58 protein-coding genes and 1 pseudogene (1 of these 59 running past the window's edge) are annotated in these 54,494 nt (G+C 61.1%); 28 read left to right on the top strand and 31 right to left on the bottom strand.

Annotated elements, in window-relative coordinates; translation table 11 throughout:
• The 4 genes from paoC to GQX66_RS03165 form a co-directional block, all read right to left on the bottom strand.
• Positions 1-1,269, bottom strand: partial view of an aldehyde oxidoreductase molybdenum-binding subunit PaoC gene (gene paoC / locus GQX66_RS03180; protein ID WP_240866257.1) — the 5' portion only. 930 nt of this gene lie to the left of the window's left edge; the window shows 1,269 of its 2,199 coding nt (coding positions 1-1,269); the start codon lies at positions 1,267-1,269; its stop codon lies beyond the left edge, outside the window.
• The gene (locus tag GQX66_RS03175) at positions 1,266-2,222 is read right to left on the bottom strand and encodes a xanthine dehydrogenase family protein subunit M (RefSeq protein WP_240866254.1); all 957 of its coding nucleotides are present in this window, start codon (positions 2,220-2,222) and stop codon (positions 1,266-1,268) included. The genes paoC and GQX66_RS03175 overlap by 4 nt, the downstream gene beginning before the upstream one ends.
• Positions 2,219-2,860 carry an aldehyde dehydrogenase iron-sulfur subunit PaoA gene (gene paoA, locus GQX66_RS03170; RefSeq protein ID WP_276613307.1) on the bottom strand — a complete coding sequence of 214 codons (642 nt, stop codon included), beginning with the start codon at positions 2,858-2,860 and terminating at the stop codon, positions 2,219-2,221. The genes GQX66_RS03175 and paoA overlap by 4 nt, the downstream gene beginning before the upstream one ends.
• Before the next feature lie 224 nt (positions 2,861-3,084).
• The gene (locus GQX66_RS03165) at positions 3,085-4,839 is read right to left on the bottom strand and encodes an L-lactate permease (RefSeq protein ID WP_240866249.1); all 1,755 of its coding nucleotides are present in this window, start codon (positions 4,837-4,839) and stop codon (positions 3,085-3,087) included.
• Between the two features lie 234 nt (positions 4,840-5,073).
• Between GQX66_RS03165 and GQX66_RS03160 the strand changes: the two genes are divergently transcribed.
• Positions 5,074-5,280 (top strand): hypothetical protein, encoded by a 207-nt coding sequence (locus GQX66_RS03160; protein ID WP_064382340.1) that lies wholly within the window; start codon positions 5,074-5,076, stop codon positions 5,278-5,280.
• Between the two features lie 43 nt (positions 5,281-5,323).
• Here GQX66_RS03160 and GQX66_RS03155 read toward each other — a convergent pair whose 3' ends face one another.
• On the bottom strand, positions 5,324-5,596 hold the full coding sequence (locus GQX66_RS03155) for a hypothetical protein (RefSeq protein WP_039770930.1): 273 nt from the start codon (positions 5,594-5,596) through the stop codon (positions 5,324-5,326).
• A 223-nt stretch (positions 5,597-5,819) separates the two neighbouring features.
• Here GQX66_RS03155 and GQX66_RS03150 point away from each other — a divergent pair, with 223 nt between their 5' ends.
• The gene (locus GQX66_RS03150; protein WP_240866246.1) at positions 5,820-6,899 is read left to right on the top strand and encodes a hypothetical protein; all 1,080 of its coding nucleotides are present in this window, start codon (positions 5,820-5,822) and stop codon (positions 6,897-6,899) included.
• Positions 6,900-6,901: 2 nt separating this feature from the next.
• On the top strand, positions 6,902-7,255 hold the full coding sequence (locus GQX66_RS03145; RefSeq protein ID WP_085748278.1) for a DUF1428 domain-containing protein: 354 nt from the start codon (positions 6,902-6,904) through the stop codon (positions 7,253-7,255).
• A gap of 15 nt (positions 7,256-7,270) precedes the next feature.
• Here the strand turns inward: GQX66_RS03145 and GQX66_RS03140 are convergent, their stop codons facing one another.
• Positions 7,271-7,465: a hypothetical protein gene (locus GQX66_RS03140; RefSeq protein ID WP_007957125.1), complete on the bottom strand. Its 195-nt coding sequence runs from the start codon at positions 7,463-7,465 to the stop codon at positions 7,271-7,273.
• Positions 7,466-7,572: 107 nt separating this feature from the next.
• Between GQX66_RS03140 and thpR the strand changes: the two genes are divergently transcribed.
• Positions 7,573-8,112 carry an RNA 2',3'-cyclic phosphodiesterase gene (gene thpR, locus GQX66_RS03135; RefSeq protein ID WP_240866237.1) on the top strand — a complete coding sequence of 180 codons (540 nt, stop codon included), beginning with the start codon at positions 7,573-7,575 and terminating at the stop codon, positions 8,110-8,112.
• A 260-nt stretch (positions 8,113-8,372) separates the two neighbouring features.
• On the opposite strand, the gene GQX66_RS03130 is transcribed toward thpR, so the two are convergent.
• The 5 genes from GQX66_RS03130 to GQX66_RS03110 all read right to left on the bottom strand — a co-directional run bounded on the left by GQX66_RS03130 (position 8,373) and on the right by GQX66_RS03110 (position 13,455).
• Complete coding sequence (locus GQX66_RS03130) at positions 8,373-9,470, bottom strand: polyamine ABC transporter substrate-binding protein (protein ID WP_085748280.1); 1,098 nt, start codon at positions 9,468-9,470, stop codon at positions 8,373-8,375.
• A 69-nt stretch (positions 9,471-9,539) separates the two neighbouring features.
• On the bottom strand, positions 9,540-10,424 hold the full coding sequence (locus GQX66_RS03125; protein WP_102717775.1) for an ABC transporter permease subunit: 885 nt from the start codon (positions 10,422-10,424) through the stop codon (positions 9,540-9,542).
• On the bottom strand, positions 10,421-11,335 hold the full coding sequence (locus tag GQX66_RS03120) for an ABC transporter permease subunit (RefSeq protein ID WP_039770920.1): 915 nt from the start codon (positions 11,333-11,335) through the stop codon (positions 10,421-10,423). Before GQX66_RS03120 ends, GQX66_RS03125 begins: the two co-directional genes overlap by 4 nt.
• The gene (gene potA, locus GQX66_RS03115; RefSeq protein ID WP_007957110.1) at positions 11,332-12,474 is read right to left on the bottom strand and encodes a polyamine ABC transporter ATP-binding protein; all 1,143 of its coding nucleotides are present in this window, start codon (positions 12,472-12,474) and stop codon (positions 11,332-11,334) included. The genes GQX66_RS03120 and potA overlap by 4 nt, the downstream gene beginning before the upstream one ends.
• A gap of 219 nt (positions 12,475-12,693) precedes the next feature.
• A complete protein-coding gene (locus GQX66_RS03110) occupies positions 12,694-13,455 on the bottom strand; it encodes a gamma-glutamyl-gamma-aminobutyrate hydrolase family protein (protein ID WP_102687367.1) in 762 nt (253 codons plus the stop codon).
• A gap of 282 nt (positions 13,456-13,737) precedes the next feature.
• Here GQX66_RS03110 and GQX66_RS03105 point away from each other — a divergent pair, with 282 nt between their 5' ends.
• From GQX66_RS03105 to GQX66_RS03085, 5 genes are all read left to right on the top strand, one after another.
• The gene (locus tag GQX66_RS03105; protein WP_011333558.1) at positions 13,738-15,114 is read left to right on the top strand and encodes a glutamine synthetase family protein; all 1,377 of its coding nucleotides are present in this window, start codon (positions 13,738-13,740) and stop codon (positions 15,112-15,114) included.
• Between the two features lie 253 nt (positions 15,115-15,367).
• Positions 15,368-16,858, top strand: a complete 1,491-nt coding sequence (locus GQX66_RS03100; protein WP_240866232.1) for an aldehyde dehydrogenase — start codon at positions 15,368-15,370, stop codon at positions 16,856-16,858.
• A gap of 52 nt (positions 16,859-16,910) precedes the next feature.
• Positions 16,911-18,194, top strand: a complete 1,284-nt coding sequence (locus tag GQX66_RS03095; protein WP_240866229.1) for an FAD-binding oxidoreductase — start codon at positions 16,911-16,913, stop codon at positions 18,192-18,194.
• Positions 18,195-18,399: 205 nt separating this feature from the next.
• On the top strand, positions 18,400-18,948 hold the full coding sequence (locus tag GQX66_RS03090; RefSeq protein ID WP_011333561.1) for a cupin domain-containing protein: 549 nt from the start codon (positions 18,400-18,402) through the stop codon (positions 18,946-18,948).
• Positions 18,949-19,592: 644 nt separating this feature from the next.
• Positions 19,593-20,042, top strand: a complete 450-nt coding sequence (locus tag GQX66_RS03085; RefSeq protein WP_041073447.1) for a hypothetical protein — start codon at positions 19,593-19,595, stop codon at positions 20,040-20,042.
• Positions 20,043-20,097: 55 nt separating this feature from the next.
• Here the strand turns inward: GQX66_RS03085 and GQX66_RS03080 are convergent.
• Positions 20,098-20,208, bottom strand: a pseudogene (locus tag GQX66_RS03080) (fructose-bisphosphate aldolase); the annotation flags it as partial.
• Between the two features lie 146 nt (positions 20,209-20,354).
• Between GQX66_RS03080 and GQX66_RS03075 the strand changes: the two are divergent.
• Positions 20,355-21,281, top strand: coding sequence for a hypothetical protein (locus GQX66_RS03075; protein WP_129973885.1), 927 nt, complete (start codon positions 20,355-20,357; stop codon positions 21,279-21,281).
• Between the two features lie 153 nt (positions 21,282-21,434).
• Here the strand turns inward: GQX66_RS03075 and GQX66_RS03070 are convergent, their stop codons facing one another.
• On the bottom strand, positions 21,435-21,722 hold the full coding sequence (locus GQX66_RS03070) for a fructose-bisphosphate aldolase (protein ID WP_102687371.1): 288 nt from the start codon (positions 21,720-21,722) through the stop codon (positions 21,435-21,437).
• 587 nt (positions 21,723-22,309) lie between these two features.
• On the opposite strand from GQX66_RS03070, the gene GQX66_RS03065 reads away from it, so the two are divergent.
• Both GQX66_RS03065 and GQX66_RS03060 read left to right on the top strand, forming a co-directional pair.
• Entirely contained in the window at positions 22,310-22,735 is a 426-nt protein-coding gene (locus GQX66_RS03065) for a hypothetical protein (RefSeq protein ID WP_102687372.1), read from the top strand.
• 62 nt (positions 22,736-22,797) lie between these two features.
• A complete protein-coding gene (locus GQX66_RS03060; protein WP_064595408.1) occupies positions 22,798-23,211 on the top strand; it encodes a hypothetical protein in 414 nt (137 codons plus the stop codon).
• A 69-nt stretch (positions 23,212-23,280) separates the two neighbouring features.
• Here the strand turns inward: GQX66_RS03060 and GQX66_RS03055 are convergent, their stop codons facing one another.
• Positions 23,281-23,712: a hypothetical protein gene (locus GQX66_RS03055; protein WP_102687373.1), complete on the bottom strand. Its 432-nt coding sequence runs from the start codon at positions 23,710-23,712 to the stop codon at positions 23,281-23,283.
• A 162-nt stretch (positions 23,713-23,874) separates the two neighbouring features.
• Between GQX66_RS03055 and GQX66_RS03050 the strand changes: the two genes are divergently transcribed.
• Genes GQX66_RS03050 through GQX66_RS03040 form a run of 3 tightly spaced genes read left to right on the top strand, consistent with a single transcriptional unit; the run spans position 23,875 to position 25,761 of the window.
• Positions 23,875-24,264, top strand: coding sequence for a hypothetical protein (locus GQX66_RS03050; protein WP_240866389.1), 390 nt, complete (start codon positions 23,875-23,877; stop codon positions 24,262-24,264).
• Between the two features lie 15 nt (positions 24,265-24,279).
• Entirely contained in the window at positions 24,280-24,702 is a 423-nt protein-coding gene (locus tag GQX66_RS03045; protein ID WP_085748288.1) for an HD domain-containing protein, read from the top strand.
• Between the two features lie 39 nt (positions 24,703-24,741).
• Positions 24,742-25,761: an AbrB family transcriptional regulator gene (locus GQX66_RS03040; RefSeq protein ID WP_240866226.1), complete on the top strand. Its 1,020-nt coding sequence runs from the start codon at positions 24,742-24,744 to the stop codon at positions 25,759-25,761.
• Positions 25,762-25,789: 28 nt separating this feature from the next.
• Here GQX66_RS03040 and GQX66_RS03035 read toward each other — a convergent pair whose 3' ends face one another.
• Positions 25,790-26,389, bottom strand: coding sequence for a hypothetical protein (locus tag GQX66_RS03035; protein WP_240866223.1), 600 nt, complete (start codon positions 26,387-26,389; stop codon positions 25,790-25,792).
• Positions 26,390-26,566: 177 nt separating this feature from the next.
• Between GQX66_RS03035 and GQX66_RS03030 the strand changes: the two genes are divergently transcribed.
• Positions 26,567-27,007 (top strand): YMGG-like glycine zipper-containing protein, encoded by a 441-nt coding sequence (locus GQX66_RS03030; RefSeq protein ID WP_085748290.1) that lies wholly within the window; start codon positions 26,567-26,569, stop codon positions 27,005-27,007.
• Here GQX66_RS03030 and GQX66_RS03025 read toward each other — a convergent pair.
• Genes GQX66_RS03025 through GQX66_RS03015 form a run of 3 tightly spaced genes read right to left on the bottom strand, consistent with a single transcriptional unit; the run spans position 26,992 to position 30,662 of the window.
• On the bottom strand, positions 26,992-28,029 hold the full coding sequence (locus GQX66_RS03025) for a DUF2955 domain-containing protein (RefSeq protein WP_085748291.1): 1,038 nt from the start codon (positions 28,027-28,029) through the stop codon (positions 26,992-26,994). The two genes, GQX66_RS03030 and GQX66_RS03025, sit on opposite strands and share 16 nt — an antisense overlap.
• Positions 28,019-29,116 (bottom strand): HlyD family secretion protein, encoded by a 1,098-nt coding sequence (locus GQX66_RS03020; RefSeq protein ID WP_240866220.1) that lies wholly within the window; start codon positions 29,114-29,116, stop codon positions 28,019-28,021. Before GQX66_RS03020 ends, GQX66_RS03025 begins: the two co-directional genes overlap by 11 nt.
• Positions 29,109-30,662, bottom strand: a complete 1,554-nt coding sequence (locus GQX66_RS03015; RefSeq protein WP_240866217.1) for a TolC family protein — start codon at positions 30,660-30,662, stop codon at positions 29,109-29,111. Before GQX66_RS03015 ends, GQX66_RS03020 begins: the two co-directional genes overlap by 8 nt.
• Before the next feature lie 131 nt (positions 30,663-30,793).
• Here GQX66_RS03015 and GQX66_RS03010 point away from each other — a divergent pair, with 131 nt between their 5' ends.
• Both GQX66_RS03010 and GQX66_RS03005 read left to right on the top strand, forming a co-directional pair.
• Positions 30,794-31,309, top strand: a complete 516-nt coding sequence (locus GQX66_RS03010; protein WP_011333574.1) for a transporter suffix domain-containing protein — start codon at positions 30,794-30,796, stop codon at positions 31,307-31,309.
• Positions 31,310-31,578: 269 nt separating this feature from the next.
• A complete protein-coding gene (locus GQX66_RS03005) occupies positions 31,579-32,364 on the top strand; it encodes a DeoR/GlpR family DNA-binding transcription regulator (protein WP_240866215.1) in 786 nt (261 codons plus the stop codon).
• Between the two features lie 49 nt (positions 32,365-32,413).
• On the opposite strand, the gene GQX66_RS03000 is transcribed toward GQX66_RS03005, so the two are convergent.
• The 8 genes from GQX66_RS03000 to GQX66_RS02965 all read right to left on the bottom strand — a co-directional run bounded on the left by GQX66_RS03000 (position 32,414) and on the right by GQX66_RS02965 (position 40,123).
• A complete protein-coding gene (locus GQX66_RS03000; protein ID WP_134022884.1) occupies positions 32,414-33,697 on the bottom strand; it encodes an FAD-binding oxidoreductase in 1,284 nt (427 codons plus the stop codon).
• A 33-nt stretch (positions 33,698-33,730) separates the two neighbouring features.
• Positions 33,731-35,095, bottom strand: a complete 1,365-nt coding sequence (locus tag GQX66_RS02995; protein WP_102717761.1) for a glutamine synthetase family protein — start codon at positions 35,093-35,095, stop codon at positions 33,731-33,733.
• A gap of 424 nt (positions 35,096-35,519) precedes the next feature.
• Positions 35,520-36,863, bottom strand: a complete 1,344-nt coding sequence (gene chrA / locus GQX66_RS02990) for a chromate efflux transporter (protein WP_240866212.1) — start codon at positions 36,861-36,863, stop codon at positions 35,520-35,522.
• A gap of 70 nt (positions 36,864-36,933) precedes the next feature.
• The gene (moaE, locus tag GQX66_RS02985) at positions 36,934-37,395 is read right to left on the bottom strand and encodes a molybdopterin synthase catalytic subunit MoaE (protein ID WP_085748298.1); all 462 of its coding nucleotides are present in this window, start codon (positions 37,393-37,395) and stop codon (positions 36,934-36,936) included.
• Positions 37,396-37,398: 3 nt separating this feature from the next.
• Positions 37,399-37,650, bottom strand: a complete 252-nt coding sequence (locus tag GQX66_RS02980) for a MoaD/ThiS family protein (protein ID WP_074687836.1) — start codon at positions 37,648-37,650, stop codon at positions 37,399-37,401.
• The gene (gene moaC, locus GQX66_RS02975) at positions 37,647-38,132 is read right to left on the bottom strand and encodes a cyclic pyranopterin monophosphate synthase MoaC (protein ID WP_102687385.1); all 486 of its coding nucleotides are present in this window, start codon (positions 38,130-38,132) and stop codon (positions 37,647-37,649) included. Before moaC ends, GQX66_RS02980 begins: the two co-directional genes overlap by 4 nt.
• On the bottom strand, positions 38,129-38,971 hold the full coding sequence (fdhD, locus tag GQX66_RS02970) for a formate dehydrogenase accessory sulfurtransferase FdhD (protein WP_240866198.1): 843 nt from the start codon (positions 38,969-38,971) through the stop codon (positions 38,129-38,131). The genes moaC and fdhD overlap by 4 nt, the downstream gene beginning before the upstream one ends.
• A gap of 252 nt (positions 38,972-39,223) precedes the next feature.
• Entirely contained in the window at positions 39,224-40,123 is a 900-nt protein-coding gene (locus tag GQX66_RS02965; RefSeq protein WP_240866194.1) for a LysR family transcriptional regulator, read from the bottom strand.
• A 299-nt stretch (positions 40,124-40,422) separates the two neighbouring features.
• On the opposite strand from GQX66_RS02965, the gene moaB reads away from it, so the two are divergent.
• Positions 40,423-40,962, top strand: coding sequence for a molybdenum cofactor biosynthesis protein B (moaB, locus tag GQX66_RS02960; RefSeq protein ID WP_085608999.1), 540 nt, complete (start codon positions 40,423-40,425; stop codon positions 40,960-40,962).
• Positions 40,959-42,164: a gephyrin-like molybdotransferase Glp gene (glp, locus tag GQX66_RS02955; protein WP_240866192.1), complete on the top strand. Its 1,206-nt coding sequence runs from the start codon at positions 40,959-40,961 to the stop codon at positions 42,162-42,164. Before moaB ends, glp begins: the two co-directional genes overlap by 4 nt.
• A gap of 57 nt (positions 42,165-42,221) precedes the next feature.
• Here the strand turns inward: glp and GQX66_RS02950 are convergent, their stop codons facing one another.
• Positions 42,222-42,710: a GFA family protein gene (locus tag GQX66_RS02950; RefSeq protein ID WP_240866190.1), complete on the bottom strand. Its 489-nt coding sequence runs from the start codon at positions 42,708-42,710 to the stop codon at positions 42,222-42,224.
• A gap of 123 nt (positions 42,711-42,833) precedes the next feature.
• On the opposite strand from GQX66_RS02950, the gene GQX66_RS02945 reads away from it, so the two are divergent.
• The 3 genes from GQX66_RS02945 (at position 42,834) to GQX66_RS02935 (ending at position 46,033) form a co-directional block, all read left to right on the top strand.
• Positions 42,834-43,718, top strand: coding sequence for a LysR substrate-binding domain-containing protein (locus GQX66_RS02945; protein ID WP_085698792.1), 885 nt, complete (start codon positions 42,834-42,836; stop codon positions 43,716-43,718).
• Positions 43,719-43,817: 99 nt separating this feature from the next.
• Positions 43,818-44,933, top strand: a complete 1,116-nt coding sequence (gene aguA, locus GQX66_RS02940; RefSeq protein ID WP_085748305.1) for an agmatine deiminase — start codon at positions 43,818-43,820, stop codon at positions 44,931-44,933.
• Positions 44,934-44,935: 2 nt separating this feature from the next.
• On the top strand, positions 44,936-46,033 hold the full coding sequence (locus GQX66_RS02935) for an extracellular solute-binding protein (protein WP_240866180.1): 1,098 nt from the start codon (positions 44,936-44,938) through the stop codon (positions 46,031-46,033).
• A 225-nt stretch (positions 46,034-46,258) separates the two neighbouring features.
• Here GQX66_RS02935 and GQX66_RS02930 read toward each other — a convergent pair whose 3' ends face one another.
• A complete protein-coding gene (locus GQX66_RS02930; protein WP_085748316.1) occupies positions 46,259-46,885 on the bottom strand; it encodes a DNA-3-methyladenine glycosylase in 627 nt (208 codons plus the stop codon).
• A 57-nt stretch (positions 46,886-46,942) separates the two neighbouring features.
• Positions 46,943-48,025: a methylated-DNA--[protein]-cysteine S-methyltransferase gene (locus GQX66_RS02925; RefSeq protein ID WP_240866178.1), complete on the bottom strand. Its 1,083-nt coding sequence runs from the start codon at positions 48,023-48,025 to the stop codon at positions 46,943-46,945.
• Between the two features lie 109 nt (positions 48,026-48,134).
• Here GQX66_RS02925 and GQX66_RS02920 point away from each other — a divergent pair, with 109 nt between their 5' ends.
• A complete protein-coding gene (locus tag GQX66_RS02920; RefSeq protein ID WP_240866175.1) occupies positions 48,135-48,548 on the top strand; it encodes a VOC family protein in 414 nt (137 codons plus the stop codon).
• Here GQX66_RS02920 and GQX66_RS02915 read toward each other — a convergent pair.
• Entirely contained in the window at positions 48,545-49,165 is a 621-nt protein-coding gene (locus GQX66_RS02915) for a LysE family translocator (protein ID WP_085748308.1), read from the bottom strand. The genes GQX66_RS02920 and GQX66_RS02915 overlap by 4 nt on opposite strands.
• A 274-nt stretch (positions 49,166-49,439) precedes the next feature.
• Here GQX66_RS02915 and GQX66_RS02910 point away from each other — a divergent pair, with 274 nt between their 5' ends.
• Positions 49,440-50,045 (top strand): biliverdin-producing heme oxygenase, encoded by a 606-nt coding sequence (locus GQX66_RS02910; RefSeq protein ID WP_240866173.1) that lies wholly within the window; start codon positions 49,440-49,442, stop codon positions 50,043-50,045.
• Positions 50,042-52,279 (top strand): ATP-binding protein, encoded by a 2,238-nt coding sequence (locus GQX66_RS02905; RefSeq protein ID WP_240866169.1) that lies wholly within the window; start codon positions 50,042-50,044, stop codon positions 52,277-52,279. Before GQX66_RS02910 ends, GQX66_RS02905 begins: the two co-directional genes overlap by 4 nt.
• 9 nt (positions 52,280-52,288) lie before the next feature.
• On the opposite strand, the gene GQX66_RS02900 is transcribed toward GQX66_RS02905, so the two are convergent.
• On the bottom strand, positions 52,289-53,044 hold the full coding sequence (locus GQX66_RS02900) for a type 1 glutamine amidotransferase domain-containing protein (RefSeq protein WP_240866166.1): 756 nt from the start codon (positions 53,042-53,044) through the stop codon (positions 52,289-52,291).
• A 142-nt stretch (positions 53,045-53,186) separates the two neighbouring features.
• Between GQX66_RS02900 and GQX66_RS02895 the strand changes: the two genes are divergently transcribed.
• Positions 53,187-53,774, top strand: coding sequence for a LysE family translocator (locus GQX66_RS02895; protein ID WP_240866136.1), 588 nt, complete (start codon positions 53,187-53,189; stop codon positions 53,772-53,774).
• A 327-nt stretch (positions 53,775-54,101) separates the two neighbouring features.
• Positions 54,102-54,473, top strand: coding sequence for a DUF6124 family protein (locus GQX66_RS02890; protein WP_240866133.1), 372 nt, complete (start codon positions 54,102-54,104; stop codon positions 54,471-54,473).
• Positions 54,474-54,494 lie beyond the last annotated feature (21 nt).

Here is a 54,494-nt window from a genome sequence, read left to right as displayed (position 1 = left end):
GCTGCCGGGCGTCGCATTGCGCTTATTCCAGCCAAAACGTTCGGCGCCGGTTTGCAGGCATTCAATCAGACGCCGCTGGGAGAACGGCCGCTCGGTTTTCACCGGATCGACCTGCGTGTCGTTGAGGATGCGGAACTGGATCGGATCGAGTTTGAGCTGTTCGGCCATCTCGTCCATGGCGATCTCCAGTGCCATCAGCCCCGGCGTTTCACCCGGCGCGCGCATGGCGTTGCCTTCCGGCAGATCCAGCGGCGCCAGGCGCATGGTCACCAAGCGATTTTCAGCGGCATAAAGCAATTGACTCGGTTGCGCCGCGACTTCGACCTTGCCGTCGGCGAGGTTGCCCGACCAGCCTTCATGGGCGATGGCGGTGAGTTTGCCGTCCGCTGTCGCTCCCATGCGAATCCGCTGAATGGTGGCGGGACGGTGGGTAGTGTTGTTGGCGATCTGCGGACGGGCGAGGGCGACCTTCACGGGTCGGTTCGCCAGACGTGCGCCGAGGGCGGCGAGGATCGCGTCGGCACGAATGAACAGCTTGCCGCCGAAACCGCCACCAATGTATGGCGAGATCAGCCGCACGTTTTCCTTGGGCAGGCCGAGGGTGGCGGCGATGTCGCCGACGCTCCAGGCGATCATCTGGTTGGAAGTCCAGAGCGTCACGTGATCGCCTTTCCAGGCGGCGAGTGTCGCGTGGGGCTCCATCATCGCGTGGGATTGATCCGGCGTGGTGTAGGTCTGGTCGAACTGCACGGGCGCGGCGGCGAAGGCGGTGGCGAAATCGCCGTGCTTGACGTCCGGCAGATCGTCTTTCGGTTCCACGCCCTGGTCGCGCACGCTGGCCAGATCAAATTGACCTTTGTCGGCCGCGTATTCGACGTTGACCAACTGCGCGGCAGCCCGCGCCTGTTCGAAGGTTTCGGCGACCACCAGCGCTACTGCCTGGTGATAGTGCTGGACTTGTGGCCCGGCCAGCAGGTGCGCGGCGTTGTATTGGCCTTTGCCGAGCTTGCCGGCGTTGGCGGCGGTGACGATGGTCAGCACCCCCGGCGCGGCGCGGGCGGCCTCCAGATCGATGCGGATGATGCGACCTTTGGCAATGGCCGAACCGACCACTACGCCGTACGCCTGATTCTTCACGGCTTCATGTTGCTCGTAGGCGTAAGGCGCCTGGCCGCTGGTCTTCAGCGGGCCTTCAATGCGGTCGGTGGGTTTACCGATGACGTTCAACTGATCAATCGGGTTGGTCGTGGCGGGCGTGTCGAATTTCATGCTTCGTCCCTCGCTTGGGCCAGCACCGAGGCAATCGTGCGCTCGACCAATGTCACTTTGAACTGGTTGTCAGAAGTAGGCGTGGCGCCGTCGAGCAGGCGCGCACTGACGGCCTTCGCGCCTTGCGGCAGCAGCGCTTCCGCCGCTTCGACTCGCCAGGGTTTCGGCGCGATGCCACCGACGGCGATGCGCCCGCTGCCATCCTTCTGCAGGATCAGGCCGACGGACACCAGCGCGAAGGCGTACGACGAGCGGTCGCGCACCTTGTGATAGACATGCGTGCCGCCCACCGGCGCGGGCAGGGTGACGGCGGTGATCAGTTCACCGGGCGTCAGACTGGTTTCGACATTCGGTGTGGTGCCGGGCAACTGATGGAAGTCCGCGATGGCGATGCGTCGAGTGCTGCCATCGACCTTGAGCGTTTCGACCTGAACATCCAGCGCCCGCATCGCGATCGCCATGTCACTCGGATGGGTCGCGATGCAAGCATCGCTGACGCCGATAATGCCGAGTTGTCGACTGACCCCGCCAATCGCCGCGCAGCCACTGCCGGGTTTGCGTTTATTGCAGGCCTGATTGGTGTCGTAGAAATACGGGCAGCGCGTGCGTTGGAGCAGATTGCCGGCGGTGGTCGCCATGTTGCGCAACTGGCCCGATGCGCCGGCGAGCAAGGCGCGGGACAGCAGCGCGTAGTCTTTCCGGACGCGGTTGTCGGCGGCCAGATCGGTGTTGCGCACCAGCGCGCCGATGCGCAAGCCGCCGTCGTCGGTCGCTTCGATCTGGTCGAGGCCCAGGTGATTAACGTCAATCAGCTGCTGCGGCGTTTCGATGTCGAGTTTCATCAAGTCCAGCAGATTGGTACCGCCGGCGATAAAGCGGGCGCCCTCGATTTGCGCGGCTTGGGCGGCGGCTGCGGCAGGAGAGTCGGCGCGGCTGTAGTTGAACGCTCTCATGCTGGCACCTCCGCGACTTCGCTGATGGCTTCGATGATGTTCGAGTAGGCGCCGCAACGGCAGATGTTGCCGCTCATGCGTTCCTGCAATTCGCTGGCGATCAGTTGCGGCGGTTCGGTGAGGCTGGCGCTGGCGTGGCTGGGGATGCCGTCGCGGATTTCCTGAAGCACCGCCACCGCCGAGCAGATCTGCCCCGGCGTGCAGTAGCCGCACTGGTAACCATCATGCTTGATGAACGCCGCCTGCATCGGATGCAGATGATCCGGCATGCCGAGGCCTTCGATGGTGGTGACTTTGGCGCCTTCCTGCATCACCGCCAGGGTCAGGCACGAATTGATTCGCCGGCCATCGACGATCACCGTGCAGGCGCCGCACTGGCCGTGGTCGCAGCCCTTTTTGCTGCCGGTCAGCTGCAGGTGTTCGCGCAGGGCGTCGAGCAGGGTGGTGCGAGTATCAACCTCCAGCGCCTGTGGCTTGCCGTTGACTTCGATGGTTACTTTGGCCATGGCCGGTTGCTCCAGGCTGGCCGCGTAGGCCTTGAGGCTGATGAAAGGGGGCATCGCGAACGCGGTTGCGGTCACGGCACCGAGAATCAGGAAACGGCGTCGGGAGATCGCCATTGGCGGATGGTCATTCATTTGCTTGGCTTCCTCTATCAGGTCGGCAGGGTGTGAAAGACCCGCACGGGTACGCTGGCGTGGTTGCCAGTCTCGCTCTGTTCTAGGAGTGACCACGCTGGAGAGGAAAAGGTTTTCTTTGATTTGCGCATGGCCTCATGCGCGCGGTTCATGAATCGACAGAAGGAACGCGGGTACCTTGGCTGTGAGTCAGATCACTCTCACAACCGAGGCACCCGCGATTCTCAATGTGCGCCGACCACCATGGACGTAAACGGCGCCACATACGCCTGCAACGTCACCAGACCGCCGACCAGGATTGCCAGCACGATGGAATGGAAGAACACGTAACGCAGGATTTCCCCTTCATGGCCGTACCAGCGTGTCGCGGTTGAGGCGACCACGATCGACTGCGCGTCGACCATTTTGCCCATCACTCCGCCGGAGCTGTTGGCCGCCGCCATCAGGACCGGGCTGATGCCCAGCTGCTCCGACGTCACCCGTTGCAAGCCGCCAAACAGCACGTTGGACGCGGTATCCGACCCGGTAAGCGCTACGCCAAGCCAGCCGAGCAAGGTGCCGAACATCGGGTAGAAAATCCCCGTGGCAGCGAATGCCAGCCCCATGGTCGCGTCCAGCCCCGAGTAGCGGGTCAGGAATCCCAGCGCCAGCATCGCGGCAATCGTAATCAGCGAGAAGCGCACCACCCACAGTGTGCGAAGGTACTGTTTGATCAGTTGCGGGATCGAGTAGCCCATCAGCAATCCACCGACAATCGCCGCGAGCAGGATGCCGCTGCCGGTGGCAGTGAACCAGGTGAACTTGTACACCGCCTCTTCAGCTTTCGGCGCGGCGACCACCGGCGGGACTTTTTCGATCTGCAGATGCAGGGAGCTGAAAGTCACGGCCGGGGCGAACACCGGATTGGCCTCGCGCAGCGGTTTGCCCTGCGGATCAAGCTTGGCCGATTGGGTAACGGGGTCCATCGCCGGACGGGTGTCGAACATGTTCTTGAAACCCTGGGTGCCCCAGGCAAATACGAACACCGTGAGGATGATCCACGGCATCCACGCGCGCATCACTGCCGGGCGCGCCTGATCGCTGAATGCGGCGCTGGCCGTGATTTTTTCTTCTTCGACCTTCGAGTCGTCATGCCGTCCCGTCAGCGCGGCCGAGGTATGAACAGTCGCCGGCCTCCAGACCTTGAGGAACAACGTCAGGCAGGCCATGGAAATCAGCGCGGCGATCACATCTACCAGCATCGGCCCGTGGAAGTTCGAAACCAGAAACTGCGGGATGGCGAAACTCACGCCAGCCACCAGAATCGCCGGCCATACTTCCAGCATCTTGCGCCAACCGGCGAATGCCCAGATCAGCCAGAACGGCACCAGCACCGAGAAGAACGGCAATTGCCGTCCCACCATCATCGACAACTCCATTTCATCCAGCCCGGTGACCTTGGCCAGCGTAATGATCGGCGTGCCCAGGGCGCCAAAGGCCACGGGCGCAGTGTTGGCGATCAGCGCCAGACCGGACGCTGCCAGTGGCGAAAAACCAAGACCGATCAGAATGGCCCCGGTCACCGCCACCGGGGTACCGAACCCGGCGGCCCCTTCGAAGAAAGCACCGAAACAAAAGGCGATCAGCAGCAATTGCAGGCGCCGGTCGTCGGTGATGCGGGCGAGCGAATCCTGCAACACCTTGAACGAGCCGTTCTCGGTGGTCAGACGATGCAGAAAAATGATGTTGAGCACGATCCAGCCAATCGGCAGCAGCCCGTTGGCCGCCCCGAACAGCGCCGCAGAACCGGCCATGTTGGCGGGCATGCCGAAGGCGAAGATCGAGATCAACAGCGCTGAGGCCAGCGCCAGCAGTGCGGCCAGATGAGCCTTTACGTGAAAGAAGGCCAGCGCCGCCAGCATCACCACCACGGGAACGGCGGCCATGATCGTGGAAATCACCGGATTGCCGAACGGGTCATAGACTTGTTGCCAGACCATGTCGCACCTCTGCTTGTTGTTCTTGAGGGGCAGATCCTTTGCGCGTTGCAAGCAGTATAGGTGGCATTTGGCCGCCGCTCGGGCGAGGCGGGCGAGGCGATCAACGGTCATCGGCGGTCGGTGAATCATCGTCGTTTTCCCCGGTCGTATCTGCGGCAGCGCACACCGCGCCTCTTCGGTGTGGGCAGCGCTGCCGTTTCCGTCGTCAAGACCTTGGTTTTAGGGAAATTCTGAATGATGCGTGCAACAAGCCTGCTGCTGACCGTTTCCGCCGCTGTACTGCTGGGCGGCTGTGTGGCGGATTTCGATGATGACCATCGCCATGGCCGGCATTACGACCGCGATCATGGCCGTTATTACGATCATGACCGGCGCTGGGACGACCGCGATGACGACCGCCGCGACGGGCGTCGTTATCACCGCGACCGGGATGATGACTGACTGAAACGAAGAGGGCGTTCCCCTGTGGGAGCGCCCTCTGGCATTAAAAATGAGCGCTCGCCCGGACGCTGGATCGCGCAGGCACGGAGGCCTCGATGTCCAGCAAATGGGTGGCGAGAATGTCGCTCAGAAATCGGAACTGATCGTTGAGGCCCACCACTTCATTGCTGAAATGATTGCTCGCGGCGGGCATCAACAGGTCTTCGAAGGCTTCGTCGAACACCAGCGCCTGTGTCTTGCGCGACACGGCGTGCTGATCGTAGTAGTTGCTGCCGAAGACCGGGAAACTCACGGCGAGGGTGACGGTATTGATCATGATGTGAACTCCTCGTGCTGTGTGTTTCGGATGGGCTAATCGTGCCTTTGGCGAGCAACATGCGGAAGGCAATCGTCGCGATGGTGAATATCGACGGCATTGATGGTTGGACCGGCGCGGCCCTGACCAGCGGATAAACGGCGCACTGCACGCACCTATACTCATTTCATCTTCCCCGCATTCTTCAGGTCTCCTGCCCGAAGAACAGATAAGGACCGCCACCGTGAACCTGCGTGCGCTGCTCGTCGCCGCACTGGTGTTGCTGGCCGGCTGCGCAACCACGGCGCGGGCCCCGGTAAGCGCGCCGGCGGTGGTGGTCTCGCCGGCGACTTGGCAGCAGATCGACCGCGAAATCGTCAGTGCCTCGAAGCAGGCCATCGAGCAGGTCAAGCTGTTCGCCCGTGGCTCGATGGAACATTGGCGCATTCGGGTCTATGAGCAAACTGAAGAAAATTTCATCCCGTGGTTCAGCAGTTACTGGACCCAGGAATGGCTGTCGATGAAGGTCAGCTGGTACACCATCAGTGCCAGCGGCGAGCAGGGCGCCTCGGCCAAACGTCTGGCGGCCTATCTGCTGGAGCAATATCAGGAACGGGTACTGGCGCCGGTGGCGGTGGAGATCGACCCGGACGCGATCCTCGGCCAGTCCACCGCGTTTTACGCGCAACTGATGGCGCAGCAGATGCCGGTCATCGCCCAGCGCCACGGCGTGCCCATCGCCCAGCTCAACGGGCGCTTGCAGAAAATCCCCGCCATCGCCCTTGGCCCGCCGTCGGCGAGGGATGCTTCGCTGTATCAGGTTGTCAGCACTGAGCCGTTGAACACGCTGCCGGCCTACGCCGCGCTGATCGACAAGATTCACACCGACGGCGGTTCCAAAGGCGTGACCTCGACGGAGTCGGCCATGGCCCCGGTGGCCAAGCGTGCCAGCCAGCGCATGGAGGCGGAAATGGCCCCGCGCGGCGCCGCGAGCGCGGTGGCGGCAGCGGCAGGCAAACTGGCCGGGGCGCTGATTTCGGTCGGGGTGGCAGGCATCCGCGCAATCATTCAGGCCAACGACCGCCCGGACAGCGAAGCGCTGATCCGCAGCAGCCTGGGCAACACCTTCGACAAGGCCTGGCTGAAACTGGTGCAGAACCCGACCACCGGCGTGATGGCCGGCACGCTGCACATGGCGGCGCAGGTCGAGGGAAATCTGGGCGGGCGGGACGAGCCGTCGGTCGGGTTGGGCGTCAACCGTGTCGAATGGCGGCCGCCCGAGTCGACTACTCAGCAGATCGAACCCACCCTGCAAGGAGAATGATCATGGCTTACATCGATGTGTTCGTGGCGCCCGTGCCGAATGCCAATCGCGAACAGTACAAGAAGCACTGCGAAATCGCCGCCAAGCTGTTCAAGGAATACGGCGCGCTGGAGGTGATTCAGGGCTGGGGCGATGACGTGCCGGACGGCAAGGTCACCTCATTCCCGATGGCGGTGAAACTCAAGGAAGGCGAAACCGTATCGGCGGGCTGGCTGGTCTGGCCGGACAAGGCCACCCGCGACGCCGGCATGGCGAAAATGATGGAAGACCCGCGCATGCAGCCGGACGTCAATCCGATGCCGTTCGATGGGCAGCGGATGATCTTCGGTGGCTTCAAGGACATTCTCGAGCCTTGATGCCGCGTTGCCGGGTCACTCCGCCGACGGGGTGATCCGGCAGCCTTTGCGGTTGCGAATCTGCTCGTCCGTCGGCCGCTCGCGCACAAATTCGAAACGCGGCTCACCTTCGCTGTAATGCACCAGCCAGCCCCATTCCAGTTCGCTCTCATCCTGTCCGGGATTCGGCGGTCGGGCCCACCAGGGTTCTTTGCTGAGGATCTCGCGCATGATGTCCTCCGGTTGATGGCAATCGTTGAACTATAAACCCCACGCCGAGAGTCGCCAGAAACGGGCGTGTAGAATCCAGGGATCTCGACGAACGAAGGAGCGTGGCCATGACGGACGAAACGCGCGGGGATCAACCGTTCAAGCGGCTGTTCTTCGCCCTGGACTGCCCGCCGGCGCAGCGCAAGGCGATTGCCCAGTGGCGCGGCGAACTGGGTTTGCGTACCGGCAAACCGGTGCCGGCGGACAACTTTCATCTGACGCTGCTGTTTCTCGGTGCGGTGCCGTTGGCGCAGATTGGCGAAGTCTGCGAGGCGGCGGCAAAAGTGCGCACGCCGGGCGAGGCGCTGAGGATTTCACTGGATCGGTTGCAGGTCTGGCGCCGTGCCGGGGTATTGTCGCTGGCGCCCGAGCAGGCGCCGCAGGGATTGTTGCGGCTGGTGTATGCGCTGGAGCAGGCGATGTTGCCGTTCGGATTTGAAGAGGCGACGCGCGAGTATCGTCCGCACCTGACACTGGCCCGGGACTATCGGGCGCCGGAACCGGAATCTGCCACGCCGCCGGAGTTCTTCCTGCGGGCTGAGCGCTTTGCGCTGTTCGAATCCCACAAGGGCCGTTATCGCTCGCTGGCCGACTGGTCACTGATCTGAGCCCACAAAAAAAGGCGCCCGAGGGCGCCTGAATTCACCTGAACCGAGGAAGCCAGGTGAGGCCGTTCAGAGCAGGGGGCAGCGGTGGTAAGGCGCTGCATGAACGGAAACTTGTGATTCTGATCGCTGACTGCCTGATCGTTCCCACGCTCTGCGTGGGAATGCAGCCCGGGACGCTCCGCGTCCCAAAGCGGACGCAGAGCGTCCATTGAGGCATTCCCACGCGGAGCGTGGGAACGATCACCGCGAGTACTCCAGGTTTATTTGCCGAGTTTCACGCGTGTCCAGCCCCGGGTCATGATCCGCTGTGTGGCAATCGGCTGATCCGGCACCGCATACAGCGTGGCCATCACCGCTTGCGGCGGGTACGAGCCCGGATCGTTGCGGATCGCTTCATCCACCAGCGGCGTCGCGGCTTCGTTGGCGTTGCTGTAGCCGATGCTGTTGGTGACCTCGGCGATGATGTCCGGGCGCATCAGGAAGTTCATGAACAGGTAGGCGTTCTCGACGTTGGCGGCATCGCGCGGGATCGCGACCATGTCATAGAAACTGCCGGCGCCTTCCTTGGGAATGCTGTAGTCGATTTCGACCTTGTTGCCCGATTCCACCGCGCGGGCCTTGGCCTGCAGCACGTCACCCGAGTAACCGACCGCCACGCAGATGTTGCCGTTGGCCAGATCGGAGATGTACTTGGACGAATGGAAATACGCCACCGACGGCCGGATCTTCATGAACAGCGCTTCGGCTTCGGCGATGTGCTTCACGTCCTTGTCGTTCACCGGATAGCCCAGGTAGTGCAGGGCGGCCGGGAGCATTTCGGTCGGCGAATCGAGGAAGCTGATGCCACAGGCCTTCAGCTTCTCGGCGTTTTCCGGTTTGAACAGCAGGTCCCAGGAGTTGGTCGGCGCATTCTTGCCGAGCACTTCCTTGACCTTGTCCGGGTTGAAGCCGATGCCGATCGAGCCCCACATGTACGGGAACGCGTGGGCGTTTTCCGGATCACTGGCGGAGGCGTTTTTCAGCAGCACCGGGTTGAGGTTTTTCCAGTTTGGCAGCTTCGATTTGTCCAGAGTCTGATAGACCCCGGCCTTGATCTGCTTGGCCAGGAAACTGTTGGACGGCACCACGATGTCGTAGCCGGATTTACCCGCGAGCAGACGTGCCTCGAGGGTTTCATTGCTGTCGAACACATCGTAGGTCACGCGGATGCCGGTCTCGTCCTCGAACTTCTTGACGGTGTCCGGAGCGATGTAATCCGACCAGTTGTAAACGCGCAGCACCTTGTCGTTGGCCTGGGCGCCCGTGGCGATTGCGCCCAATAAGGACAGTGTCAGCAGAGTCCTGCCAAACATTTTCATCGGTGAAACTCCATTCTTTTTATTCAAAAGCTTTTAAGCCAAAGCGCAAAGCCGTAAAACGCGACGGCCCTAGGCCGTCGCTGCCACTCGTTGAGGTTGCGGTTGCTGCCACGATTCGTTGGCGGTCTGATCCATCGCTTCCTGAATCGCACGCTTGCGGTTGGCTTCTGCCTTGCGGCCGAAGTACCAGACCAGGAAGGTCACCAGCGACACCGCCAGCAGAATCAGGCTGGCCACGGCGTTGATCTCGGGCTTCACACCCAGACGCACGGCCGAGAACACTTCCATCGGCAGGGTCGTCGAACCCGGGCCCGACACGAAGCTCGCCAGCACCAGATCGTCCAGCGACAGCGCGAACGACATCATGCCGCCCGCCGCCAGCGACGGCGCGATCATCGGGATGGTGATCAGGAAAAACACCTTGAACGGTTTCGCGCCCAGATCCATCGCCGCTTCTTCGATCGACAGGTCCAGCTCGCGCAAGCGGGCGGAGACTACCACCGCCACATAAGCGGCACAAAACGTGGTGTGGGCGATCCAGATGGTGACGATGCCACGCTCCTGCGGCCAGCCGATCAGTTGCGCCATCGCCACGAACAGCAGCAACAGCGACAGACCGGTAATCACCTCAGGCATCACCAGCGGCGCGGTGACCAGACCACCGAACAGCGTGCGACCCTTGAAGCGGGTGATACGAGTCAGCACGAAGGCGGCGAGGGTGCCCAGCGCTACGGCGGCAATCGCGGTGTAGCAAGCGATTTCCAGCGAGCGCACCACCGAGCCCATCAGTTGGGTGTTGTCGAGCAGGCCGACGTACCACTTCACCGACCAGCCGCCCCAGACCGTCACCAGTTTCGAGGCGTTGAACGAGTAGATCACCAGAATCAGCATCGGCAGATAAATGAACGTCAGGCCGAAGATCAACATGAACTTTGCAAAACCGAAGCGTTTCATCCCCGTGCCTCCATCTCTTTGGCCTGGCTGCGGTTGAACAGCAGAATCGGCACAATCAGGATCAACAGCATCACCACCGCCAGCGCGGACGCCACCGGCCAGTCGCGGTTATTGAAGAACTCTTGCCATAGCACGCGACCGATCATCAGGGTCTCCGGGCCGCCCAGCAGTTCCGGAATCACGAACTCGCCCACCACCGGAATGAACACCAGCATGCAGCCGGCGATGATGCCGTTCTTGGCCAGCGGCACAGTGATTTTCCAGAAGTTGTTGAAGTTGCTCGAACCCAGATCCTGCGCGGCTTCCAGCAGGCTGCCGTCGTGCTTCACCAGGTTGGCGTAGAGCGGCAGCACCATGAAAGGCAGGTAGGCGTAAACCACGCCGATATACACGGCCGTGTTGGTGTTGAGGATCTCGATCGGGTGATCGGTGAGCCCGGTCCACATCAAAAATGCGTTGAGCAAACCGTTGTTGCTGAGGATGCCCATCCATGCATAGACGCGGATCAGGATCGCAGTCCAGGTCGGCATCATGATCAACAGCAGCAGGACGTTTTGCGTTTCCTTGCCGGTCTTGGTGATCGCGTAGGCCATCGGGAAACCGATCACCAGACACATCAGCGTACTGAGCAGCGCCACCTTCAGCGAACCGAGGTAAGCCGACAGGTACAGCTCGTCTTCGCCGAGCAGGGTGTAGTTGCCGATGTTCAGGAACAGCTGGAATTTCTGTTCGGCGTAGGTGTAGATCTCCGAGTACGGCGGGATCGACAGCGCGGCTTCCGAGAAGCTGATCTTCATCACCAGAAAGAACGGCAGCATGAAGAACAGGAACAGCCAGATGAACGGGATGCCGATGACGAACTTTCGCCCGCTGGGCACCAGGCGCAGGAATTGCTGATTGAAGGTTCTCATGAGCGCAGTACCACGCCGCTGTCGTCTTCCCACCAGACGTAGACCTTGTCGTCCCAGGTCGGACGCGCGCCACGACGTTCGGCGTTGGCCATGAACGACTGGACGATCTTGCCGCTCGGCAGCTCGACGTAAAACACCGAGTGGCCGCCGAGGTAGGCGATGTCATGCACCTTGCCTTCGGACCAGTTGTAGCGGGTCTCCGGCTTGATCGTGCTGACGAGCATTTTTTCCGGGCGGATCGCGTAGGTGATCGACTTGTCCTGCACCGAAGTGCTGACGCCATGACCGACGTAGATCTTTTGCTGCAAGTCCGGGCTGTGAATGATCGCGTGACCTTCAAGGTCCTCGACCACGGTGCCGTCGAAGGCGTTCACGTTGCCGATGAATTCGCAGACCATGCGGCTGACCGGCGCTTCATAGATGTCGACCGGGCTGCCGATCTGGGCGATCCAGCCCAGGTGCATGATCGCGATGCGCTCAGCCATGGTCATGGCCTCTTCCTGGTCGTGGGTCACCATCACGCAGGTCACGCCGACGCGCTCGATGATCTCAACCAGTTCTAGCTGCATCTGCGAACGCAGTTTTTTATCCAGTGCGCCCATCGGTTCGTCGAGCAGCAACAGCTTCGGACGCTTGGCCAGGGAGCGGGCGAGGGCCACGCGCTGACGCTGGCCGCCGGACAGTTGATGCGGGCGGCGCTTGGCGTATTGGGTCATGTGGACGAGGCGCAGCATTTCTTCGACGCGGGCATCGATTTCGCTGGCCGGCAAACGGTCCTGCTTGAGGCCGAAGGCGATGTTCTGCGCCACGGTCATGTGCGGGAACAGGGCGTAGGACTGGAACATCATGTTGATCGGCCGCTCGTACGGCGGCATGTCGGTGATGTCGACACCGTCGAGCAGAATGCGTCCTTCAGTCGGCCGTTCGAAACCGGCGAGCATGCGCAGCAAGGTCGATTTGCCCGAGCCGGAGCCGCCGAGCAGGGCGAAGATTTCGCCCTGATGGATCTCCAGGGACACATCGTCCACCGCAGTGGTTTCGTCGAACTTCTTGGTAACTCGATCGACCTTCACCAGAACCTTTTTCGGTTGCTGATGACCTTCAAGAGCCTTCCTGTAAGTGCTGGAGGCGTTTGCCATGTGAAACTCCCAACAGGTTTCAGTCGCCGGGCCAACGCGGCCTGGCTTAAGAGTGGATTGCAGACCCGCACCGTGCGGGTTGTTCGGCGCCGCCGTCCTGGCTGCCGGGTGGTGCTTTTTGTTTTCGCGGTGTGTTGCTGATCGCGGATGACGGATGCGCAAACGCGCAGCCGCCGACCCCGCGGGGGCAGTAAATGGTTTTGCAATCGTTGGGTGGCGTCAGCGCTGGTTGCGTCGCGCCGCACGCTGGCGGCAAGCCTCGCCGAATGCCTGGAAAATCCGCAGGTAGTTCGGGTTGTCCAGCACCTGCCATTCCGGGTGCCATTGCACGCCGAGGGCGAAGGTCGGGCTGTGTTCTACCGAGACCGCCTCGATCAGGCCATCCGGTGCCACGGCTTCGGCGCGCAGGCCGGGAGCGAGGCGGTCGATGCCCTGACTGTGAATCGAGTTGACCTGGAATTCACCTGGCAGCTCCAGCGCTTCGAACACGCCACCGGGCAGCACCGTCACGGCATGGGCCGGGGCGTATTGCACGGCGACATCCGGGCTGTCGGCTTCGCGGTGATCGAGCATGCCCGGCAGCTCATGCACCTTCTGGTGCAGGCTGCCGCCGAACGCCACGTTCATTTCCTGGAAACCCCGGCAGATGCCGAGTACCGGAACGCCCGCCGCGATGGCTGCACGCAATAAAGGAAGGGTAGTGGCATCCCGCGCCGGATCATGATCCGTGCCGGGAGCGCTGTCCGGGCCCTGATAGTGGAAGGGTTCCACGTTGGATGGGGAGCCGGTCAGCAACAGACCGTCGAGCTGACCCAGCAGGTCTTCGATTTCAGTCAGTTTGCCAAGGGAAGGAATGACGACGGGCAACCCCAGCGCCGCAACGCTGACAGCGCGAACGTACTTGTCGCCGCTGATGTGATAGGGGTGCAGGCCAATCTGTTTGACGCACGCAGTAACGCCGATCAATGGCTTGAATGCCATTTTTATTCACCTCGAAGTTTGACACTTGAACGAGCTTTTCCGGAGCTTAGCCTCGTTGATTTTAATTAACAACTCCCATGTAAAAAATTCTAAACGCCGTTCATCAAATCTTCATCAAGACCGGGGCTCTGGCGCCTGCTTTGGCACGAGAGTGTTAAAAAAAGCCCAAAAAATAAACGCTGAGCGGCCCTGTGTTCGCTATTGACTTCACTTTGCCGTTCGGGTTGACTGGCTCGGCGAAACAGCAGTGAACATAATAATTAACAGCTAAATAGGTGCATCATGTCGGTCCCTCTGCGTGCCGTTCAACTCAACGAAGCAAACGCATTCCTTAAGAAACATCCTGAGGTTTTGTACGTCGACCTTCTGATTGCAGACATGAACGGTGTGGTGCGCGGCAAGCGCATCGAGCGCACCAGTCTTCACAAGGTTTACGAGAAAGGCATCAACCTGCCGGCCTCGCTCTTTGCCCTCGACATCAACGGCTCCACGGTGGAAAGCACCGGTCTGGGCCTGGACATCGGCGACGCCGACCGTATCTGCTACCCGATCCCCGGCACCCTGAGCATCGAGCCTTGGCAGAAGCGTCCGACGGCGCAACTGCTGATGACCATGCACGAGCTGGAAGGCGAGCCGTTCTTCGCCGACCCGCGTGAAGTACTGGCCAACGTGGTGCGCAAGTTCGACGCACTGGGCCTGACCATCTGCGCCGCGTTCGAACTCGAGTTCTACCTGATCGACCAGGACAACGTGAACGGCCGTCCGCAATCGCCGCGCTCGCCAGTCTCCGGCAAGCGTCCGGTGTCGACTCAGGTTTATCTGATCGACGACCTCGACGAGTACGTCGACTGCCTGCAAGACATCCTCGAAGGCGCGAAAGAGCAGGGCATTCCTGCCGACGCCATCGTCAAGGAAAGCGCCCCTGCGCAGTTCGAAGTCAACCTGCACCACGTCTCCGACCCGATCAAGGCGTGCGACTACGCCGTCCTGCTCAAGCGTCTGGTGAAGAACATCGCCTACGACCACGAGATGGACACCACCTTCATGGCCAAGCCATATCCGGGCCAGGCGGGCAACGGTCTGCACGTGCACATTTCGATCCTGGACAAAGAAGGCAACAACATCTTCGCCAGCGAGGATCCCGAGCAGAACGCCGCGCTACGCCACGCGATCGGCGGTGTGCTGGAGACCCTGCCTGCGCAAATGGCTTTCCTGTGCCCGAACGTCAACTCGTACCGCCGCTTCGGCGCACAGTTCTACGTGCCGAACTCGCCGAGCTGGGGCATCGACAACCGCACCGTGGCCGTCCGTGTGCCGACCGGTTCGCCGGATGCCGTGCGCATCGAGCATCGCGTAGCCGGTGCCGACGCCAACCCGTACCTGCTGATGGCTTCCGTGCTGGCCGGTATCCACCACGGCCTGACCAACGAAATCGAACCGGGCGCCCCGGTCGAAGGCAACAGCTACGAGCAGAACGAACAGAGCCTGCCGAACAACCTGCGCGACGCCCTGCGTGAGCTGGACGACAGCGAAGTCATGGCCCGCTACATCGATCCGATGTACATCGACGTATTTGTCGCGTGCAAGGAAAGCGAGCTGGCCGAGTTCGAGAACTCGATCTCTGACCTTGAGTACAACTGGTATCTGCATACGGTGTGAGGTCCTCAAAAGCCCCTCACCCTAACCCTCTCCCGGAGGGAGAGGGGACTGACCGAGTTGTCTTGAGATATTCAGCGACCTGACCGATCCAGTCGATTATGGATTCGGTAGAGATTTTTCAGGTCGGCGGAGCTCTCCAGCATCCCCCGGTCGGTCCCCTCTCCCCCCGGGAGAGGGCTAGGGTGAGGGCAGCCATCTCAAGTCGAACACACACACCAGACACCCCCAAATTCCCCCGCGTCGAGCCACCACCATGACAACGACCCGCAACGACTGGGAACAACGCTTCCAGTCCCTGACCCTCGAATCCCGTGCCTTCATCAACGGCGAATACCGCCCGGCCATCAGCGGCGAGACCTTCGAATGCCTGAGCCCCGTCGACGGCCGTTTCCTGGCCTCCGTCGCCAGCACCGATGAAGCCGACGCCAACCTCGCCGTCGAGGCCGCGCGCCAATCCTTCAACTCCGGCGTGTGGGCCAACAAGCCCCCGACCGAGCGCAAGCGCATCCTGATTCGCTTCGCCGATCTGATCCTGCAACACCAGGAAGAACTGGCGCTGCTCGAAACCCTCGACATGGGCAAATCGATCAGCGACTCGATGAGCATCGACATCCCGGCGACCGCCAACGCGATCCGCTGGAGCGCCGAGGCGATCGACAAGATCTACGACGAAGTCGCCGCTACCCCGCACGATCAACTCGGTCTGGTCACTCGCGAGCCGTCCGGCGTAGTTGCTGCGATCGTGCCGTGGAACTTCCCGCTGATCATGGCCAGCTGGAAATTTGCCCCGGCATTGGCGGCGGGTAACTCGTTCATCCTCAAACCTTCGGAAAAATCCCCGCTGACCGCGATCCGTATCGCGCAACTGGCGCTGGATGCCGGCATTCCGAAAGGCGTGTTCAACGTCTTGCCAGGCTTCGGTCACACCGTCGGCAAGGCGCTGGCGCTGCACATGGACGTTGACGTGCTGGCCTTCACCGGCTCCACCGCGATTGCCAAGCAACTGATGATTTATGCCGGCCAAAGCAACATGAAACGCATCTGGCTCGAAGCGGGGGGCAAGAGCCCGAACGTGGTGTTTGCCGACGCACCGGACTTGCGCGCGGCAGCACAAGCGGCGGCCGGCGCCATTGCGTTCAACCAGGGCGAAGTCTGCACCGCCGGCTCGCGCCTGCTGGTGGAGCGTTCGATCCGCGAGCAATTCATCCCGCTGCTGGTGGAAGCGCTGCAAGCGTGGAAACCCGGGCACGCCCTCGACCCGGCCACTACCGTCGGCGCCGTGGTCGATCAGCGTCAATTGGACAACGTGCTGCGCTACATCAGCATCGGCCGGGAGCAAGGTGCCGAGCTGATCGCCGGCGGTCAGCGCACCCTCGAAGAAACCGGCGGCACCTACATCGAGCCGACGATTTTCGACGGCGTGACCAACGCCATGACCATCGCCAAGGAAGAAATCTTCGGCCCGGTGCTGTCGCTGATCACCTTCGACACCGTTGAAGAAGCGCTGCACATCGCCAACGACAGCATCTTCGGCCTGGCCGCCGGGGTCTGGACCAGCAACCTGAGCAAGGCCCACACCTTCGCCCGTGGTTTGCGCGCCGGCAGCGTGTGGGTCAACCAGTATGACGGCGGCGACATGACCGCGCCGTTCGGTGGCTTCAAACAGTCGGGCAACGGTCGCGACAAATCGCTGCACGCGTTCGACAAGTACACCGAGCTGAAAGCGACCTGGATCAAGCTCTGACTCTTTTACAGCGGTGGTCGCCTGCAACCGGCGACCCTCGGAGAATAAAAAAATGAAACAACAACACGTGAACAGCTACTACGCCGCCACCCGCAACGAAGTGATCGATTTCCCGATCCTCGAAGAGTCGGTGGAGTGCGATGTCTGCATCATCGGCGCCGGCTACACCGGCCTGTCCTCGGCACTGTTCCTGAGCGAAGCCGGCTACAAGGTGACGGTGCTGGAAGCGGCGAAAGTCGGCTATGGCGCCAGCGGTCGCAACGGCGGCCAACTGGTCAACTCCTACAGCCGTGACGTCGACGTGATCGAAGAGCGCTACGGCGACAAGACCGCCGAAATCCTCGGCAGCATGATCTTCGAAGGCGCCGACATCATCCGTTCGCGCATCAAGGAATACGACATCAAGTGCGACTACCGCCCGGGCGGCATTTTCGCAGCGATGAACAAGAAACAACTGAACGGCCTGGCCGAACAAAAACGTAGCTGGGAACGTTACGGCAATAAAAACCTGAAGATGCTCGACGCTGCGGACATCCGCCGCGAAGTCGGCTCCGACGCCTACGTCGGCGGTCTGCTGGATATGCAGGGCGGTCACATCCACCCGCTGAACCTGGCCCTCGGCGAAGCCGCGGCCATCGTGCGTCTGGGCGGCAAGATCTACGAGCAGTCCGCTGCCGTCGAAATCAAATACGGCGAGCCCAACGTCGTGCGCACCACCAAAGGCCAGGTCCGCGCCAAGTACCTGCTGATCGCCGGCAACGCCTACCTGCCGCAAGGCCTCGACAACCGTGTGACCGCCAAGAGCATGCCGTGCGGCTCGCAGATCTGCGTCACCGAACCGTTGACCGAGAAACAGGCGCGCAGCCTGATCACCAACAACTACTGCGTCGAAGATTGCAACTACCTGCTCGACTACTACCGTCTGACCGCCGACAACCGTCTGCTCTACGGCGGCGGCGTGGTCTACGGCGCCCGTGAACCGGACGACATCGAAACCCTGATCCGCCCGAAGATCCTCAAGACCTTCCCGCAGCTCAAGGACGTGAAAATCGACTACCGCTGGACCGGCAACTTCCTGCTGACCATGTCGCGCATGCCGCAATTCGGCCGCATCGAGAAAAACGCCTACTACATGCAGGGCTACAGCGGCCACGGCGTCACGTGCTCGCACCTGGCCGGCAAACTGATCTCCGAAATGATCCGCGGCGACGCCGAACGCTTCGACGCCTTCGCCTCCCTGCCACACATGCCGATGCTCGGCGGCCGCACCTTCTCCGCGCCGCTGACCGCCCTCGGCGCCGTGTATTACTCGCTGCGCGACCGTTTCGGCATCTGATTAACCTCGCCGGCGGCGCCCCCAAAAAGGGCGTCGCCGGCTTTTTCATGTGCCGTCCATCGAACCTGCTGAGCAACACCAGCAAACGTGATTTAATAGCCGCCTTTCACGGTTCCGGGACACGGGAGCAACGTGATCCGCGCGACCTGCGCGGCACCCGCCACCCACCCCCATTACCCTTAAGTCGTTCTCACATAAGGCTGTCATGGATACGGGTTCTCGACTCAAACTAGTACGCGAAAGCTACAAACTCTCCCAGCGCGAGCTGGCCCGGCGTAGCGGCGTGACCAATGCCACCATCTCCCTGATCGAACAGAATCGTGTCAGTCCTTCCGTCAGCTCACTGAAAAAGCTGCTCGAAGGCATCCCGATGTCCCTGGCCGACTTCTTCACCTTCGACCAGCCCCCTCGCGAACACCAATACGTCTTCCGCGCCAACGAACAACCCGACCTCGGCCGTCACGGCCTGCGCCTGCTGCTGATCGGCGCCTCGGTCCCCAGCCGCCAGATGCGCTTGCTGCGCGAGCAATACGCACCGGGCGCGAGTTCCGGGGAAGAGCCGATTGTTCACGCGGAAGGTGAGGAGTGCGGGTTGGTGACGCGTGGCACCGTGGAGTTGACGGTGGATGGGCAGGTGAGCGTGTTGAGTGCGGGGGATGGGTATTACTTCCCGACGACGTTGCCGCACAAGTTCCGGAATATCGGGGCGGATGAGGCTGAGATTATTAGTGCGAATACGCCGGCGAATTTTTGAGAAAAACGCCGTTTTCCTCGCATGAACCGCAAACTGAAAACCGCAGAGATGCGGTTTTTTTACGACTGAAATTCTGTTCCCTCTCTCGTTTTTTGAATGCTTAAAGTGATGTTTATGTGCCATCATATGGATCCAAAAAATGGAGGTGGCTCATGGCAGAAAAAAAAGACGAGAATTTAGGTGGAGCCGTTGCCGCAGGCGTTAGCGCTGCAACAGGAGCAGGCCTCGGTGCAGCCTACGGTGTAACCGCTATCGGAGTAGCCGCAGCTGAAACGGCCGCAGCGGCTGCTCTTGCGCCTGCTGGATCGGCTGCAGCAACTACTGCAACGTTGGCTGCAGCGGGTGGTGGTAGCTTGGCGGTGGGTGGAACTGGGATGGTTGGTGGGGTAACGGCGATTGCGGGAAGTGCTGCTGGCGCTGCCGTCTTGCCTATTGTCGGATGCGCTGTTGCCGGAGCTGCGGTGTTAGGGTTGGTTGGCTGGGGGGCTTATAAAGTTGGTCGTAAGTTTCTTGATGATTGAACAAAATTAGTCGCAAAATATTTAAAAAATTTGTTTTTTCGATGATTCATTACGCTCGGTAATTCGATTGTATAGATCGTAGCGAGCCAAGCTTTTTGGTCTCAACAGATAAGGATGTTGCAGATGTGGTTTTTTAAAAAGGAAGGTCGTGCTACATATCTAGAGTTTTTGAGGAATTTAACTCCGCAGATTCTTCTATTCGCCGCCATCATGATTATTGGCGAAAAAATGATGAGGCAACCTCCTGAGTCTTGTGCGTGGTATGGCATTGGGGTCTTTGTGCTAGTGCTGTTCGCAATTATGTGGATTCTTGCATTCGCTGCCAATGGATCTCTTTTATATGACAAGGCATTGGCCAGTCGCTCTGACATTGAAGAGCATAAGAGCATGCTGAAAGAGGGTGGGCTCAAGGGTGGTAAGTTGGCATGGGCGTCCTTTAAATATACTGCTGGTAATCATCGGCTTTTGGTTGCTGAAGTCGTGATCATCATTTTTGTGATCTATGGTAGTACAATTTTGGCGATGATGTCCGGTGTTATAACTGCACTTGGATTTCTCAAAAATGTAAAATAAAAAGTAGCTTAAAAGTGGCAGATTTATTTGTGCAAGTCCGTCACCTTCAATTTTCCTAGCCAAAAACACCAAGTTTCCGTTGCTCTATAACTCGAAACGCGTCACTCACGTCCTGAATTATAGTTCTGGCGATGATGGTGACTGTGTTGATGTCATGTTCCATGAAAAGGTGACAGATTTATTTATGTGGCAGGATGCCGAAGAGCTGAAACAACGTGTTGCCGGTTTCCAGAATGAATACTTCTCCGCCTGCCTGGCCCGTGCGACACTATAGTTTTTTATTATTTTCTATCGATTGCGGTGGTGCAGTAGATGTTTTCTTGTGAGCAGTACTCAACATTGACGGAAGTTAAATCCGTCTTTCTAGTTGTAGGTGGTTTGACGACAGTGGCTTACGTAATTTATTTAGGCGCTATAGTAGTTCTGAAGGCGCTGGGACGTGATCTAAATCGTCTTGTAAGTAATGGGTTTTTTGTGTCTCTGGTGAATTTGGCCGCTCGTCGATGCATTTGGTTCGCTGTTTGCGTATCTGTTGGAATGGCTATCTGTGGTTGGATGATATTGGCACTGGATTACCTTTTATCATTGAGATTTGGCCCCTTTGAAGAATGTACAACAGTGTACTTTCTCTATGGGTGGAAAATGTGCCTCACTGGAATGATGCTTGGATTTTTGCTTTATTTTGCGACAAAAGCTCAGCGTTTCCACATTCCGCTTGGTAAATTCACATCGCTGACCATCAGTACCCCTCGAGAATATCACCTGCATCTAAATGGCAAGATTGAGCCGGTGTCAATGGCATACGTTTATGCGCGAAATTCCATTAATAAACTTATAAAAGAACACTCTGGATTCGTGTTGGTCATGGAATCTTGGCTTTTGGCCCAAGATGCTATTCCGCCAATAGGAGTAGAGGCAGTCAAGGGAACGTACTCTTTTGTTGTTTCGTGGCGTAGTCGAAGCGGGGGGAAGTTTGTTAGAGGTTTTTTGCTGGTCTGTAGACTTGTTGCAATGTTTGTCTTGGCTCCAGTGATATATAAAAAATATCGTGATCTTCGGCTGAGTCCGATGACTCCATCGAGGGGTATGCAGTTGCTGTTGATGAAGTATTCTTCCCTTAATGTCAGTTGGAGTTATAAAATGACACCATTTTTTCAGCTCTTGGTTTTAACTGCTCTGTACCCGGAAAGAATGGAAGCGGCAACAGGGTGTAGCGGAGTAATAGTTATAGAGATTTAAGCTAGAATTGCTTTTTTTTTGGAATTAAGAAGGTGACAGATTTTCTTGTGTAAGCCCGCCATCTTCCAGTGCTCTAACCAAGGAAAACGAAAGAAAAGGTGACAAAGAAAAGATGACAGATTTAATTATGTGAACCTGTCACCTTCAAGTTTTCTAGCCAGGAACATCGAATCCTCGTTGCTCTATAACTCGAAATATATCACTCACGTCTTGCACCATGATCCTGGCAATGGTGGTCACAGTGTAGATGTCGTGTTCTGCATGGTCGGGGAGGCGGATGCAGGCCATCAGATCCAGGTATTTGAGAACGGCGTTAAGGCGCTCACTGGCACAAGCATGGAGGTCCCGCAGTGGGGCGTCAGCGTCGATGAGCAGGACGGGTCGATCGGTAGCGGGGTGGGACATGTTCGCGCAGTGGCGCATCAGTTTCTGTGTCGTCATGGTGTTAATCCTTTGTTGAGAAGAATTGCCACCGTTCTGCTGCGAAACAAAATGGGTGGCAGCTATGCGCGGGTTCGCAGACCGGAGGATTAACACCAAGACCCGGCAGACCCGAAAGTCTCCCACGCACAACCGCCGTAAAATTTGCGCAGCCGGGAGTCGGCCGTGCCAGACGGAACAGGTGTCAATCTTAAGGGCTGCGAAACCCTATCGCCAAATTCCTTCAGCGACAGACCCACTCTAGGTACCGATTCCCACCGTCGCAATCAGACTGTAGGACGTGAAATCACCACGTGTGGCCAGCGATTTTGCTCCCGGTTGGCGGCGCAATCGGCGTAAGTCAATGGCTGCAGCGTGTCAGGGAAAAATGACTTGCCATGTTTCGGCCCACTTCGCAGCCCCATAAGAACCAGCTCCCTCACGACGCGAAGTGATTTCCTACGGCGTTTTCAGATCAAAAAATTCATCACACATTCCACCCCCGGAACTTTCCCCAAAACCGATGTCAATTTGATGGCGTGTCGCGACGCTCATTCATCGGCTCAAGCAGTGCCAGGCTGGTTCCTGGTCAACCAAGGAAGTGTGTGATGAGACTATTACTCGCAATGTTGTTGATGTTCAGCGGCTACAGCTTTGCCAGTTGCGGCAACATTGATGACCACGATCAGCGTGCCTATTGCAATGCAAGGGAGAGCGGCAGCAGTTGCGGCAACATCGATAATCACGATCTACGAGCGGCGTGTAACGCGGAAATGGGGGGCAGTTCCTGCGGCAATATTGACGACCATGACCAGCGTGCCTATTGCAACGCCAAAAAGAGCGGCAGCAGCTGCGGCAACATCGATGATCATGACCTGCGTGCACGGTGCAACGCGGAGCAGGGTGGCAGTTCCTGCGGCAACATCGATGACCACGACCAGCGTGCCTACTGCAATGCCACCACGGGTGGCAGCAGCTGCGGGAATATCGACAACCATGATTTACGTACGCGGTGTGAGGCTATGAAGCGCTGATCTGGTTTTGATTGCGTCACCCAGTGCCAGGCTGTTTCCCGGCAAGCCCAAGGAAGTGTGAGATGAAACTGATTCTTGCGATGTTGTTGCTGTTCAGCGGTTATGTTTCCGCCAGTTGCTCCAGCATCAGTGATCACGACAAACGCAGTTACTGCCAGGCCAGGGAGGAAGGCAGCAGCTGTTCTTCCATCGGCGACCACGATTTGCGTTCGGCCTGCGAAGCGGAAAAAGGCAGCTCGTGCTCAAGCATTGGCGATCATGACCAGCGCGCTTATTGCGAAGCCAAAAAGGGCAGCAGTTGTTCCTCCATCGGCGATCACGACCTGCGCGCGGCCTGCGAAGCGGAGAAGGGCAGTTCATGTTCAAGCATTGGTGATCATGACCAGCGGGCGTTTTGTGAAGCGAAGAAGGGCAGTAGTTGTTCGTCAATTGGCGATCATGATCTGCGCAGTCAGTGTGAGGCCATGAAACGCTGAATCCACCCGCCATCTAGAACCAAAAGGGACACCCATCGGTGTCCCTTTTTCATGCGAGCTTGAACGCTGTTATTTCGCCTTCCAATGCCCACCCCCGTTCTCGCAATCAATCCGCGCCTGCGCCAGATGCTCCACGTCGTAGTAATAGGTGGTCACTTGCGCGCTGTCCGGAATGTTCAGGGCCTTGGCGTTTTTGTCCTTGCTGGTGGAGTGCGGGTTGGCCAGGGATTCCTGAGTGAGAGTGGCGATACACGAGGCCTGATAGTGGTCGGCGCAGTGTTCGACCTTGGTTTTGCTGCTGTTGAGCATGTCCTTGCTTTCGTTGCTGCACGACCAGTCGATGGCGTTGATCGGCATGCCTCCGTATTCGTAGCAGCTGTGCGTCTCGACGGCGGGCACCGAGGGGCTGGAGGAGCGGGTCTTGACGTCGCAGCCCTCGGCCATGACGCAGGTGGGGATGAAGCTGAAGGTGGCGATCAGGAGCAACAGTCGGATGTTCATCGCGGAACTCTCCCATGGCCCCGTGTTTGATCGTGAGCGGGGCGCTTATGGTTTCGAGATGGGGCGGGCGCGGGAGGTTCCATCAGGATTTTGATTTGCGCCGGGCGTACAGAGTGAGAAACAATCGGACACACCTAGCACCCAAGGATTGGAACAGTGCACATGATTCAAATCGGCAGCCGCAACAACGCCCCCACGCCGCAGCACAAAACCCATGACATCTACATCTTCAACATCGACCTGTCCCGCCCGGCGACGCCGTTCTGCTTCGAGCAATCGATTGGCGGCGGGCATGTCGAGCAGGGTGGTGCGCGGTGGTTGGCGCTGGATGAGCTGGATGGCTGGCCCGGCGAATGGCGTGAGCATTTGAAGAAGTCCGGTTGTGCCTGGGTGGCCGAATTGATGGACGCGCATTCGGGGGAGAGTCAGGCTGATCTGGTCTCGCTGATTCTCCAGCGCTATGCCGAGCCGGCGCAGCCAACTGGGCGTTTGCAGGCGATTGGGCGCTGGTTCAAGCGCCACTTCTATATTGGCGGCCGGTACGGCGTCTGACCCGAGGAAACGCCCATGACTCAAACTCTGGAACGCGCCATCGCCATTGCCGCCACGGCCCACGCGGGGCAGGTGGACAAGGGCGGCGCGCCGTACATTTTGCATCCGCTGAAAGTCATGTTGCGCATGAACAGCCTGGAAGAGCGCATCGTTGCGGTGCTGCACGATGTGGTCGAGGACTGCGGCATCAGCCTGGAGGATTTGCGCAAGGAAGGCTTCAGCGAATCCGTTTTGTCCGCCATCGAATCGGTGACCAAAGTGCCCGGCGAATCCTACGAAGACTTCGTCGAGCGGGCGGCGCAGAACCCGATCGGGCGGGTGGTGAAACTGGCGGATCTGGAAGAAAACAGCGACCTGTCGCGGATTGCCTCGCCGAGCTGGGAGGATCTGGAGCGGATCGAAAAATATCGGCGGGCGATTGGACGGCTGCGCGCCTGACCTAACTGAAAAGCACCTTGAATAGCCAGGAAGGCGACCATGAAATCCATTCTGTGTTTGGCGATTGCTGCCGGCTTCGGCGCACTGTTGCAATTCGAAGGCGTGCCCCACGGTTTGCTGTTGGGCTCGATCCTTGTCACCGCGCTTGTAGTCACCAGATTCGGCATCGTGCCGGCAACGCCTTATGGCCTGGGCTACATTCAGGTCACGCTGGGCATCGCTACCGGGTTGATGTTTGAAGCGTGGGACAGTGCGACCGTCTCGACGATGTTGCCGAGCCTCGGCGTGTTGCTGTTGTGCCTGGCAGTGCAAGTGGCGCTGGCCGCGTGGTGGCTGTCGCGCGGTGCGGGGTGGAATCGCACGGATGCCTTGCTGGCGGTGTATCCGGGGGCGCTGGCGGCGGTGTTCGATTTGCTGGAATCGCATCAAGCGTCGAGCAAGGTGATCATCGTGCACTTGATGCGCCTGCTGCTGATAACGGTGCTGGTGAGTTTGCTGATTCCCGGAACGGCACCAGTTGCGGTGGCCGAGGTCGATCCGCTGTCGACGGGCATGGCGTTGACCGTGCTGGCAGTGATCGGTTTGAGCGTGGTGGTCGGGCGTTTGCTGCTCGCCGTTGGCGTGCCGGCGCCGTTCATGTTGACGGCAATCATCATCACCGCCGTGTTCGTGAAATCAGGATGGCTGCAGGGCTTTCATATGCCGGACTGGAGCCTGAATCTGGCGGCGCTGATTCTCGGTGTGCGGATCGGCTCGCGATTCCAAGGGCTCGGCCTCGCGGAGCTGGGACGTCATGGTCGCACGGCTCTGGTATCGGTGGGGTTGATGATTCTGGTCGCGGCGATTTTTGCATTGGCGGCGGCACGGTTGCTGGGCAGCGATGCGTTGTCACTGTGGCTGGCCTACATGCCGGGGCCCATCGAAACCATCGCGATTGTGGCGTTCGCGGGCGGGCTGAATGTGGTGTTTATCCTGACTCACCATCTGGCGCGAATGGTGGTGTTGCACTTTGCACCGGCGTTGTTGGTACAGGTTCGGCGGGTGTGGGAGGGCGTCTGACCGGGACTTCGATAGCCACCTTCAGGGTTCAACATCCGTCGGCATACATCAGCGCTAACTGTTCAATCCACTCGGTAGGGGCTTGGAATCTTGCAAAGTACGCTTGTTTCTCAGCGTCACCGAGTCGGATGAAATACGGAAGAAAGTAGTTGTCGTTATAGAAACCCTGCGTGCCCTGCATATTGCCGCCCCACCACGAGGCGGGGTAATCGTCGAAGGCAATCCAGGGCGGAGGCACGCAAAAGGTCTGATTTCCAAGGCTACTCAGAAACTCGACGCTGTTGGTCAAGATACGAATGGTCAGCGCGTTGAACTCGGTGGTGGAGGGGAAGTAAATCAACAGCTCCTGCTTCGTGACATCTTCGTATTCAAAAACGGTCAGGTCTTTGAATCTGCGCTCGTCGATCTTTTGGAAAAGTGATTCCACCAGTCGCTGAAACTTGCAAAAGTCATCGGCGACCATCAGAAGGGAGCTGTAATAAGCATTGATCCCGGACGCTGCTACAGATACCACCGTCGATAGTTTCGGCAGGCTGGCGCTTGGTAACGGTGAGGCGAATCGGGTCTTGAGCGCTTGCTCGCTGTAACCGGCAAAAAGCTTTCGTCTTGCGGGTTTCACGAAAGCCATGATTCGGCTGAGTAGATTCATCGGGATGGGGGACACAAAGAGATTGGCGTGCCGGGATGGTACCCAACAAGCGGGGTATGAACCATTGATGCGTTCGCCCGGAGTTGTGAACCCCCGTGAACTACACTCCCAGATTACCCCGCCCCCCAGGCAAACCCCGCCGCGTCGGAGGTCATCATGTTCCGCCATTCACTGTTCATCGCAGCGTGCCTGTGCGCCACACAGGCCAGCGCTGAATCCGTCGTCCCGCTCAAGGGCCAGACTTCCCAGCAAACCCAGATCGACATCAACGACTGCCATTCCATCGCGTCCACTTCAACCACGTCGACACCCCAGGCCGGCGGTCGGTTGAAGGGCGCCGCAGTGGGAGCCGCTGCCGGCGCCACCGCCGCCGAAGTGCGCGGCCGTCAACACGACGAGTTTTACGAAGCCGTGGACGATGACCGCAAGCAGGATTACCGCCAGAACCGCGCCAAAGACACGGCTGCCGCCGGTGCGGTAGTCGGCGGTGCGCGGCAGCGGCAGGATCGGCGCGAGCAGCGGCGGACCGATGCTTCGGCCAGTTCAAGCGCCTACACCGGTTGCCTGCAAGGGCGGGGTTATCAGGTCACGCCCTGACGGCTTTCCCGGTGCGCGACGAGCAGGTGCATCATCACGCCGCTGTAGAGCGTCACCAGAATGAACAAGCCCATGCGCGCCGCGAACGCGGTGTAGACGTCCTTGCCCGCTGCGCTGTCTTCAACGGATTGGCCAAGCAGGATGATCATGGTGATCAGAGTGTTGAGCCAGAACCCCGGCGTCAGTTGCGTCGGGTGCAGCCGATAGAGTTTGCGCGCCAGAAACAGCCCGAACAGCAGCATCCACAGAAAGAACATCCACAGGTGCACGAACAGGCTCAACGCGCACCAGAACAGCACCGCCAGCAGCCCGCCCAATAAGGTCGAGCCGAGCAATTCGCGCCCGGCGTGGTGGGTGCGGGTGGTGGTGCTTTGCTGGCCGAGGCTGACGGCTTTGAGGATGATCGGCAGGTAGCTGGCCGGGTCGATCAGCACCAGCAGGAAGGTCGGCAGCACGATCAATGTTGCGCGCATCGCCACGCGGGGTACGTCTTCGGCGGGCAGGGCGGGAGCAGGTGGTGGCGCGGGGCTGTTGGCCGGTTCCGGGAACAGGACGTGGCTCAGTCCGACCATGATGACGGCCAGCAACAGGCCTTTGACCAGCGCGCCGATCACCGCCATCGCCAGCTCGAATGAGGCGAAACCGGCGGCGGAAATCATGGTCATGCCGATCACCAGAAACGTCATGATCAGCACGTTGCCGCCGCGCAGTCCGTAGGTGAAAACCAGAAACAGCCCGACACCGATCAGCAGCACGCCGCACACCGGGTAATAGCGCAGCAAAGGCACCAGCAACAGGCCGAGACTGGTGGTGAATGCGGCGACCAACGTCAGCACCAGCGCCATTTTCACCGGCAACGGTCGAGGCATACTGGCCAGCAGCAACACCGCGAGCACCGGCGACAAAAACGACAGCGGCAAGGCGAGGCCGTAACTCGCGGCGGTGCACAACGCCGTGCCGCAGGCCAGGCGCAAGGCCCGTTGCGCCGGGACGCTGCGTTCAATAGGCCGCTCAGTAGGCATAGCTCAGCCAACTCATCAACCAGACAAACACCCGCCCGAGTGGATTGAGCAGATTGCCCTCACTGGGAAACGCCATGACTTCCGCCTGCCCGCCAGCGCGAATCGAACGACTCTCGAACAGACGCTTTTTCGCCTCCTCGCTGAACTCGATGATCACCGGAAAACGCTGCGCCGGACGCAGCCAGTCGCGGCTGTTCTGGATCGTCGGCAGGGTGCCGGGCGGCGGCGTCTGGCCGACGCTGACGCCATAACCGACGCTGCGCACCCGGCCGTCGAGCACTTCGCCGGGCAGGGCGTCGAGGATGATCGACACCGGCGTGCCGGGCTTGATCCGGCCGAGGTTGTTCTCGGTGAGGTCGGCGCTGACCCACACGTCCTGGATCGTGATCAGCGTCATCACCGGACTGCCGACAGCGGCGAACTGGCCGACGTCGGTGCGCAGGTCGGTGATCAGGCCCGCCGAACGCGCACCAATGCGGGTATTGGCCAGATCGAGTTCGGCCTTGGCCAGCGTGGCGGCGGCGCTGAGCAGTTTGGCGTTGGTGTCGGTGTTGCCGCCTTCCTGCTCCTGCGCCCGCAGCACTTCGGCCCGGGCGGCGGCGACTTGGCTGACGGCAGCCTCGTGATTGGCCCGGGACACTTCCAGCAGCCGTACGGACACCGTGCCTGGGTCTTCTTTATACAAGCCTTCAAGCCGCCGATTGTCCTGGCGCGTTTTGAGTTCATTGGCTTGCGCGGCCCGCAACGACGCCTGGGCCGACGCGATGCCGGCGGTGCTGGCGCCGACCGTGCGCCGGGTGTTTTCCAGATCGGCGCGGGCCCGGTCGACGGCGATCTGCAGCGGCTGCGGATCGAGTTCGAAAAGAATGTCGCCGGCCTGCACGTCCTGATTGTTGCGCACGTTGACCTTGATCACCCGGCCCGCGACTTCCGCCGCCACCGGGATCACGAACGCGCCGACCCGCGCCTGCTGGGTATACGGCGTGATTCGGTCGGCCAGCAGATACCAGATCAGGCTCAGCACAATCACCAGCAGCACCCAGCGGATGCCTTTTTTCGCCGGATCCGGCGGCGCTTCATCACTCATGGCGGTCTACCTGCGAGGGAATCGGATAGGTCGGTTGGGGCGGCGGGGCGCTCAGCAGATCGCCCCAGTCGGTGCGTTGCTGCATCTGCTGCCGGGTCGCTGAATCAATCTGCGGCCCGGCGCTTTGCCAGCCGCCACCGACGGCGCGGTACAAAGCAATGAGGTTGCTCACGGCGTTGCTGCGGCTGACGAGATAGTTGTCCTGTAGCTCCAGCAACGCACGCTGGGCATCGAGCACCCGCTGAAAATCCGAATAGCCTTCGCGGTATTGGGTGTTGGCCAGCACCAGCGAACGCCGCGCCGCACCTTCGGCCTCGCCGAGAATGCGCTCGCGTTCCAGCGCTTTGGTCAGGCCGCTGGCGGCGTCGTCGGCTTCGCGGGCAGCCTGGCGGACTTTGTCGCGATAGGCTTCGATCAGTTGCTGCAACCGCGCGTCCTGCACGCGGATGTTGTTGTGGATGCGGCCGTAGTCGAACAGGTTCCAGCGCAGGCTCGGGCCGCCGATCAGGTCGAGGCTGCGCGGGGTGCTGCCGAGGGTGTCGCTGGACCAGACGATGCTGCCGAGCAGAGTCAGCGAGGGGTACAGATCGGTTTCAGCCACGCCGACCAGCGCCGATTGCGCGGCCACGTTCAGCTCTGCCGCGCGCACATCGGGACGGCGCAGCAGCAGGTTGGCCGGGACGTCCTGCAACACGGCGCGATCCACCAGCGGAATCAGCCCCGGTTGTTCCGCCAGAAACGCCGCGCCACCGGGCGGCTGGCCGACCAGCACGGCCAGCGCATTGCGGGTACGCAGCAATTGGTCTTCGAACGCCGGAATGCTGCTCAAGGTGCCGAGGTATTGGGTTCTGGCCTGTTGCAGGTCGAGTTCGGCGGTCTGGCCGCTGCGAAAGAGTTTTTCGGTGATCTCGAAGTTGCGCTTTTGCTGGGCGGCGTTTTCCCGGGCGACCCGGAGCCGGGCTTCGGTGGTGCGCAGGGCAAAGTAGGTGTCGGCCACTTGAGCGCGCAGCAGCACGAGGGCGTCTTCGTAGTTGGCCTGGGCGGCGAAGTAGCTGGCGTCGGCGGATTCGATGGCGCGGCTGAAGCGACCCCAGAAATCCAGTTCCCAGCCGACATCGAACGCGGCGCTGTGCTGCCAGAAGTGCAAGTCCTGCGGATTGCTGCCGCCGGACTGGTGGCGATCGATGTACAGGCTGTCGGCGCTGGCCTGTTGCAGTTGCGGGTAGCGACCGCTGTCGGCGATGCCCAGTTGCGCGCGGGCTTCGAGGACCCGCAGGCCGGCGATCTTCAGGCTGCTGTTGCGGGCTTCGGCGTCGCTGATCAAACGGTCGAGGATCGGGTCGGCAAACACCTGCCACCACTGGCGCAGATCCGGCACGGTGCCGCGTTCGCTGGCCTGCTCCAGTGCCGGGCTTTGCCACTGCTTGCTCCAGGCTTCGGCCGGTGGCTGGAAATCCGGGCCCAGCCGCAGGCAGCCGCCAAGGCTCAGCGCACCGAGCAGCAGCAGGTGGCCGGGACGGATCAGCAGGGCTGGCGTTGCAGGCATACCGGGAGGCCCCAGCGGGAAATGTCACTGGAGCATAGACCGCAGATTGCGGGTTGTTCGAAGCAATCAGCTGCTACGCTTTTTCAGGCGAACACCACCGAACCCCGCCCCGGATAAAAAGGTAGGAAGCCATGGACACTGCTCAAGAACCGCTTGCCCCCACCAGCGCCAGCTGGCGTTTCAAGGTCGGCGTGGCAATCATCTGCCTGATGCTCGGTTCGTGGCTGATGGTGCCGATTGCCGCCGCCCTCGACGTGCCGGGCTCGAAAGTCGCGGCGCTGACCGGGGTGTTGTTCATCAGCAATAAAGTGCTGTTGCTGCTGGTGATCGCGGTAATGGGCAAGGCCGGGTTCGCCGAACTCAAGCGCACGATCGGCCACTATATTTCCGGCGTGATCCCGACCCCGGTGGCCGAAGTCAGCCCGATGCGCCACAAGATCGGCGTGGTGATGTTCTGCCTGCCGCTGCTGTCGTCCTTCCTGGAGCCGTATTTCGACAACTTCTTCCCGGGCGTACGGCCCAACCTCTGGCAGATGCAGGCGCTGGGCGACTTGATGTTCGTCGGCAGCTTTTTCGTGTTGGGCGGCAATTTCTGGGACAAGGTGCATGCGCTGTTCGTGCGCAAGGCGCGGGTGGTTGCGGAATGACCGCCAACTGAGCACTGACTTCGATCAGGCGTGCCCAAGCGCGATGGCAAACGACACGACGACCATGCAGGCGAAAGCGAAATTGAGGTTCATGGGGTGTTCATCCTGGTCCTTTTGAAAGTGGGGCCATTCTGCCGGGGGTGGGTCAAAAGAAAAAATTCGGCTTCGTGATTCCAATGATCGAAGCCATTGATACCGGCGTTGTGTTTGCAGGTTTGCTTGGCTAAGCTCACACAAACCTGCAATGACAAGCACAAACAGGCAAAACCATGCACGATCATTCCGCATCCGAGCTTCCCTCCCTGCGCCGGCAGAAAATCCTTCTGATCCTCGAACGTGACGGCAAGGTCATGGCGTCCGAGTTGAGCCAGCATTTTGCGGTGTCCGAAGACACCATCCGCCGCGATCTGGCCGAGCTGGACAACGCCGGGCTGGTACAGCGAGTGCACGGCGGCGCGCTGCCGAGGCCCAAGGACACCGGCAAGGACTACTTCACCCGGCTGGAGGAGATCGACGAGGTGAAGATTCGTCTGGCGCAATTGGCGGCGCAGCAGGTCAGGAACGGGCAGACGGTGATGTTCGATTCCGGTTCCACTTCGTTGCAGGTGGCGCGTTCGTTGCCCAGGGATATCAGCATCACGGCGGTCACGGCCTCACCGATGACGGCGATCGCGTTGTCCGAATACCCGGGCATCAAAGTGATTCTGGCGGGTGGGCAGTTGAATCCGAAAACCATGTCCGCCGGTGGTCACGAGGCGCTGCGGCTGCTGTCGGGGATCAAGGCGGATCTGGCGATCACCGGGGTCTGCGCGATTCATCCGGAGGTGGGCATCACCTCGCTGCATTTCGATGAAGTGCCGGTCAAACAGGCGCTGCTCGATTGTGCGGCCCGGGTGATTGCCGTGACCACGGCGGACAAGCTCGGCGCGGTGGAACCGTTTGTGGTGGCGCCGTGCGAGCGTTTGCACACGCTGATCACCGAACGGCATGTGGCGTCGGGGAGTGTCGAGGATTATCGGCGGTTGGGGATTGAGGTGGAGCAGTTGCCCGACTGAGGTTTTGTGGCAAAAAAAGGCCCCATCACTGGCGATGGGGCCTGTTCGATCAGCGCAGTTTTTCCAGCATCTGGTAGTACCACATGCCCGCCGCCAGCATCGGATTCCCCAGCAGATCGCCCATCGGCACGCGAATGTGCGTGCACGCGGCAAACGTGTCGAACTGCTGCATCTGCCCGGTGATCGCGCGGCTCATGATCTCGCCCATGATGTGGGTCGTGGCGATGCCGTGGCCGGAGTAGCCCTGGCAATACCAGACGTTGTCCGAAAGCTTGCCCAGTTGCGGGATGCGGTTGATGACGATGCCCATCGCGCAGCTCCACTGGTAATCGATCTTCACCCCTTTGAGCGCCGGGAAGGTCTGTTCGATGCACGGCCGCAGTTCGCCGGCGATGTCCCGTGAATCCTTGCCGCTGTAGTTGGCGCCGCCGCCGAACAGCAGGCGGCCGTCGGCGGTGAGGCGGTAGTAATCGAGGACGAAGCGGCAGTCGTAAACGGCGAGGTCTTCAGGGTTGATCTGCTTGGCCAGATCCCCCAGCGGTTCGGTGGTGACGATGCCGCCCATGGCCGGGAAGATTTTGCCCTTGAGTTGGCCTGGTTCGAGTTTGTGATAGACGTCGCCCGCCAGTAGCACCTGATTGGCGTCGATCTGGCCGTGTGCGGTGCGTACGCCAGGGCTGTCGCCGTGAATGATCTCCAGCACTTCACTGTTTTCGAAGATCAGCGCGCCGAGGCTTTCCGCCGCCCGCGCTTCGCCGATGCACAGGTTGAGTGGGTGCAAATGCATGTTGCGGGTGTTCTTGATTGCGCCGTGGTAGAGATCGCTTTGCAACAGGTCGCGCACCTGGCTGCGGTCGAGCAGGCTGACTTCATCACCCATGCCGCGACGCACGGCTTCGTCGTAGTCGCTGCGCAAACCGGCCATGTGGCTCGGCTTGTACGCGGCGTGCAAGTGGCCGTGCTTGAGGTCGCAATCGATGGCGTATTTCTCGACCCGCTGCTTGATGATTTCGTGGCCGCGCCAGCGCAGGTGCCAGATGAAATCATCGACCTCATCGCCCAAGGTGTTGCGCATCTGTTTGCGCATCGCACCGTCGCCGGACAGGCTGCCGGTGACCTGCCCACCATTGCGCCCGGTGGCGCCCCAGCCGATCTTGTGGCTTTCGACGATGGCGACTTTCAGGCCTTTTTCGGCGAGTTCCACGGCGGTGGCGACACCGGTGAAACCGCCGCCGATGATCACCACATCGACCTTGTGCCGGCCTTGCAGGGTCGGGTAGTCGGTGTCGCGGTTGAGGGTCGCGGTGTAGTAGGAATTGCTGCGTTCAGTCATTTCAGTATCCAAGGCAAAAACAGGAAAAAAGGATCAGGCTTCGGTCAAATACCAGCGCCAGTCCTGCTCACCCACTTCGGCCATGAACTGCCGGTATTCCGCACGTTTTACCGCCAGATACACCCCGAGGAATTCCTGCCCCAGCGCGTCCCGCGCCCACACCGAATTTTCCAGTGCTGTGAGCGACGTCAGCCAGTCGGTCGGCAGCAATTCTTTCGCCTGCGCGTAACCGTTGCCTTCCACCGGCTCACCCGGATCGATGTCTTCTTTTATCCCGCGATGAATGCCCGCCAGGATCGCCGCCGCTGCCAGATACGGGTTGGCATCGGCGCCGCAGATGCGGTGTTCGATGTGTCGGGTGTTGGCCGGGCCGCCCGGAACGCGCAGGCTGACGGTGCGGTTGTCGACGCCCCAGGTCGGTGCCAGAGGCGCGTAGCTGTTGGCCTGAAAACGCCGGTAGGAGTTGGCGTTCGGGCAGAACAGCAGCAGCGAATCGAGCAACGAGGCGAGCATCCCGCCAATCGCCGTGCGCAGCAGCGGGGTGCCTGCCGGATCTTCGGAGGCAAACAGATTGCGCCCCTCGGCATCGGCGAGACTGACGTGCATGTGCATGCCGGTGCCAGCCAGGTGATCGAACGGCTTGGCCATGAACGTCGCCTGCATCCCGTGCTTGTGCGCCACGGCTTTGACCAGTCGTTTGTAGCGCACGGCCTGGTCCATCGCCTCCAGTGCATCGCCGTGTTCGAGGGTAATTTCCACCTGGCCCGGCGCGTATTCCGAGATCGCCGTGCGCGCCGGAATGCCGTGCAGCTTGCAGGCGCTGTAGAGGTCGGCGAGGAACGGTTCGATCTGCTCCAGCTCACGCAACCCGTAGACCTGCGTGTGTCTCGGTCGACCACCGTCGGCATCCAGCGCCGGTTGCGGGCGACCGTTGTGATCGCGTTTGGCGTCGAGCAGATAGAACTCCAGCTCGCAGGCCATTACCGGGTGGTATCCCTCGGCTTTCAAACGGTCGATGACCTTGATCAACAGGTGACGCGGGTCGGCAATGCTCGCCGGCATGCCTTGTTCCGGGTGCATGCTGACCTGCACTGCAGCGGTCGGAATCTGCCGCCACGGCAAGCGCACCAGACTGCCTTCCAGCGGGTAGGCGCGGCAGTCGATATCGCCGACGTCCCACACCAGACCGGAATTTTCCACGTCTTCGCCGTGCACCGTCAGGCCGAGAATGGTGCTTGGCAGCGGGCGTCCGCTTTCGTATACGGCGAGCAGTTCTTCGCGGTGCAACAGCTTGCCGCGCGGCACGCCGTTGGCGTCGAGGATGAACAGCTCGATCATGTCGATATCGGGGTTCTGCTCAAGAAAGTTACGAGCGTCTTCAATGGCTGCGAATTTCATAATCAATCACTCACGATGGCGCCGCACAGGCGCGCAGATTCGGCCTGGACGCAGCTCGGCAAAAGGCGCGGGCGTCCTGGCAGGGATATCGAAAAAAGAGGAGGAGCTGTCGCGATTTTTAGCGGCGCGATCAGACAGGCAGGCAGATATCCGGCGGGCGTGCGGAGTGGCGCAGCTTGGAACGGCTCAGGGCCATGGGGAGATTGACGATGCGATTCATGCGCGGCCCCTGTGAAGGAGGGCGCACAGTGCAGAGACGTTCAACGATTCTGATTGTTGGAGTGACGTGCTCATGACGCGTGTTTCCGTTGGCGGAAAACGTCGGCGGCGGGAGAGTCCCGCCATGCCGGTGTGGCTGGATAGTAAGGGGGAATCCCCGGATAAGTAAACGCCTGATTCCGCGATCGGTGGCGTGCACCCCGGTTCAGCGCAGCAGGTAAAACCCCAGCCCGACGAGGGCGCAAACGATCAACACCTCGATCACGCCGCGTTTGAAAAAGAACAGGGCGAGGGCGGCCATGAGGGCCAGCACGATCGAGAAAACATCGGGCTGACCGGTAAAACCGGTGGGCCAGAGCACGTGGTAAGCAAAGAAACACGCCAGATTGAGGATCACCCCGACCACCGCTGCGGTGATCGCGGTCAGTGGCGCAGTGAACTTCAGTTCGTTGTGCGTCGACTCCACCAACGGCCCGCCGGCGAGGATGAACAGGAACGAGGGCAGGAAGGTGAACCAGGTCACCAGCGTCGCGGCCAGCGCGCCGGCGGCGAACGCGTGTTCCGGGCCGAACGTCGGTTGCACGTAAGCGCCGACGAACCCGACAAACGCCACCACCATGATCAGCGGCCCCGGCGTGGTTTCGCCCAGGGCCAGGCCGTCGATCATCTGCGTCGGCGTCAGCCAGCCGTAATGCCCGACCGCGCCTTGATACACGTAAGGCAGCACAGCGTAAGCGCCGCCGAAGGTGAGAAGCGCCGCTTTGGTGAAAAACCAGCCCATCTGCGTGAAGGTGCCGTCCCAGCCGAACAACGCGGTCAGCAACGCCATCGGCAGGCACCACAGCAACGCGCCGATCAGCAGCAGACGCAGCAGCCTCGGCAGGCTGAACCGTGCATGTTCGGGCGGCGGAGTGTCGTCATCGATCAGCGCCGGGCCGAAGGATTTTTCGCCGCCGCGATGGCCGCCGTTGCTGAACCGCTGTGGCGCCCAGCGTCCGCCGAAATAGCCGATCAATGCCGCGCCGAGCACGATCAGCGGGAACGGTACGTTGAAGGCAAAAATCGCCACGAACGCTGCCCCGGCGATCGCCCACAGCCAGCTGTTCTTCAAGGCTCGGGAGCCGATGCGATGGGCCGCGTGCAGCACAATTGCGGTCACCGCCGGTTTGATTCCGTAAAACACTCCGGCCACCGCTGGCACGTCGCCGAACGCGATGTAGACCCACGACAGAGCGATCAGAATCAGCAGCGAAGGCAATACAAACAGCACTCCGGCCAATATGCCGCCAGGGGTTCGGTGCAGCAGCCAGCCGATGTAAGTCGCCAGTTGTTGGGCCTCGGGGCCTGGCAGCAACATGCAGTAGTTGAGCGCATGCAGGAAGCGCCGCTCGGAAATCCAGCGCCGACGCTCCACCAGTTCCTGATGCATGATCGCGATCTGCCCGGCGGGCCCGCCGAAGCCGATGCAGCCGAGTTTGAGCCAGAACGGCCAGGCTTGGCGCAAGGTGATGGGTTGAGGACGGGACAAGTCCTTTGGTGTCTGGCTCAAGTGTGGCTCCACGTTCGATCGGCGGAAGCTGCTATCTAATCAGGCTTTTGTCGCATTCGACAGTACCCGGTCAGGCATGCGCCAGACTCCAGCGAACCGCCGCATCCTGATCACTCTCCCGCGCCTCGACCCAATGCGAACCCTCCTGGGTAGTCTCACGCTTCCAGAACGGCGCACGCGTTTTCAGCACATCCATGATGAACGCACAGGCTTCAAACGCCGCATGCCGATGCTTGCTGCTGACGCCAACAAACACGATCGGCTCGGTCACCGACAATGCGCCGACCCGATGCACAATCTCCACCGCCATCAGCGGCCAACGCTCGCGGGCCTGTTCGGCAATATGCTCCAGAGCCTTCTCGGTCATGCCCGGATAATGCTCCAGAAACAGCTCGGTCACCGACTGCCCGACGTTCAGATCCCGTACATAACCAATGAAATTCACCACCGCGCCCACCCGTGGATTGCGCGCATGCAGGTCGGCAATCAACTGACCGGCATCGAAGCCTTTACGCTGGACTCGAACACCCATGCCTCAACCCCCCGTGACGGGCGGGAAAAACGCGATCTCGTCGAAATCCTCGATCGTCTGATCCGGCTGACACAGCTCCTGATTCACCGCGCACATCAGGTTGCCGGCGCCGAGCACTTCACGCCACACATCGCCACGTTGCATCAGCATCTGCCGCACGTCTTCAACACAAGCGAGGGTGTCGCTGGCCGGAATCTTTTCACCGCCCAGATTGAGCCGGTCACGGTAGCTGGCGAAGTAGTTGATCAGAATCATTGCGGGTTCTCCCATTGAAAGTGGCCGGAGCGGCCGCCCTGTTTGCTCAGCAGGCGGATGTCGCCGATCACCATCGCCCGGTCCACCGCCTTGCACATGTCGTAGATAGTCAGCGCGGCGACGCTGGCGGCGGTCAGGGCTTCGAGTTCGACGCCGGTCTGGCCGGTGAGGCGGCAGGTGCTGGTGATCTGCACGCGGTCCGGCTCGCAGGCCTCGAGCTCGACGTGGATCGAACTGAGCAGCAGCGCATGACACAGCGGAATCAACTCGTGGGTGCGCTTGGCGGCCTGAATCCCGGCGATCCGCGCCACGGCGAACACATCGCCCTTGGGGTGGCCGTTGGACTGGATCATTTGCAGGGTTTCCGGACGCATCTGCACCCAGGCCTGGGCGGTGGCTTCGCGGCGGGTGGCGGCTTTGTCGCTGACGTCGACCATGTTGGCGCGGCCCTGTTCGTCGAGGTGGGTGAGGGTGTTGCTCATGCGGTGGGCTCCTGGATCGGGCTGTAGATTCGCGGGGCGTTGCGGTGCGGGACGTGGATCAGGTTCAGGCGGTGCTTGAGCGCCCAACGCACGGTCAGCGCGGTGGGGGCAGACAGGCTGACAAGGGTGCCGAGGCGGGCGCGCACGGCTTTGTGGATCAGTTCGAGGCTGCAACGGCTGGTGACCACGACGAAGCCCTGACGCGCATCGAGACCTTCGAACTGCAGTGCGCCGATCAGCTTGTCGAGGGCGTTGTGGCGGCCGATGTCTTCGCGGCACAGCAGCGCTTCGCCGTCGGCGTCGAAGTACAACGCCGCGTGCAGGGCGCCGCTGCTGCGGGCCAGTTGCTGGGCCTGTTCGATGCGTTGGCGGATCCCCTCGAAATGTGCGGCAGGTGGCAACGGTGTCGGGGTCAGGATCTCGAGTTGCGGCAGCGCCTGCTCAAGGGCTTCCACGCCGCAGAGGCCGCAGCCGCTGGTGCCCGCCATCTGCCGCCGGTGATCTTTCAGGGCCCAGAACGCACGGCTGGAAATCTGCACGTCGGCCTGGCAGGCCTGGTCGAAATGGGTCAGGCGGATGTCGTGGATATCGTCGAGGCGGTCGACGATGGCGTTGCTCAGGCTGAAGCCGCGAATGAAGTCCTCGATGTTGCCTGGCGAGACCATCATCACGGCTTGATTCAGTCCGTTGTAGCTGATGGCCAGGGCGATTTCCGCCGCCAGCTTCGCGTGGGACACCGGCGCGTCGTCGAGGTATTCGCGGTAGGCCACTTGCGCCGGTTGTGGCGCGGGGGCGTTGGCGTCGCCCGGTTCGATGAGTTGTTCAACTTGGCACAGCATCCTGAAAATCCCCGAAGCGCTGAAGTGGGTTCAGGCTACGGGGCAGGGAAAAGTGCGTCCAATCGCTTGTTCCGATGCAGTGATTGGATTGGTCGATGACCGCTTTCAGGCCGAGAATAGGTGTTGACTGATAAGGCCTCATCGCTGGCAAGCCAGCTCCCACAAGGTTTCGTGTCAAACACAGAATTTGTGACTAACTCAATCACTGTGGGAGCTGGCTTGCCAGCGATGGCGGCCTGACATTCAACACATTTATTCGGCAGGCGCCTCGACCCCGAACATCTTGCGCGCCTCGGCAAAACACTTCTCGGCGATCGCCGAGCGCGGTTCGGTCTTGCGCATCACCAGCCCCAGCGGCGCGAGTACGCTGGCATCCGGCAGGTTAATGAAAGCCAGGTGCTCGATCGGCTCTTTCAGCCCGCTGTCCAGCGGCATGATCGAGCAACAGAAGCCCTGGTGAATCGCCTGCAGCAATTGATAGGTCGAATCGCTTTCCATGATCGGCTGCGGATTCAATCCGCGGCTGCGGAAACTCAGGTCGATGGATTTTCGATAGTGCATGCCGGTGGTGATCATCCCCAGCGGCAGTTCGGCGGCGTCTTCCCAGCTCATTTCCGGGCCTTCGAAATGGAAGTGGCGGGTGTCGTAGAGCAGGCCGACGCGGGTCTCGCCAATCTCGAAAAACTCGAAATAGTTCGGGTTGACGTGGTCCAGATAACACACGCCCAGGTCCAGCTGATTGTTGCCCAGGCCCTCGATGATCTCGTCCGAACTCAGCGACGACAGGCTGTACTTCAGCTCCGGATAAGTCCCGGACAAACCCTGAATGTAATTCACCGGATTGAAGTTGCTCAGCGGCACCAGCCCCAGGCGCAGGCTACCCACCAGTTGCCCCCGGCAGGCCGCCGCTTCGGCAAACAGCCCGTCGTGGGCCGCCAGCAACGTGCGGGCCCAGGCCAATACGCGCTCGCCGGCCTGGGTGAACCCTTCGAAGCGCTGGCCGCGATTGACCAGCACCAGATCCAGCTCGTCTTCCAGATTGCGCAGGCGCATCGACAGGGTCGGCTGGGTGATGTGGCAGCGCGCGGCGGCCTGGCCGAAGTGGCGGGTTTCGTCCAGCGCGATCAGGAACTTGAGTTGTTTGATGTCCACGACGGCACCTGCTCGATAAGGAATTTTGATTGAGTATTGACGCAGATGCGTACGGCGCACGAAAAGCGCAGGCAGCGACGATCCCATCGAGGGCTTTTTTCGTCCAATCGGCAGTGTTTACGAGCCTATCGAGGGTTTCGATGACCCCCGGTTTCATTGAGCCGGACAGCGCTCGAGGGGCTGAAAAAAAACCACCGATAGAGCAGGTCGATAGTGTGGTCGGCCAGAGTGATTAGACAGTCCTCACAAGCGGCACTTAGGCTCGTCATCCATTGAATTGACGACGGCCGGAGAGTGCCATGAGTGTTAAATCGGATGCCTTGTTCGTTCCCCTGAATATTGCCGTGCTGACGGTCAGCGATACCCGCGATTACGCCAGCGACACCTCCGGCCAGTTGCTGGTCAGCCGCCTGCTGGAGGCTGGCCACACCTTGAGCGAACGCAACCTGCTCAAGGACGACCTGTACAAGATCCGCGCCCAGGTCGCGCAGTGGATCGCCGACGACAACATTCAAGTGGTGCTGATCACCGGCGGCACCGGTTTCACCGGGCGTGACAGCACTCCGGAAGCTGTAGCCTGCCTGCTGGACAAGCAGATCGACGGTTTCGGCGAGCTGTTTCGCGCCATCTCGATTCTCGACATCGGCACCTCGACCGTACAAAGTCGCGCGCTCGCGGGCCTGTCCAACGGCACGCTGGTGTGCTGCCTGCCGGGTTCTACCGGCGCCTGTCGCACGGCGTGGGAAGGCATACTTGCCGAACAACTGGATAACCGTCATCGCCCGTGCAACTTCGTTCCGCACCTCAAACCGGTGCAAGCCTGCGGGCCGCGCGGATGAGCAAGCCGGGTTTGATGCCGATCGAGGACGCCCTCGACCAACTGTTGGCGATGGCTGATGAACAACGTCTGCCGGACAGCGAATCGGTGCCGCTCAATGAAGCGCGCGGACGCGTGCTGGCGAGCGATCTGGTCGCCACCCTCGATCTGCCGCCGTGGCCGAACAGCGCCATGGACGGTTACGCCTTCAACCTTGCCGACCTGCATCGCCAGCCGTTGAGCGTGTCGCAACGGGTCTATGCCGGGATGGCGCCGGACGCCTTGCTATCCGGCACCTGCGCAAGGATTTTCACCGGTGCGCCGTTGCCCATGGGCGCCAATTGCGTGGAGATGCAGGAAAACGTCGAGGTGCTTGAAGACGGCCGCGTCCGTTTCCTGCAACCGCTGAAGGTCGGGCAGAACATCCGCGCCCAGGGCCAGGAAAACCGCGTCGGCGACACCTTGCTGCGCGCCGGCAAACGCCTCGGCCCGTTCGAACTGGCCGTCGCCGCAGGGCAGGGCATGACCCATTTGCCGGTGGTGCGTCGTCCGCGCGTGGCGTTGCTCTCGACCGGGGATGAACTGGTGGAACCAGGGCAACCGCTGCGCCCCGGCAGCATTTACAACAGCAACCGCACCTTGCTTGACCACTGGTTGCGGGAATTGGGTTGCGAAGTGATCGACGCCGGGATTCTGCCCGATCGCCCGGCGCAGACACGGCTCAAACTCGAGCAACTGCAAGTGGCAGCCGATCTGATTCTGACTACGGGTGGCGTGTCTGCCGGTGATGCCGACTGCCTCGGTCAGGTGCTGCGCGACAACGGCAAACCGCTGCTGTGGAAACTCGCGATCAAACCCGGTAAACCGCTGACGGTCGGGCATTTCGGCACGGTGCCGGTGATCGGCCTGCCGGGCAATCCGACCTCGGCGCTGGTGACCTTCGGCTTGCTGGCGCGCCCGTACCTACTGCGCATTCAAGGCGTGGAAGAGGTGATGCCGCTGAGCTTCACGGTCAACGCCGGCTTCGACTGGCCGAAACCCGGCAGTCGTCGCGAGTACCTGCGGGTACGTCTGGAGGGCGGGCAGGCGGCGCTGTATCCGAACCAGAGTTCCGGGGTTCTGCTCGGCGCGACCTGGGCCGACGGATTGGTGGAAATCCCCGAGAACAGCATCTTGCAGATGGGTGATCCGCTGCGTTTCATTCCGTTCAGCGAGCTGTTCTGAGCGCGATTAAAAGGTGCAAACCGCTTGCCGGGAAACTGTCGAAGACTGTGAAGACGGCTATCGGGTCAATCCCAGCCGTTCATGCCATTGGGCGATGGATTCTTCGGGATAGACCTCGAATTGTTGATCCTTCTTGCTCGCCTGCACTTCGACCCACGGTGCCTTCGAACCGAGCATCAAATGAGTGTGTTCCGGCGGCACCGGCAACGGCGTGTCGATGGCCGAGGCGAACGGGTGGATCAGCGCCGGCCATTCCGGGCTGAACAGCCACAGGCCGCTGCCGCACTGCGAGCAGAAGTGCCGTTCGGCGCTGCTGCGGTGGGCGCGGGCATCGCCTTCGTCTTTCATTTTCGCGTGGTAGATCGTGATGTGTTTGCGCCCGCGCACCTTGAGGCTGGCTGCGTCGCCGCCGAGGTTGATCGCAAAGCCGCCACCGCCCTGGGTCTTGCGGCAGATCGAGCAGTAGCAGCGCTGATAAGGGTAGGGGTGGGCGCTGTCGAGGGTGAATGAAACCGCGCCGCAGTGGCAGGAGCCTTCGAGGTGCATGAGTGGCCTCCGGTGTTTTTTGTTGGTGCGATTCAGCCTAGAAGAGATCTCTTGCCTGTGCCGCCGCTATGGACGCCTGCGAAAAGCCCGGTCAGCATGTCCGCAAAAAAGGGATCCACACCCATGCGCCGACTACCTTCCCTGGCCGCCCTGCGAACTTTCGAGTGTGCCGCCCGCCACGCGCATTTCGGCCGCGCCGCCGCCGAGCTGTGCGTCACCGACAGCGCCGTCAGCCATCAGATCCGCCAGCTCGAAGAGCAACTGGGCGTGTCGCTGTTCATCCGCGAGGGCCGACAGATTCGCCCGACCATCGCCGCCGGGCGCTTGATGCAGAGCCTGCAACAGGCCTTCGAACTGATCGGCGATGCCTGCGACGAGTTGCGCGATCCGTCCTCGCTCGCGGTGTTGCGGCTGGCGGTCACGGCGGAGTTGGCGCAGAAGTGGCTGATGAATCGTCTCACCGATTTCTACGCGCGTTATCCGCACATCACCTTGCATCTTTACGAGCAGCCAATCGACGCCACCGCGCCCGGCGAAGACATCGATCTGGCGATCACCTACGGCACCGGCCCGGTGGACAGCAGCGCGTACTTCGTCCGCCCGTTGCCGGCGCTGCAGTTCTTCCCGGTGTGCAGCCCCGGCCTGTTCAACCAGGGCACCCTGAAAACCCCGAAGGACCTGGCCCGCCATTGCCTGCTGCACGACGATCAGGACGGCAAGACCTGGACCGCGTGGCTCACCAGCCATGCCGGCGACCTGCGTCCGGAGCGCCAGTTGTATTTTGCCCACGCCGGTCTGGCGCTGGAGGCGGCGGCGCAAGGGCAGGGCGTTGCGATGGGCGACAACCTCACCGCGCAGGAGGATTTGCAGAGCGGGCGTCTGGTGCGCCCGTTCACCTCCAGCATGACCGCGCTGGGGCAATACGCGCTGGTCTGCGAGCGGGTGCGGCTGGAGCGTCCGGCGGTGGCGCAGATGCTGGAATGGTTCAACGATCAACTGGCGGATTGATGAGTTGAATTCAACTGTTCCGAAATAATCATCGTTGGCGGCCCGACTGCCCGCGACCGTAGCCTGAGGTCATTCCCATCCCGACGACGAGGTTTGACCATGGCACGTTTGCTCGACACCACCCCGAAACAGGACGGCTTCCGTCTGCCCGGCGAATTCGAAGCCAAGTCCGGCTGCTGGCTCGGCTGGCCGGAGCGCACCGACGTCTGGCGCAACGGCGCCAAGCCTGCACAGAAAGTCTGGGTGCAGATTGTCACCGCGATCTCCCAGAGCGAGCCGGTGACGGTCTGCGCATCGGCCTCCCAGTTCGCCACGGCCCGCCGCCAGTTGCCGCCACAAGTGCGGGTGGTGGAAATGACCTGCAACGACACCTGGTTCCGCGACAGCGGCCCGTGCTTCGTGGTCAACGACCAGAGCGGTGAAGTGCGTGGTGTCGACTTTGAATTCAACGCCTACGGCGGCCTCGACGGCGGGCTCTACTACCCGTGGGACAAGGACGACCAGATCGCCAGCAAGATCCTCGAAATCGAACGCTTCGACCGCTATCGCGCGCCATTGATTGCCGAGCTTGGCGGTATCCAGAGTGACGGTCAGGGCAGCATCCTCACCACCGAGCAATGCCTGCTCAACCGCAATCGCAACCAGCACCTGGGCAAGGACGAAGTCACCCGCCGGCTGACCGATTACCTCGGCGCCGAGCAAGTGATCTGGCTGCCACGCGGTTGCAAGTTTGACGAAACCGACGGCCATGTCGACGACCTCGCGTGCTTCGTGCGCCCCGGCGAAGTGGTGCTGCAATGGACCGACAACCGCGACGATCCGCAATGGGAAATCTATCAAGAGGCCTACGACATCCTGCGCAGCACCCGCGACAGCCGTGGCCGCGAGCTGATCGTGCACAAACTGCCGCAACCGGACGTGCTGGAGTGGACCGCTGAAGAAGCCGAAGGCCTCGATCAGCAGGACAGCACCCACACCCGTCAGGCCGGCACGAAAATCTGTGCGTCGTACATCAACTACTACGCCGGCAACAGCTCGATCGTGGTGCCGCTGTTCGGTGATCGCAACGATCAGGTGGCGCTGGCGACCCTCGCCGAACTGTTCCCGCAGCACAAGATCGTCGGCATCGAGAACTCCCGGGAAATCCTGCTCGGTGGCGGCAACGTCGCGTGCATCACCATGCCGCAATACGCCGGCCAGAAAAAAGGAGCCTGACCATGGGCCTGCACAAACTGAGTAAAGCGTTATTGCTGGTGCTTGCACCCCTGTGTGTGCAGGCTGCCGAAACGGCGAAACCGGTTGTCAACCTGTACATCTGGGGCGAGTACCTGGCCCCGGATACCCTGAAGAATTTCGAGGCGAAAACCGGGATTCGGGTGGTCGCCGATCACTTCGATTCGCTGGAAACCGTCGAGACCAAACTGCTCACCGGGCGCAGCGGTTACGACCTGGTGCTGACCGCCGGCCAGCACCTGTCGCGGGCTATCGAGAGCGGCGCGATCCAGACCCTGAACAAGCAGCAGCTCCCGCATTTTGCCGGTGTCGGCGAGGAGTTCCGTCAGCACATGGCGGTGTTCGATCCGGGCAACCGCTACGCCGGGATCTACGCCTGGGGTACCACTGGCGTCGGCTATCAGGAGGAGGCCGTGAAGCAGCGCCTGCCGGACGCGCCGAGGGACAGTTGGGCGATGCTGTTCGATCCGGCGGTGGTGTCGAAATTCGCCGATTGCGGGGTAAGCCTGCTCAACGATCCGAACGAAGTGTTCGCGGCAGTCATGAAGTACATGGGCCTGGACATCAACCGCCAGAGCCTCGACGACCTGAAACTCGCCGAGCAGCAACTGGCGAAGATCCGCCCGTACATCCGCTATTTCGACAATGACCTGAACATCAGCGACCTGGCCAACGGCAACACCTGCGTGGCGATGTCGTGGAACGGCAACGTTGCCATCGCGGCAGGTCAGGCTGAAGCGGCCCGCAAACCGTTCAAGTTGAATTACCGGATTCCGAAGGAGGGCACGCTGATCTGGTTTGATGCCATGGTCATTCCCAAGGATGCACCGCACCCCGAAGCCGGATTGGCATTGATGGATTATTTGATGACACCCGAGGTGATTGCGCCGATTACCGATACGATTCATTACGCCAATGCGATCACGGCGGCGGACGGGTTGGTTGATCCGGCGATACGCAATGATCCGGGGACTTATCCGCCGGAGGCGGTGAGGGCTTCGCTGTACAGCAAGAATGACAATGGCAAGGCGTTCAACCGGGCTTTGATTCGCGCGTTCAGTCGGTTGAAATCCGGTCTGTAGCCAAAGCCCCTCACCCCAACCCTCTCCCAAAGGGGGAGAGGGAGCCGACCGAGGTGTCTTACGCTACACATCGACCTGAAACACCGAGGCGACTATGGATTCACCAACGTGTTGGCAACTATGGGTTCGCTCACGTCTTGGCGCCTATGGATTCAGAGTTGATGTTTCAGGTCGGCGGAGCTCTCCAATATCCCCCGATCGGTTCCCTCTCCCTCCGGGAGAGGGTTAGGGTGAGGGGCTTTTCGGCACCCGCCACAAATACCACGCCGCCACCGTCCGAAACGGACTCCACGCCAACCCGATCTCAATCATCTGCTTGCGTGCAGGCTGCACCTCCAGCCCCTTCAACCGCCGATACCCCTCGCGCACCCCAAAATCGTCGGCCGGCAGAATATCCGGCCGCTCCAGGCTATAGATCAGCAACATCTCCACCGTCCAGCGCCCAACCCCGCGCAGGCTGACCAACCGCTCGATCAGCGCCTCATCCTCCATCGCCAGCGCGGTCGAGTAATCCGGCACCACGCCGTCCAGAGTCGCCTGGGCAATCCCCTGAATCGTCGCAATCTTGCCCGCCGAAAACCCGCAACTGCGCAATCGGTCGAAGTCCGTCGCCAGAACCTGCTCCGGACGCGGAAACGTCTGCCCGGGAAACAACCCCACCAGCCGCCCGACAATCGCATCGCCAGCCTTGGCATGCAGTTGCTGATAGGCAATCGCCCGCACCAGCGACTCATAGGGATCGCGCGCCGGATGCGGCTGATGCAGGCAGGGGCCAACCGCAGCAATGTGGCGCTGCCAGTCGGCGTCGAGGCTGGCCAGAAATTCACTGGCCGGTTGGTAGGGATCGGGTATCGGCAACTTCGGTGATCCGTTGATTTGAAAGCCGGGAGGGGCGTGGGTGTCGATTTGTCAGAAAGCCAGAGGTTGCGTGAGCTGCACGGCGGCGTTTTCCAGCCGGAGCAAAAACGCCTTGCGCGGTTGCCCACCACCATAGCCCGTCAATGAGCCGTCCGCACCGATCACCCGATGGCACGGCACCACGATCGACAGCCGATTGTGCCCGTTGGCCAGCCCCACTGCTCGGCTGGCGCCGGGTTTGCCCAAGCGTGCGGCGATGGCGCCGTAAGTGCTGGTGTGGCCGTAGGGGATTTGCCGCAGTTCGCTCCAGACCTGCCGGGCAAACTCGCTGCCGGGCAGGTGCAGTGGCACACTGAATTCGCTCAGCTTGCCGGCGAAGTACAGCGCCAGCTCGTTGTCGATCTGCTGCAAATGCGCGTTCTGCCCCGGTGCGACCACGTAGCCGTATCGGTTTTGCAGCTCCTCGACTTCCCGGGTCAGCGCCGGACGGTCGAGAAACTCCAGCAAGACCAGCCCGCGCCGCTCGGCCATGGCAATCATCGGACCCAATGGCGTGGTCAGGCGGGTGAACAGCAGCGGTTCACTGGCCGCTGCGCGCCCCGGCGTGATGTGGAACGACTTCTGAAACGCATCGCGAAAACCACTGAGGGATTCATAACCGGAGTCGAACGCGGCATGGTCGATGGACGTGCCTTGCTTGATCCCGCCCAATGCCACACCGAGCCGGCGCGTGCGCAGCCACGCATGGAAGGTCATGCCGAAATGCTGTTTGAACCAGCGCCGCAACTTCAACGGTTCGATGCCCTCGGCGAGCAATTGCGCATCGCTCCAGCGCACCTCGGGATCGGCGTCGACAGCTTTCAATAGTCGCTGCACCCAGTCCGGAGCGATGGCCGCAGCGTCCAGCGGTTTGCAGCGCAAACAGGCGCGATAACCGGCGGACAGGCAGTCGTCAGCGTGGGCGAAGAACTCGACGTTTTCCGGTTTCGGCTTGCGCGCCGTGCAGGTCGGGCGGCAAAAGATCCCGGTGGTTTTCACGGCCGTGAAGAACACGCCTTCATAGGCGGTGTCGCTTGCGAGCATGGCGCGAACCATTTCGGCGTGAGGGGGCAGGACAGCGGTCTGTATGTTCATGGGCCGAGGATAAAACCAGTTATTCGATGGCTCCACCGAAAAATCGACAGTGAATTTTCGGGCCGCTGCACTACAGTGATCGGGTCGCTACAACTCGGGAAATGAAGGTATGCCACCGTTCACGATTCAACACATCGATCACATCGTGCTGCGCGTCGCCGATCTGCAACGCAGCATTGATTTCTACGACCGGGTCTTCGGCGCCGAAGTGGTCAAGCGCAACGAAAAGTTCGGTCTGGTGCACCTGCGCGCCGGCACGTTGATGATCGATCTGGTCGACCTCGACGGCGAAATCGGCCGCAAGGGCGGCGCCGCTGCCGGCAGCGAACGGCGCAATGTCGATCACTTCTGCCTGCGCATCGAGCCGTTCGATGAAGCGGCGCTGATCAGTCATTTGCAAGCCTGCGGCCTGAGCGTCGAAAAAGCCGCCACCCGTTTTGGCGCCGAGGGTTACGGCCTGTCGCTGTACTGCTTCGACCCGGACGGCAATCAGGTCGAACTCAAAGGCCCGTCCGAAGCCTAGGCCCGTTTGGCCATTAGCAACACCGAAGCCGCCGCCGACAGCAACCCCGCGCAGCAACGGTTGAAAATCCGCTTGCCGCGCGGCTCGGCGAACCAGCGGCGCATGTGCAGCCCCATGTACGCGTAGGCGCTGATGGCGATCCATTCCAGCAGCAGGAACAGCACGCCCAGCAGCATGAACTGCGGAGTAATGGCGCGGTTCGGGTCGACGAATTGCGGCAGGAAGGCGGTGAAGATCAGGATTGCTTTTGGATTTCCCGCTGCCACCAGGAATTCCTGACGCGCCAGGGCCAGAATCCCGCTCGTCGGCGCAGTCACCGCGTCTTCGGCGGCAGGATTGGCCCGCCACAGCTGCCACGCCAGATACAACAGATACCCCGCGCCAACAATCTTGATCCCATAGAACAACAGCTCGGACGTTTGCAGCACCACCGCCAGCCCCGCCGCCGCGAGGGCGATCATCCCGGCAAACGCCAGCAATCGCCCGACACCCGCCACGCAGGCGCGCCGATAGCCGTAACGGGTGGCGTTGCTGACCGACAGCAGGTTGTTCGGCCCCGGTGCCATGTTCAAGGCAAAGCAGGCGGGCAGAAACAGCGAGAGGGTGGCGAGATCCATGGTGCGGGCTCCGGTGACGGGAGCGGTATTTTTATCACGCGGGTGTGCGGGCCTGAACCGTACAGTCAGGCGCCAGTGTCGCGGTACAGCGACTATCGGCAGTGAATTCCTTCGAACTTTCTGCCGTCCGGTCAGCTCTTAACCCTTCACAGGTTGATGAATTCATCAGAGAATCCCATCTGCCGGGTCAGAAACTACCATTGCCGTGTAAGCTTTCGCGCCATGCTTCTCCATTCCCCCATGGCCCCAGGCGGCCCACTGTACGAGCGACTACATGCAAGCAAAGGCCCGCGAGGTTCATGTACCACCGGTGTTGCAGGATCTGCGCGCCGGCACGGCCGAACTGCACATTGCACTTGAAAAGCGCCTTCCTTTTTTCTCCGACACCCTTGATCTGCACGCTTTCGAGCGACTGATGCGCGCCTATTACGGCTTCTATCAGCCATTGGAAGCCGTGCTGCAGGACAGCGACGCGATTCCCGCTGATTTTGATCTGGCTTCCCGCCTCAAGACACCGACCCTGCAACGCGATCTGCAAGCGCTGGGCGCAAATGGTGGCGATTTTCCGATCTGCCGCCGGTTGCCCGTCATCGACTCCGCCGCCGCGTGCCTGGGTGTGCTGTACGTACTGGAAGGTGCAACCCTCGGCGGGCAAATCCTGCGCCGGGAGATCGCCACGCGGTTGAGCCTTGGCGCGGACAACGGCGCAGCGTTTCTGGACATCTACGGCGCTGCCACCGGCCGGCGCTGGCGCGATTTCATCGAATACCTGGGCAGTCGCCCGATGGACGCCGACGAGCGTAAAGCCGTCGTGGCGGCGGCCCACACTACATTCAGTTGTTTCGAGCAGTGGCTCGAAAGTCAGGAGGTTCTGGTATGAACCCGCAAGACAAAGAAGCCTTTGAAGAGTTGCTGGCCAACTGCGCCGACGAGCCGATCCGCTTTCCCGGCGCGATCCAGCCGCACGGTTTGCTGCTGACCCTGAGCGAGCCGGACCTTTCGATCATTCAGATCAGCGCCAACGTCGAGACCTTGCTCGCCCGGCCGGCACAGGAACTGATCGGCCAGCCACTGCAAAGCCTGATCGGCGATGCCCATGCCGCGCAGGTTCGCGAGGCCTTGCAGCAACCGGCCTTGTCCGATGCGCCGCCGCTGCACTTTCGCCTCAACGGCACCGCGTTCGAAGGTTTGCTGCATCGGCATCAGGATGTGCTGATCCTGGAGCTGGAAATCCACGTCGAAAATTTCCAGCCGCGCAATGTCGCCGGCACCGAAACTCACCTCGGGCGGATGCTCGCGCGCCTGCAAAAGGCCCAGAGCCTGCAGGCGCTGTACGACATCAGCGTCAAGGAAATCCAGGCCATGACCGGTTACGACCGGGTGCTGATCTATCGCTTCGAAGAGGAGGGCCACGGTCAGGTCATCGCCGAAGCGTCCGATCCGTCGATGGAAGTCTTCAACGGTCTGTTTTTCCCGGCCTCCGACATCCCCGAGCAGGCCCGCGAGCTGTACCGCACCAACTGGCTGCGGATCATTCCGAATGCCGACTACCAACCGGTGCCGCTGGTGCCCAAGTTGCGCCCGGACACCCAGACCCCGCTGGACCTGAGTTTCGCCACATTGCGCAGCGTGTCGCCGATCCACTGCCAGTACATGAAGAACATGGGCGTGCTGTCCTCGATGAGCATTTCCCTGCTCAAGGGCGACAAGCTCTGGGGCCTGATCAGTTGCGGCAATCGTCAGCCGCTGCACGTGCCGCACGAGTTGCGCACGGCATGCCAGACCATCGGCCAGGTGCTGTCGTTGCAGATCAGCGCGATGGAAGCGCTGGAAGTCAGCCGTCAACGGGAGGAAAAGGTCGAGGCGCTGGCGCTGCTCAATCAGGCGATGATCGACTCGCCACAGAACGTCTTCGATGGCCTGGCCAACCAGCCACAAGTCCTGATGGCGCTGGCCAATGCCGGCGGCATCGCGATCATCGAAGACAAGCAATTGCACCGTTACGGCAACTGTCCGGAGCCGGAAGAAATTCGAGCCCTGCACAAATGGCTGCAGGAGCGTGGCGAGCCGGTGTTTGCCAGTCATCACCTGGCCAGCGTCTACCCGCCGGCCGCGCACTATCAGCAGGTCGCCAGCGGCGTGCTCGCCATGAGCCTGCCCAAACCGGTGGACAACGGCGTGCTGTGGTTCCGCCCCGAAGTCAAAGAGAACATCAACTGGAGCGGCGACCCGCGCAAGCCGCTGGATCTGGAAAACTCCGACGCCGGCCTGCGTCTGCGGCCGCGTACTTCGTTCGAAATCTGGAAGGTCGAGATGGCCGGGATTTCCACCAAATGGAGCCACGGAGATCTGTTTGCGGCCAACGACCTGCGTCGCTCGGCGCTGGAAAATGACCTGGCTCGTCAGGTGCGCCGCGAGCAGGAAGCGGTGCGTGCCCGCGACGAACTGGTGGCGGTGGTTTCTCACGATCTGCGCAACCCGATGACCGTGATCTCGATGCTCTGCGGCATGATGCAGAAGGCCTTCAGCTCGGACGGGCCGCACACTTCGCGGCGCATCTCGACTGCGATCGACACCATGCAACAAGCCGCCGGGCGCATGAACACGCTGCTGGAAGACTTGCTCGACACTTCGAAAATCGACGCCGGCCGCTACACCATCGCGCCGCAGAAACTCGATGTCGCGCAGATGTTCGAGGAGGCGCAATCGCTGCTGGCGCCGCTGGCGCTGGACAAGGACATCAGCATCTCGTTCGAGGCCGATCCCGACCTGAGCATCCATGCCGACCCCGAGCGGTTGTTTCAGGTGCTGTCGAATCTGGTCGGCAACGCGATCAAGTTCACTCCGCGCCTGGGCACGGTCGATGTGTATGCCAAATCGGTCGGTGACGACATCGTCTTCACGGTGCGCGACAGCGGCGAAGGCATTCCCAAGGATCACTTGCCGCACGTGTTCGACCGTTACTGGACGGTCAAGGAAGGCAATCCGACCGGCACCGGGCTGGGCCTGTACATCACGCAGGGCATCGTCGAGGCCCATGGCGGGCAGATCGTTGCCGAGAGTGAGCCGGGGCAGGGCAGTGAGTTCCGCTTCACCGTGCCGCGTCAGGACTGAAAAAGCCGATCAGCGTTGGGGGGCCTGCAACATGGCCACCCATTCTGCGGCGAATCGATGGCAATCGCCGGGCCAGCGCGCCGTCAGCAGTTGCCCGTCGCGCACCACAAATCCCGATTGCAGTTTCTGCGCACAATCGCGCTTGGCGATCAGCGGACCGCGTTTGAAGTCGGTTTTGCTGGCCAGCGCGGTTTTCACTTCCGCTTCGACGGTCTGCTTGTAGGTGCGGTAGTAGCGCCCCAGCCACGCAGCTGTCATCAGCCACGCCGGCAACTCCATGGTGGCCGCGAGCAATGCCGTCACTTTGCGCCCGAACAACACCGACCGCCCGGTATCGGGGTCGAGCGTCCTCGCCAGCAACAGCACACCATGACACACCGCCGCCACGGGTTTTTCGGCTTTGAAAAATTGCAGGGCAATCTGCTGGGCCTGCGTGGATTCCAACAACGTGCGCATGCCTTTGGCATGCCCGCCGGGGATCAGCAGACCATCGAATCGATTCGTGTCGACATCGGCATACGCCAGCGGCTGCCTGAACGCTTCGGACTCGATCATCTGCGTGTAACTGTCCAGATCGGCCTTGCGCGTCATCAGCATCGAACTCAACAGGCCGAAGCCGATATCCACCAGCCGTGGATCGGCGTGGGCGGGCAAGCCTTGCGGCGTGGCAAAACGTACCTCGATCCCCGCGTCGCGCATGGCCTGCCAGGGCACACTGCTTTCGGTGGGGTCGTAATCGGCGCAGGGCAACAAAATCAGAATCATCGAGGGCAGACTTCCCGGTCAAAAGTGATCGCATAGCCAGAGCGTAGTGGGTCTGTGCAAGCGGGGGTAATTTCCTTCAATACTGCCCGGTGTGCGCTGGCTACTGTGGGCGCCTTGTTCCTCGATTTGAAGCAGGTGTGCGATGAGTCTGATTGTGTCGATGGCGGCGTTTGCCCTGGCCGCGTCCATTACCCCGGGGCCGGTGAATATCGTGGCGTTGAGCTCGGGGGCGCAGTTCGGCTTTCGCGCCAGCCAGCGGCATGTGGCCGGGGCGACGCTGGGGTTTGTGTTGTTGCTGGTGTTGATGGGGCTGGGGCTGCACGAAGTGCTCAAGCTGTGGCCGGCGCTGACCCGCGTGGTGCAACTGGCCGGGGTGGCGTTTTTGCTGTTCATGGCTTGGAAGCTGGCAACGGATGACGGGCAGTTGAATGCGGGAGAAGCGGGAAGGGCACCTTCGATGCTCTACGGCGCAGTGATGCAGTGGCTCAATCCCAAGGCCTGGCTGGCCTGCGTGGCGGGCATGGGCGCGTTTGTCGCTGATGGCGAGGCGCGGCTGGTCTGGCAGTTTGCGGCGGTGTATCTGGTGATCTGTTATCTGTCGGTCGGCTGTTGGGCGTATGCCGGGACGTTCTTGCGCGGTTATCTTGGCAACCCGGCGGGGATGCGCTTGTTCAACCGGGTGATGGCGTTGCTGTTGGCGGTGAGTGCGGGGTATCTGTTGCTGCCGTGAGTGTGACGGGGCTTGGGTTTAAAGGTGTTTAAGGATGCGTCCGACAAACCACGCGAACTTGCGCCATTGCCTACGCATCCGCCAGAATCCGCCGGCTTGTGCGCCTTGGGAGCGGGTTCTATTGTTTGCCGGTCGCTGACGAATCAGCGATCGGGTCTCGCAGCCCGCGATCTCTAGACGCACAACACCCTCCAGTTTTATGGCGGCTGTACGTGGGAGACCCTCGGGTCTGCCGGTTCTAGAGTCCCGGTCTGCGACCCGCGTATAGCTGCCACCTCTTCGTATCGCAGCGAATCGTGGCGGCTCCATGACTCTGGAGATTCAATCATGATCAAACCAACACCAAACCCACCCGAAACCGACCCGACCTCGCCCTACGAAACCCTCGACTCCAAGAAATTCCACGAAGCCGCCGACCGCGCTCTCGACCACTACCTCAATCCGTTCCACCCCAGAAAACCGATGCTCAAACCCAACACCCGCTACCTCATCGCCCCCGGCATCGACAGCGAAGAACTGCTGGCCGACGCTTGCGAAACCCTGACCTCGGCCAAAACCATGGCCACCGACTTCGCCGGGCTGGTGGACGGCTCGCATCGGCATGTGCTGTTGGGGATTGCGCAATTGATCATGCTGGGGGAACTGGCGGTGAATCGGGCGCTGGATAATCTTGAGGTGGCGGCTGAGCCGCGCGTCTGAGTGCTGAAACCAAAACGGCCC

Origin of the sequence: Pseudomonas sp. B707, from assembly GCF_022496685.1 — a bacterium.
In the GTDB taxonomy this organism is placed as follows: domain Bacteria; phylum Pseudomonadota; class Gammaproteobacteria; order Pseudomonadales; family Pseudomonadaceae; genus Aquipseudomonas; species Aquipseudomonas paraglycinae.
The sequence above is the reverse complement of the archived record's forward strand: the minus strand, read 5'-3'. Positions and strand labels throughout refer to the sequence as shown.

Coding starts and splice junctions, on each gene's coding strand:
- GQX66_RS03175 (WP_240866254.1), bottom strand. CDS start 2,222: ATGAGAGCGTTCAACTACAGCCGCGCCGACTCTCCTGCCGCAGCCGCC.
- paoA (WP_276613307.1), bottom strand. CDS start 2,860: ATGAATGACCATCCGCCAATGGCGATCTCCCGACGCCGTTTCCTGATT.
- GQX66_RS03165 (WP_240866249.1), bottom strand. CDS start 4,839: ATGGTCTGGCAACAAGTCTATGACCCGTTCGGCAATCCGGTGATTTCC.
- GQX66_RS03160 (WP_064382340.1), top strand. CDS start 5,074: ATGATGCGTGCAACAAGCCTGCTGCTGACCGTTTCCGCCGCTGTACTG.
- GQX66_RS03155 (WP_039770930.1), bottom strand. CDS start 5,596: ATGATCAATACCGTCACCCTCGCCGTGAGTTTCCCGGTCTTCGGCAGC.
- GQX66_RS03145 (WP_085748278.1), top strand. CDS start 6,902: ATGGCTTACATCGATGTGTTCGTGGCGCCCGTGCCGAATGCCAATCGC.
- GQX66_RS03140 (WP_007957125.1), bottom strand. CDS start 7,465: ATGCGCGAGATCCTCAGCAAAGAACCCTGGTGGGCCCGACCGCCGAAT.
- thpR (WP_240866237.1), top strand. CDS start 7,573: ATGACGGACGAAACGCGCGGGGATCAACCGTTCAAGCGGCTGTTCTTC.
- GQX66_RS03130 (WP_085748280.1), bottom strand. CDS start 9,470: ATGAAAATGTTTGGCAGGACTCTGCTGACACTGTCCTTATTGGGCGCA.
- GQX66_RS03125 (WP_102717775.1), bottom strand. CDS start 10,424: ATGAAACGCTTCGGTTTTGCAAAGTTCATGTTGATCTTCGGCCTGACG.
- GQX66_RS03120 (WP_039770920.1), bottom strand. CDS start 11,335: ATGAGAACCTTCAATCAGCAATTCCTGCGCCTGGTGCCCAGCGGGCGA.
- potA (WP_007957110.1), bottom strand. CDS start 12,474: ATGGCAAACGCCTCCAGCACTTACAGGAAGGCTCTTGAAGGTCATCAG.
- GQX66_RS03110 (WP_102687367.1), bottom strand. CDS start 13,455: ATGGCATTCAAGCCATTGATCGGCGTTACTGCGTGCGTCAAACAGATT.
- GQX66_RS03105 (WP_011333558.1), top strand. CDS start 13,738: ATGTCGGTCCCTCTGCGTGCCGTTCAACTCAACGAAGCAAACGCATTC.
- GQX66_RS03100 (WP_240866232.1), top strand. CDS start 15,368: ATGACAACGACCCGCAACGACTGGGAACAACGCTTCCAGTCCCTGACC.
- GQX66_RS03095 (WP_240866229.1), top strand. CDS start 16,911: ATGAAACAACAACACGTGAACAGCTACTACGCCGCCACCCGCAACGAA.
- GQX66_RS03090 (WP_011333561.1), top strand. CDS start 18,400: ATGGATACGGGTTCTCGACTCAAACTAGTACGCGAAAGCTACAAACTC.
- GQX66_RS03085 (WP_041073447.1), top strand. CDS start 19,593: ATGTGGTTTTTTAAAAAGGAAGGTCGTGCTACATATCTAGAGTTTTTG.
- GQX66_RS03075 (WP_129973885.1), top strand. CDS start 20,355: ATGTTTTCTTGTGAGCAGTACTCAACATTGACGGAAGTTAAATCCGTC.
- GQX66_RS03070 (WP_102687371.1), bottom strand. CDS start 21,722: ATGACGACACAGAAACTGATGCGCCACTGCGCGAACATGTCCCACCCC.
- GQX66_RS03065 (WP_102687372.1), top strand. CDS start 22,310: ATGAGACTATTACTCGCAATGTTGTTGATGTTCAGCGGCTACAGCTTT.
- GQX66_RS03060 (WP_064595408.1), top strand. CDS start 22,798: ATGAAACTGATTCTTGCGATGTTGTTGCTGTTCAGCGGTTATGTTTCC.
- GQX66_RS03055 (WP_102687373.1), bottom strand. CDS start 23,712: ATGAACATCCGACTGTTGCTCCTGATCGCCACCTTCAGCTTCATCCCC.
- GQX66_RS03050 (WP_240866389.1), top strand. CDS start 23,875: ATGATTCAAATCGGCAGCCGCAACAACGCCCCCACGCCGCAGCACAAA.
- GQX66_RS03045 (WP_085748288.1), top strand. CDS start 24,280: ATGACTCAAACTCTGGAACGCGCCATCGCCATTGCCGCCACGGCCCAC.
- GQX66_RS03040 (WP_240866226.1), top strand. CDS start 24,742: ATGAAATCCATTCTGTGTTTGGCGATTGCTGCCGGCTTCGGCGCACTG.
- GQX66_RS03035 (WP_240866223.1), bottom strand. CDS start 26,389: ATGGCTTTCGTGAAACCCGCAAGACGAAAGCTTTTTGCCGGTTACAGC.
- GQX66_RS03030 (WP_085748290.1), top strand. CDS start 26,567: ATGTTCCGCCATTCACTGTTCATCGCAGCGTGCCTGTGCGCCACACAG.
- GQX66_RS03025 (WP_085748291.1), bottom strand. CDS start 28,029: ATGCCTACTGAGCGGCCTATTGAACGCAGCGTCCCGGCGCAACGGGCC.
- GQX66_RS03020 (WP_240866220.1), bottom strand. CDS start 29,116: ATGAGTGATGAAGCGCCGCCGGATCCGGCGAAAAAAGGCATCCGCTGG.
- GQX66_RS03015 (WP_240866217.1), bottom strand. CDS start 30,662: ATGCCTGCAACGCCAGCCCTGCTGATCCGTCCCGGCCACCTGCTGCTG.
- GQX66_RS03010 (WP_011333574.1), top strand. CDS start 30,794: ATGGACACTGCTCAAGAACCGCTTGCCCCCACCAGCGCCAGCTGGCGT.
- GQX66_RS03005 (WP_240866215.1), top strand. CDS start 31,579: ATGCACGATCATTCCGCATCCGAGCTTCCCTCCCTGCGCCGGCAGAAA.
- GQX66_RS03000 (WP_134022884.1), bottom strand. CDS start 33,697: ATGACTGAACGCAGCAATTCCTACTACACCGCGACCCTCAACCGCGAC.
- GQX66_RS02995 (WP_102717761.1), bottom strand. CDS start 35,095: ATGAAATTCGCAGCCATTGAAGACGCTCGTAACTTTCTTGAGCAGAAC.
- moaE (WP_085748298.1), bottom strand. CDS start 37,395: ATGGGTGTTCGAGTCCAGCGTAAAGGCTTCGATGCCGGTCAGTTGATT.
- GQX66_RS02980 (WP_074687836.1), bottom strand. CDS start 37,650: ATGATTCTGATCAACTACTTCGCCAGCTACCGTGACCGGCTCAATCTG.
- moaC (WP_102687385.1), bottom strand. CDS start 38,132: ATGAGCAACACCCTCACCCACCTCGACGAACAGGGCCGCGCCAACATG.
- fdhD (WP_240866198.1), bottom strand. CDS start 38,971: ATGCTGTGCCAAGTTGAACAACTCATCGAACCGGGCGACGCCAACGCC.
- moaB (WP_085608999.1), top strand. CDS start 40,423: ATGAGTGTTAAATCGGATGCCTTGTTCGTTCCCCTGAATATTGCCGTG.
- glp (WP_240866192.1), top strand. CDS start 40,959: ATGAGCAAGCCGGGTTTGATGCCGATCGAGGACGCCCTCGACCAACTG.
- GQX66_RS02950 (WP_240866190.1), bottom strand. CDS start 42,710: ATGCACCTCGAAGGCTCCTGCCACTGCGGCGCGGTTTCATTCACCCTC.
- GQX66_RS02945 (WP_085698792.1), top strand. CDS start 42,834: ATGCGCCGACTACCTTCCCTGGCCGCCCTGCGAACTTTCGAGTGTGCC.
- aguA (WP_085748305.1), top strand. CDS start 43,818: ATGGCACGTTTGCTCGACACCACCCCGAAACAGGACGGCTTCCGTCTG.
- GQX66_RS02935 (WP_240866180.1), top strand. CDS start 44,936: ATGGGCCTGCACAAACTGAGTAAAGCGTTATTGCTGGTGCTTGCACCC.
- GQX66_RS02925 (WP_240866178.1), bottom strand. CDS start 48,025: ATGAACATACAGACCGCTGTCCTGCCCCCTCACGCCGAAATGGTTCGC.
- GQX66_RS02920 (WP_240866175.1), top strand. CDS start 48,135: ATGCCACCGTTCACGATTCAACACATCGATCACATCGTGCTGCGCGTC.
- GQX66_RS02915 (WP_085748308.1), bottom strand. CDS start 49,165: ATGGATCTCGCCACCCTCTCGCTGTTTCTGCCCGCCTGCTTTGCCTTG.
- GQX66_RS02910 (WP_240866173.1), top strand. CDS start 49,440: ATGCAAGCAAAGGCCCGCGAGGTTCATGTACCACCGGTGTTGCAGGAT.
- GQX66_RS02905 (WP_240866169.1), top strand. CDS start 50,042: ATGAACCCGCAAGACAAAGAAGCCTTTGAAGAGTTGCTGGCCAACTGC.
- GQX66_RS02900 (WP_240866166.1), bottom strand. CDS start 53,044: ATGATTCTGATTTTGTTGCCCTGCGCCGATTACGACCCCACCGAAAGC.
- GQX66_RS02895 (WP_240866136.1), top strand. CDS start 53,187: ATGAGTCTGATTGTGTCGATGGCGGCGTTTGCCCTGGCCGCGTCCATT.
- GQX66_RS02890 (WP_240866133.1), top strand. CDS start 54,102: ATGATCAAACCAACACCAAACCCACCCGAAACCGACCCGACCTCGCCC.